At 70.6% G+C, this 57,671-nt stretch carries 40 protein-coding genes (1 of these 40 running past the window's edge); 21 read left to right on the top strand and 19 right to left on the bottom strand.

The features are described 5' to 3' along the window. Nucleotides 1-70: 70 nt before the first annotated feature. The 4 genes from WMF22_RS50085 to WMF22_RS50070 all read right to left on the bottom strand — a co-directional run bounded on the left by WMF22_RS50085 (nucleotide 71) and on the right by WMF22_RS50070 (nucleotide 3,818). Nucleotides 71-850, bottom strand: coding sequence for a hypothetical protein (locus tag WMF22_RS50085; protein WP_438034339.1), 780 nt, complete (start codon nucleotides 848-850; stop codon nucleotides 71-73). A 9-nt stretch (nucleotides 851-859) separates the two neighbouring features. After that, nucleotides 860-1,303: a hypothetical protein gene (locus WMF22_RS50080; RefSeq protein WP_437296907.1), complete on the bottom strand. Its 444-nt coding sequence runs from the start codon at nucleotides 1,301-1,303 to the stop codon at nucleotides 860-862. Nucleotides 1,304-1,401: 98 nt separating this feature from the next. Next, entirely contained in the window at nucleotides 1,402-2,400 is a 999-nt protein-coding gene (locus WMF22_RS50075; protein WP_438034338.1) for a hypothetical protein, read from the bottom strand. Further along, on the bottom strand, nucleotides 2,397-3,818 hold the full coding sequence (locus tag WMF22_RS50070) for an aminotransferase class III-fold pyridoxal phosphate-dependent enzyme (RefSeq protein WP_438034337.1): 1,422 nt from the start codon (nucleotides 3,816-3,818) through the stop codon (nucleotides 2,397-2,399). Before WMF22_RS50070 ends, WMF22_RS50075 begins: the two co-directional genes overlap by 4 nt. Before the next feature lie 81 nt (nucleotides 3,819-3,899). On the opposite strand from WMF22_RS50070, the gene WMF22_RS50065 reads away from it, so the two are divergent. After that, a complete protein-coding gene (locus WMF22_RS50065; protein ID WP_438034336.1) occupies nucleotides 3,900-5,342 on the top strand; it encodes an aldehyde dehydrogenase family protein in 1,443 nt (480 codons plus the stop codon). A gap of 77 nt (nucleotides 5,343-5,419) precedes the next feature. Here WMF22_RS50065 and WMF22_RS50060 read toward each other — a convergent pair whose 3' ends face one another. The 4 genes from WMF22_RS50060 to WMF22_RS50045 form a co-directional block, all read right to left on the bottom strand. Then, entirely contained in the window at nucleotides 5,420-6,217 is a 798-nt protein-coding gene (locus tag WMF22_RS50060) for a DUF4142 domain-containing protein (RefSeq protein ID WP_438034335.1), read from the bottom strand. 162 nt (nucleotides 6,218-6,379) lie between these two features. Then, the gene (locus WMF22_RS50055) at nucleotides 6,380-7,870 is read right to left on the bottom strand and encodes a ferritin-like domain-containing protein (protein ID WP_438034334.1); all 1,491 of its coding nucleotides are present in this window, start codon (nucleotides 7,868-7,870) and stop codon (nucleotides 6,380-6,382) included. Nucleotides 7,871-8,280: 410 nt separating this feature from the next. After that, on the bottom strand, nucleotides 8,281-8,871 hold the full coding sequence (locus tag WMF22_RS50050) for a hypothetical protein (RefSeq protein WP_438034333.1): 591 nt from the start codon (nucleotides 8,869-8,871) through the stop codon (nucleotides 8,281-8,283). Between the two features lie 62 nt (nucleotides 8,872-8,933). Further along, complete coding sequence (locus WMF22_RS50045) at nucleotides 8,934-10,418, bottom strand: serine/threonine-protein kinase (RefSeq protein ID WP_438034332.1); 1,485 nt, start codon at nucleotides 10,416-10,418, stop codon at nucleotides 8,934-8,936. Nucleotides 10,419-10,708: 290 nt separating this feature from the next. On the opposite strand from WMF22_RS50045, the gene hemL reads away from it, so the two are divergent. Beyond that, nucleotides 10,709-12,022 (top strand): glutamate-1-semialdehyde 2,1-aminomutase, encoded by a 1,314-nt coding sequence (gene hemL, locus WMF22_RS50040; RefSeq protein ID WP_438034331.1) that lies wholly within the window; start codon nucleotides 10,709-10,711, stop codon nucleotides 12,020-12,022. Between the two features lie 145 nt (nucleotides 12,023-12,167). Here the strand turns inward: hemL and WMF22_RS50035 are convergent, their stop codons facing one another. Then, on the bottom strand, nucleotides 12,168-13,910 hold the full coding sequence (locus WMF22_RS50035; RefSeq protein WP_438034330.1) for an FG-GAP repeat domain-containing protein: 1,743 nt from the start codon (nucleotides 13,908-13,910) through the stop codon (nucleotides 12,168-12,170). 293 nt (nucleotides 13,911-14,203) lie between these two features. On the opposite strand from WMF22_RS50035, the gene WMF22_RS50030 reads away from it, so the two are divergent. The 3 genes from WMF22_RS50030 (at nucleotide 14,204) to WMF22_RS50020 (ending at nucleotide 16,766) form a co-directional block, all read left to right on the top strand. Next, on the top strand, nucleotides 14,204-14,806 hold the full coding sequence (locus tag WMF22_RS50030) for a hypothetical protein (RefSeq protein WP_437296897.1): 603 nt from the start codon (nucleotides 14,204-14,206) through the stop codon (nucleotides 14,804-14,806). Between the two features lie 14 nt (nucleotides 14,807-14,820). After that, nucleotides 14,821-16,314, top strand: a complete 1,494-nt coding sequence (gene gcvPB, locus WMF22_RS50025) for an aminomethyl-transferring glycine dehydrogenase subunit GcvPB (protein ID WP_012241772.1) — start codon at nucleotides 14,821-14,823, stop codon at nucleotides 16,312-16,314. A gap of 143 nt (nucleotides 16,315-16,457) precedes the next feature. Beyond that, nucleotides 16,458-16,766 carry a hypothetical protein gene (locus WMF22_RS50020; protein ID WP_437296896.1) on the top strand — a complete coding sequence of 103 codons (309 nt, stop codon included), beginning with the start codon at nucleotides 16,458-16,460 and terminating at the stop codon, nucleotides 16,764-16,766. 11 nt (nucleotides 16,767-16,777) lie between these two features. Here the strand turns inward: WMF22_RS50020 and WMF22_RS50015 are convergent, their stop codons facing one another. Beyond that, complete coding sequence (locus tag WMF22_RS50015; protein ID WP_437296895.1) at nucleotides 16,778-20,620, bottom strand: serine/threonine-protein kinase; 3,843 nt, start codon at nucleotides 20,618-20,620, stop codon at nucleotides 16,778-16,780. Nucleotides 20,621-21,017: 397 nt separating this feature from the next. Here WMF22_RS50015 and WMF22_RS50010 point away from each other — a divergent pair, with 397 nt between their 5' ends. The 4 genes from WMF22_RS50010 (at nucleotide 21,018) to WMF22_RS49995 (ending at nucleotide 27,383) form a co-directional block, all read left to right on the top strand. Next, nucleotides 21,018-22,133 (top strand): ABC transporter ATP-binding protein, encoded by a 1,116-nt coding sequence (locus WMF22_RS50010; RefSeq protein ID WP_437296894.1) that lies wholly within the window; start codon nucleotides 21,018-21,020, stop codon nucleotides 22,131-22,133. After that, on the top strand, nucleotides 22,126-23,019 hold the full coding sequence (locus WMF22_RS50005) for an ABC transporter permease (RefSeq protein WP_012241768.1): 894 nt from the start codon (nucleotides 22,126-22,128) through the stop codon (nucleotides 23,017-23,019). The genes WMF22_RS50010 and WMF22_RS50005 overlap by 8 nt, the downstream gene beginning before the upstream one ends. Further along, entirely contained in the window at nucleotides 23,016-23,846 is an 831-nt protein-coding gene (locus WMF22_RS50000; RefSeq protein ID WP_437296893.1) for an ABC transporter permease, read from the top strand. Before WMF22_RS50005 ends, WMF22_RS50000 begins: the two co-directional genes overlap by 4 nt. Nucleotides 23,847-24,500: 654 nt before the next feature. Further along, nucleotides 24,501-27,383, top strand: coding sequence for a TonB-dependent receptor domain-containing protein (locus WMF22_RS49995; RefSeq protein WP_438034329.1), 2,883 nt, complete (start codon nucleotides 24,501-24,503; stop codon nucleotides 27,381-27,383). Between the two features lie 354 nt (nucleotides 27,384-27,737). Here the strand turns inward: WMF22_RS49995 and WMF22_RS49990 are convergent, their stop codons facing one another. Next, nucleotides 27,738-27,965 (bottom strand): hypothetical protein, encoded by a 228-nt coding sequence (locus tag WMF22_RS49990; protein WP_437296891.1) that lies wholly within the window; start codon nucleotides 27,963-27,965, stop codon nucleotides 27,738-27,740. A 262-nt stretch (nucleotides 27,966-28,227) separates the two neighbouring features. On the opposite strand from WMF22_RS49990, the gene WMF22_RS49985 reads away from it, so the two are divergent. Continuing rightward, complete coding sequence (locus WMF22_RS49985; protein WP_438034328.1) at nucleotides 28,228-29,739, top strand: flavin monoamine oxidase family protein; 1,512 nt, start codon at nucleotides 28,228-28,230, stop codon at nucleotides 29,737-29,739. 84 nt (nucleotides 29,740-29,823) lie between these two features. Next, nucleotides 29,824-30,684 carry a carbon-nitrogen hydrolase family protein gene (locus WMF22_RS49980; RefSeq protein ID WP_438034327.1) on the top strand — a complete coding sequence of 287 codons (861 nt, stop codon included), beginning with the start codon at nucleotides 29,824-29,826 and terminating at the stop codon, nucleotides 30,682-30,684. 168 nt (nucleotides 30,685-30,852) lie between these two features. Here the strand turns inward: WMF22_RS49980 and speB are convergent, their stop codons facing one another. From speB to WMF22_RS49955, 5 genes are all read right to left on the bottom strand, one after another. Then, entirely contained in the window at nucleotides 30,853-31,839 is a 987-nt protein-coding gene (speB, locus tag WMF22_RS49975) for an agmatinase (RefSeq protein WP_437296888.1), read from the bottom strand. 359 nt (nucleotides 31,840-32,198) lie between these two features. Next, nucleotides 32,199-33,272, bottom strand: a complete 1,074-nt coding sequence (locus WMF22_RS49970; RefSeq protein WP_437296887.1) for a polyamine ABC transporter substrate-binding protein — start codon at nucleotides 33,270-33,272, stop codon at nucleotides 32,199-32,201. Nucleotides 33,273-33,976: 704 nt separating this feature from the next. Further along, a complete protein-coding gene (locus WMF22_RS49965) occupies nucleotides 33,977-36,193 on the bottom strand; it encodes a SulP family inorganic anion transporter (RefSeq protein ID WP_437296886.1) in 2,217 nt (738 codons plus the stop codon). 216 nt (nucleotides 36,194-36,409) lie between these two features. Further along, nucleotides 36,410-39,496 carry an AAA family ATPase gene (locus WMF22_RS49960; RefSeq protein ID WP_012241760.1) on the bottom strand — a complete coding sequence of 1,029 codons (3,087 nt, stop codon included), beginning with the start codon at nucleotides 39,494-39,496 and terminating at the stop codon, nucleotides 36,410-36,412. Between the two features lie 439 nt (nucleotides 39,497-39,935). Then, nucleotides 39,936-41,612, bottom strand: coding sequence for a protein kinase domain-containing protein (locus tag WMF22_RS49955; protein WP_437296885.1), 1,677 nt, complete (start codon nucleotides 41,610-41,612; stop codon nucleotides 39,936-39,938). A 545-nt stretch (nucleotides 41,613-42,157) separates the two neighbouring features. Between WMF22_RS49955 and WMF22_RS49950 the strand changes: the two genes are divergently transcribed. Both WMF22_RS49950 and WMF22_RS49945 read left to right on the top strand, forming a co-directional pair. Further along, complete coding sequence (locus WMF22_RS49950; RefSeq protein WP_438034326.1) at nucleotides 42,158-43,318, top strand: serine/threonine-protein kinase; 1,161 nt, start codon at nucleotides 42,158-42,160, stop codon at nucleotides 43,316-43,318. Nucleotides 43,319-43,352: 34 nt separating this feature from the next. Next, complete coding sequence (locus tag WMF22_RS49945; RefSeq protein ID WP_437301696.1) at nucleotides 43,353-44,339, top strand: NAD(P)H-quinone oxidoreductase; 987 nt, start codon at nucleotides 43,353-43,355, stop codon at nucleotides 44,337-44,339. Between the two features lie 13 nt (nucleotides 44,340-44,352). Here WMF22_RS49945 and WMF22_RS49940 read toward each other — a convergent pair whose 3' ends face one another. Together WMF22_RS49940 and WMF22_RS49935 are read right to left on the bottom strand one after the other, a co-directional pair. Beyond that, nucleotides 44,353-44,904 carry a DUF2452 domain-containing protein gene (locus WMF22_RS49940; protein WP_437296883.1) on the bottom strand — a complete coding sequence of 184 codons (552 nt, stop codon included), beginning with the start codon at nucleotides 44,902-44,904 and terminating at the stop codon, nucleotides 44,353-44,355. Then, the gene (locus WMF22_RS49935) at nucleotides 44,879-46,063 is read right to left on the bottom strand and encodes a hypothetical protein (protein ID WP_437296882.1); all 1,185 of its coding nucleotides are present in this window, start codon (nucleotides 46,061-46,063) and stop codon (nucleotides 44,879-44,881) included. Before WMF22_RS49935 ends, WMF22_RS49940 begins: the two co-directional genes overlap by 26 nt. A gap of 189 nt (nucleotides 46,064-46,252) precedes the next feature. Here WMF22_RS49935 and murA point away from each other — a divergent pair, with 189 nt between their 5' ends. The 5 genes from murA (at nucleotide 46,253) to sucD (ending at nucleotide 51,628) form a co-directional block, all read left to right on the top strand. Further along, nucleotides 46,253-47,521: a UDP-N-acetylglucosamine 1-carboxyvinyltransferase gene (gene murA / locus WMF22_RS49930; RefSeq protein ID WP_437296881.1), complete on the top strand. Its 1,269-nt coding sequence runs from the start codon at nucleotides 46,253-46,255 to the stop codon at nucleotides 47,519-47,521. Beyond that, the gene (hisG, locus tag WMF22_RS49925) at nucleotides 47,518-48,153 is read left to right on the top strand and encodes an ATP phosphoribosyltransferase (protein ID WP_012241753.1); all 636 of its coding nucleotides are present in this window, start codon (nucleotides 47,518-47,520) and stop codon (nucleotides 48,151-48,153) included. Before murA ends, hisG begins: the two co-directional genes overlap by 4 nt. A gap of 125 nt (nucleotides 48,154-48,278) precedes the next feature. Next, complete coding sequence (locus tag WMF22_RS49920) at nucleotides 48,279-49,229, top strand: hypothetical protein (RefSeq protein ID WP_438034325.1); 951 nt, start codon at nucleotides 48,279-48,281, stop codon at nucleotides 49,227-49,229. A 225-nt stretch (nucleotides 49,230-49,454) separates the two neighbouring features. Then, nucleotides 49,455-50,651 carry an ADP-forming succinate--CoA ligase subunit beta gene (gene sucC, locus WMF22_RS49915; RefSeq protein ID WP_437296879.1) on the top strand — a complete coding sequence of 399 codons (1,197 nt, stop codon included), beginning with the start codon at nucleotides 49,455-49,457 and terminating at the stop codon, nucleotides 50,649-50,651. Between the two features lie 95 nt (nucleotides 50,652-50,746). Beyond that, the gene (gene sucD / locus WMF22_RS49910) at nucleotides 50,747-51,628 is read left to right on the top strand and encodes a succinate--CoA ligase subunit alpha (RefSeq protein WP_437296878.1); all 882 of its coding nucleotides are present in this window, start codon (nucleotides 50,747-50,749) and stop codon (nucleotides 51,626-51,628) included. A gap of 439 nt (nucleotides 51,629-52,067) precedes the next feature. On the opposite strand, the gene WMF22_RS49905 is transcribed toward sucD, so the two are convergent. Then, the gene (locus WMF22_RS49905) at nucleotides 52,068-53,108 is read right to left on the bottom strand and encodes an oxidoreductase (RefSeq protein WP_438034324.1); all 1,041 of its coding nucleotides are present in this window, start codon (nucleotides 53,106-53,108) and stop codon (nucleotides 52,068-52,070) included. A gap of 420 nt (nucleotides 53,109-53,528) precedes the next feature. Between WMF22_RS49905 and WMF22_RS49900 the strand changes: the two genes are divergently transcribed. The 3 genes from WMF22_RS49900 to WMF22_RS49890 form a co-directional block, all read left to right on the top strand. Next, nucleotides 53,529-54,551: a hypothetical protein gene (locus WMF22_RS49900; RefSeq protein ID WP_437296876.1), complete on the top strand. Its 1,023-nt coding sequence runs from the start codon at nucleotides 53,529-53,531 to the stop codon at nucleotides 54,549-54,551. Further along, on the top strand, nucleotides 54,439-55,908 hold the full coding sequence (locus tag WMF22_RS49895) for an HTTM domain-containing protein (protein ID WP_438034323.1): 1,470 nt from the start codon (nucleotides 54,439-54,441) through the stop codon (nucleotides 55,906-55,908). Before WMF22_RS49900 ends, WMF22_RS49895 begins: the two co-directional genes overlap by 113 nt. Before the next feature lie 278 nt (nucleotides 55,909-56,186). Then, nucleotides 56,187-57,671, top strand: the start of a protein-coding gene (locus tag WMF22_RS49890; protein ID WP_438034322.1) for an AAA family ATPase. 3,645 nt of this gene lie beyond the right edge of the window; only the first 1,485 of its 5,130 coding nucleotides appear in the window; the start codon lies at nucleotides 56,187-56,189; its stop codon lies beyond the right edge, outside the window.

Raw genomic sequence — 57,671 nt, 5'->3', positions numbered from 1 at the left:
GGTGGCATCCCCCGCGCGGACGACGGGGCTCATCGTCGACGCCCTCCTCGAGGTGATGCCGGGGTCGGCGTCAGGACGGCGGCGATCCCAGCTTGCGAAGCTCGACGAGCATGGTGTCGAGCTGGCTGTCATTCAGTCCAGAAAGGAGCTTTTGAGCTTCCTTTCGGCGCGGGTCGGGGCTCGTCGGCTGCGGGGTCGGCCAGCCTCGCCCGTTGTCACGCTGCCAGAGAGCCTTCGCGCCAGCGAGGTTGAATTTGGGCAGATAGACGAGCCGCCGCTTGGAGTACACGTCACGCGGCAGCTTGCTGGTCGTGCCCCCGACATCGAACTCTTTCGAGTTTGCGGAGAGCACAGCTGCCTCTGGTGCACGTTCGAGATCGCGATCGGCCAGGATGGCGCTGATGATGTGGAGATCGACGACGTCGGTTCCCCGCATACCCACGCTGGGGAGGAGCGCATCGAGCGCAGCTTGCTCCTCTTGCGGATGGTGGATCATGAAGGGCTTACACCTGACGGTCAGAGCATCCAGCTCCCGCTGCGGATCGGGAAGGTGATACGATGATTCCGCCTTCAAGACGTCTCTCGCGACGGCGAGGAGCGCAGGTTCCTTCAGGTTCCGTGCGGCGGCGGATAGACCTTCAGACACGGCTTTCACCGCCCTGGCATGGTCCTCCGTCTCCCTGTGGACCACGTGTCGCGCCTCGAGAAACGCGGCGACCGGGATGCGCAGCTGGCACTCGCCTCGGTCTGCCGCATCAAGGAGCGACCGCGCTTCGCTCCGCCACGGATGGTGCGGCAAGATGTACGAGACCAGCCAGTTTGTCTCCAGGTAGACGAAGAACGCGCTCATGACGCTTCCTCACGCTGCGTCAGGCAAGCCTTCGTACTCCTCGAGGTCGGCCTCGGCGAGCCCGATCATGGCAGGGAGCATCATCGGAAGCGCCTCGTCCGGCACGGAGCTCCACCATGAGCGCCCCACCGCCTCGAGCCATCGCCTGACCTGAACGTAGAGCCCTTCGCCATGCTCGACGTCTTGGGCAATGCGACTGAACAGCTTGCCAGTCGGTAGCACCTTGACATCATAGGACTCGCTGGAAAAATCGACGGATGTGAACCGATCGGTGATGAAATGAGCGGTCCTGGGCGTGACGAGCACGCCCGCGTGAATGTGACGATCATAGAGCCGGTGTTTGAACCGCTCGATGTCTGGAGGACCCGCCCCGTCGAGCAGGTCGGGTCGCGCCTCGATCAACGCCTCATGCTTGCCCGATCGCGGGTCGGATGCGATGAAGGTGCGCGCCATTCCACGCAGCTAGCATGATGGCGCTGTCCTATCAAGAACGCGGCGGATGGGGCAGAGAGCGCGCTCGTCGAGCGCTCGCTGCAGCAGCACCGCCCAAGCTAGCGCTCTCCTCCGCCGCCCCACGCCGCGCAGAGCCTCTCGAGCTCCCGCTCGGGTACGTCGAGCGGCGCCTCGCCGCGCCACGCCTCCGGGAACAGCGGCATCACCGCGCTCCGGAGCACCGGCGCGAACCCCGCGACCTCCGCCGGCCCTCGCGGGATCCGGATCAGGGGCACGCGCTCGCCCGGGAACGCCGCGAGGCGCGCGAGCGCGTTCTCGCGGATCGGCGCGAGCTCGTCCTGGCTCACCTCGCGCGCGTGGACGGCCTGGTAATGGCGCAGAAACGACTCGGCCCGGGCGCGCGGGATGTCGTCGCGCTCCTCCTCGCCGACCTGGCGCACCACCGCGAGCAGCGGCAGCGGCACCGGCGTGACGCCGAGCGCCGCGGTGTCGCGGAAGTCGGGCTGCGCGTACGGGAGCACGTCCGGCGGGACGATCGCGAACCCCGCGCGCCCGTACGCGATGAGCCGCACCACCGTGTCGCGGTCGTCCGGGTCGACGGCCTCCATCTCGGCGGCGAGCATCACCTCCGCGCCATCGCCCCCTGCCCCCTGGCCCCCAGCGAGCCCCGCGTCGACGATCGCCCGGCGCGCCAGCGCGACCGGCGCCGCGCGCAGCAGGGCGGCGAGGCCGGTGCGGCGGAAGGCCGGCAGGACGAGCGCGTGCGACAGGAGCGCCACGCAGCGCCGCGCCGCCCGGTCCAGCGTGACGTAGCAGTCGCGCACGCCGGCGAGGTGCCCCTCCGCGTCCCGCGCGAGCAGCAGGTGGTACGACGCCGTGATCGGCGCCCCCACGTCCGTGTGCGCCCCGGTGAGCCACGCCCAGAGCACCTCCCGGCGCTCGAGCTCGCCCTTCGGCCCGAAGACCGCGTCGAGCGCCCGGTAGCCCTCGTCGAACGCCGCGCCGTCCCGCGCCTCGTCCACGGAGAACCGCGCGAGCGCCTGCGCGACCTTCTCCGGCCCCTCCCCCGGGCAGACGTCGCGCGGATCGACGATCATCCGGCCATCTCGCGCAGCACCGCGTCGAAGACAGAGGTCGCCTCGTCGACGTCCGACATCGTCGTGATGAGGTGCGGCCGCAGCCGCACCGAGCGCGTCCCCGTGTAGCTCGCGAACACCCCGCGACGGAGCGCGCGCGCGAGGAAATCGTCGCGCGCCGCGGTCGTCGGCAGGTCGAACGCGAGCAGGAAGCCGCGGCCGCGCGGCTCGCTCGCGAGCGCGGGGTAGCGCTCGCAGAGCTCCTCGAGCCGCGAGAGGAAGTGGCGGCCCGCCGCGCGCACGTTGCCGAGCAGGTCCTCGGACTCGATCGCCCGGAGCGTCGCCAGCGCGATCGCGGACCGCGCGCGGTCGCCGTTGCGCGTCTGGTACATGCGCCCGAACTGCGCGACGTCGTACGCGCTCGTCGCGAAGAACCCGCCCATCTGCATCTTCTTCCCGAAGCACATGAGATCGGGCGGGCGCGGCAGATCGAACTGCTCGTGCGCCCAGAGCGTGCCGGTGATCCCCATGCCGGTCTGCACCTCGTCCAGGATGAGCGCCGCGCCCGCCTTCCCGGCGAGCTCCTGCACGCGGCGGAAGAAGGCCGCGCTCGCGTGCCGATCGCCCCCCTCGGACTGCACGGGCTCGACGATCACGGCGGCCACCCGGCCGTCGTGATCGCCGAGGATCCGCTCGAGCGCGGCGAGCGCCTCCGCCTCGGCGCGGTCGTTCTCGTCGGCGAAGCGCGCCAGCGGGAAGCGGCTCGCCGGGAAGGGCGCCGTGGGCCAGGGGAACGCGGGCAGGTCGGCCTTGTGGATCACCTTCGAGTGCGTGGCGGACATCGGCCCGAGGCCCCGGCCGTGGAACGCGCCGGCGAACGACACGACCACCGCGTCGGTGCCCGCGTTGCCAAGGATGAGCTTCTGCTGCTCCTCCGGCAGCTCCAGCGGGTTCCTCGGCAGCCCGGCGGCCTCCCGCCGGCGCTCGCCGTGCCGGATGAACGCCGCCTTGATCGCGGACTCGACGCCCTCGCCCCCGGCGTCCACGCAGAAGACGCGCGCCATGCCGCGCGGCGCGAACCGCTGCTCGAGCGCCTCCACGAACTCGAACCAGGCCGGCGTCGTCACGAACGGCGTCGACGTCGGGTTCGCGACGGCGCGGATGAAGCCCTCGCGGTGCGCCGCCTCGACCAGCGCGGGGTGGTTGTAGCCGAGCGCCCCGAGCGCGAAGTTCGCGAACAGGTCCAGGAACACGTTGCCGTCCACGTCGACCAGCGAGCACCCGCGGCTCGCGATGTCATCCATCACGACCGCGCGGTACCTCGACTGCATGTCGAAGCCGCCGCGCGCCATCCAGGCGCGCGCCTTCGGCCCGGGCAGCTCGGTGACGACTCTTCGCGGAGGGACGGACGGGAGCGTGGGACGATCGGAGAAATCCATAGGCAGCGCGAGTATCCCGCACGCCGGGGCGCCTGTCATCGCCGCTTGCCGCGCCCGGGTGCGCGGGTTTACGACGGGGGCATGGGTGACACGCGCGAGACGGTGAAGGGTCTTTGGATCGACAACGCCGAGCGGGAGGCGCTCTCGGGCGAGACGTTCGAGACCGCGAACCCCGCGACGGGCGGGGCGCTCGCGCGGCTCGCCCGTGGCCGCCGCGAGGACGTGGACGCCGCCGTGGCGTCCGCGCGCGCGGCGTTTCCGCGCTGGGCGGCGATGGATCCGAACGAGCGCGCGCGCATCCTGTGGAAGGCGGGGGAGCTGATCCTCGCGCGGTGCGAGGAGCTCGGGCGGCTCGAGGCGCTCGACACCGGCAAGCCGATCTCGGCCGCGCGGACGATCGACGTGCCGCGCACGGCGGACACGTTCTTCTACTTCTCCGGGTGGGCGACGAAGCTCGGCGGCGAGACGATCCCGGTGCGGGGTCCGTTCCTGAACTACACCGTGCGCGAGCCGCTCGGCGTCATCGGCGCGATCATCCCCTGGAACTTCCCGCTCTTGCTCGCGGCGCGGAAGGTGGCGCCCGCGCTCGCGGTGGGCAACGTGGTGGTCGTCAAGCCGCCGGAGGAGGCGAGCCTCACGACGCTGGAGCTGGCGCGCATCCTCGCGGAGGCGGGGGTGCCGCCGGGCGTCGTCAACGTCGTCACGGGGCACGGCGAGGAGGCGGGGGCGGCGCTCGTCGAGCACCCGGGCGTCGCGAAGATCTCGTTCACGGGCGGCACGGAGACGGGCAGGACGATCATGCGCGCGGCGGCGGGCACGCTGAAGAAGGTGTCGCTGGAGCTGGGCGGCAAGAGCCCCAACATCGTCTTCGCGGACGCGGACGTGGAGAGCGCCGCGAAGGCGGCGGTGACGGCCATCTTCTACAACCAGGGCGAGCTCTGCACGGCGGGGAGCCGGCTCCTCGTGGAGCGGTCGGTGCACGACCGCGTGCTGGAGGTGGTCACGAGCGGCGCGCGCCGGCTGGTCCCCGGCGATCCGCTCGATCCGTCGACGCAGCTGGGCCCCCTCGTCTCGGAGGCGCACTTCACGAAGGTGCTCGGCTACATCGACCGTGGCGCGGCCGAGGGGGCGCGCCGCGAGACCGGCGGGCGCCGCGAGGGCCCGGGGTTCTTCGTCGAGCCGACGGTGTTCTCGGCGGTCTCCCCGTCGATGGCCCTCGCCCGCGAGGAGATCTTCGGCCCCGTGCTGGCGGTCCTCCCCTTCGACGACGTGGAGGAGGCCGCGCGCGTCGCGAACGCGACCGAGTTCGGCCTCGCGGCAGGCATCTGGACGCGCGACGTCGGCAAGGCGCACGCGCTGGCCGCGCGCCTCTCGGCGGGCACGGTCTGGATCAACACGTACAACCGCTTCGACGCGGCGAGCCCGTACGGCGGGTACAAGCAGTCCGGCTTCGGGCGCGAGAACGGCCGCGCGGTGCTGGACGAGCTGACGCAGCTCAAATCGGTCTGGGTCTCGCTAACCTGAGCGGGACGCATCGGCGCTCACGGCGCTGACGACGCGCCCCGCTCTCGTCTCCTTCTCCCCTCCCCGCCTGCAGCCGACTACTTCGGCGGGGGCGCGGCCTCCTGCGTGCCGGGCTTCGTGCCAGGGGCCGGCGGCTGCGCGCCGCCCTGGGTCCCTGTCGCGCCCGCGCCCGCCGGGCCGAGCTTCTGCGAGAGCGCCTCCGCGTCCTTCAGGTGCTTCTCGATCGTCGGCCGGAGGTCCTTCTCGACCATCGCCTTCAGATCGGCGTTCTTCGCGTTCGGCAGCGCCTTCCTGTCGAGGAAGTCGAGCGTGTTCTGGTGATCCTTGATCATCGTGGCCACGAACTGCTGATCGAAATCGGCCCCTTGCAGCGCCTTCAGCTGCTCGATCGCGCTCTGCGTCTCTTCGGTGAGCTGCTTGCTCTTGTCCGAGTCCGCCGCCGTGATACCGAGCTTCTTGACCAGCTTGGCCTGCTTCGCCTTGGCCTCGGTGTGGTGCTGGGCGATGGCCTTGGCATAGGCCTTCACGTCCTTGCTCTTGGCCTTCGTCTGCGCGAGCTGGGCCTCGTCGATCTCCTTCTTGTTCGAGGCGTCGAGCACGGCGAGGATCTGCTCGTCGGTCAGCGGGGCCTCGGCGGGCGCGCTCGGCGTCGTGGCCGTCCCCGGCTGCGTCGCCCCCGCCTGCGGCTCGGTGCCGGGCGGCGGAGCCGGCGGCGTCGCGGGAGGCGCCGCCTCCGGCAGCGGCGGGGCGGCGGTCGGGGCCGGCTGCGGCGGTGCTTCGTTCGTGCTGGGGCTGCTCGCCGGGGGCGTGTTGGAGCAGCCGACGCCGACAGCGAGACCGATCGTCAGGACGAGCGCGTTGCGCGATGCGACCATGGGTAAAGACCTCCTCACGTGGATTCGAGTGCCGGCCCCCGTGCAAGATCCGGTGCACGGCACGGGTGCCCCCTTTTCTCCCGAGTCCACGCGACTGCCTCCCTCCCCGTTGTGGCAAGTTGCCTCGGGAGTGAGCGAATCTGCCTCATCAATCCGCTGCGGTCAGGAGGATCCCTGTGGCGGACTCGACGGTTGCGCTGCCATGCTGTCGCACGACAGCCCCGGTAAGGCCGCGCGGCACGGCGCGATGACCTCGGCGAGCACCTCGCGGCGCAGCGCCCCGAGCGCGCGCGCCGGGAGCAGGCCGAGCGCCTCGTGCACGGCGGGCCCGGGGGCCGGGTCGACTGCGTAGCGGGCGGCGGCGCGGGAGAACGCCCGCTCCGCCGCGGAGCGCGCCGGCTCGCCGAACGTCGCGAGCATCCACGAGAGCGCCCTCCACGAGAGCGCCGCGTGCCGTTCCTCGTCGGCGGCGATGCGCGCGAGCGTGGCCGCGAGCGCCGGATCCCCCGCGCGCTGCGCGATCTCACGGCCCTCCGCCGCGCCCAGCGCCTCGCCAACGCAGCCCTCCTCGACGAGCGCCTCCACCACCTCGGCGACGCCGGCGCCGAGCGGCGCCGTTGCCGCCTCGAGCAGCGGCCCGGGGCCGATGGCCCGGCCGGCGAGGCGGGAGGCGACGCCGTAGGCGAGGCGCGCGTGCTCCACCTCGTCGAGCGCGGCGCGGTGCGCCTCGCCGACGAGGGCGGCCGGCGCGCCGAGCGCGAGCAGCTGGAGGGAGAAGCGGGCGAAGCTCGCGATGGACGCGTGCTCGAGCGCCGCCACGGCGGCGTAGTGCGCCGCGGCGAGCTCGCGCAGCTCGGGCGAGAGGGACGCGACATCGAGCTCGGCGGGAGCGCGCCAGTCGTCGCGCGCGGCGCCCTGCGCGGCGCGCGCCTGGCCGTCGACGACGAGCGGGCGGCCGATGGCGCAGGAGATCCCGGCGCACTCCCAGCGCACGCTCTCGGCATCCGGGTCGGTGACGACGCAGGCGGCGCCGCGGCTCTCGTCCGATCGGCAGTCCGCGTCGCTCTGACAGGTATCTTCCTTGGTGCGGCAGGCGAGCGTCACCTGCTCCCAGCAGCCGTTGAAGTACGCCGACAGGCCGCAGGCGCTGCCGGGGCAATCGGCGTCGACCGAGCAGAGGGCCTTTGCGCAGACCGAGTGCTGCTCCCGGAGGGCGCCTGTCCCCTTGCACACGCAGGCCTCGGACGCGCCGCACTCCGCGTCGCTCTCGCAGGCGTACTCGCAGCCGCAATACGCGCCTATCTGCCCGAACGAGCTCACGCACTTTCCGCGAGGTCCCTCGTTGCAATCGGCGTCCGTCCTGCACTGAAACGTTCGTTCGGTGCCGCTGCACGCGCGCTGATCGATGGTCGCGTCGCACCGGACCCGCGTGGCGCGGTGCACGGTGCCATCCCGCTCCGTCACCCAGCCGACGCCGCGCGGCGGCCGGGGCGCAGGCGCGGCTTGTTCGTCCGGGACGCCGGCGTCGCGAGGCGTGGCCGTCTGCGGCTCGCCGAGCGTGACGACCGCGATCTCGGGGCTCTTCGCGTTGGAGCAGCCGGCGGCGCCGGCGGCGAGGAGGAGGGTCATGCGGAGCGAGCGGTGGCGTTCCATTCGCGGCAGGGTAGCAGAGGGGCGCGCGACGCCGGACCGGCCGGCTGCGCGCGGCGCCGCCGCGGTGCGAGCGCGCTTCACCCGAGTCGAACGGTTCGGGCATGGACACCGATGCTCGCCGGACCTGCCGAGAAGCGCGCGCCCTCGGCGGTGCACGGTCCTCTCCGGGATTCCACGCCAGAGCGAGCCGTCTCGGCGACCGTGCCAGGTTTTCTGAGGGGTCCAGTCTTCCAGTCCTCAGAGCACCTGCTCGGAGCCGAGCGACTCTCCATGATCCATCTTCGGCGGAGCTGCCTCAGCGCGCTCGTCCCTCACACCGTCCGGAGCCGAGCAGCGAGATGAGCTGCGGTGTGGAGACATGGTCGCGAAGCACGGCGCGAGGCCGCGCGCCGCTGCGCACGGCGCGGCAGCTACCTCCTCGCCCTGCGCCCGATCCCGCGTGCGTCGCGCCCGATCGGCTCGCCCAGCTCGAACGCCGGCTCGCCGGTCCTCGCCGGCGGCGCTTGCGGCTCGCCCGCCTCGAGCGGGCCGTGCGCATGCTCGGCGTCGTCGATGGATGGATAGCGCTCCACGTCGCCGTCGACCCGGAAGCCCCCCTCGCGCGCCGGGCGCACAAAGCGGCCGAGGACGAGCCCCTCGTCCCAGATGCCGCGGTGCTCGACCGCGATCGCGGCGCCCACCACCACCTCGGAGAGCCGCGCGAGGTCGCCCTCCGGCCGCTTCGGCGTGGGCCGCCACCGCAGGATCACGTCCTCGTGAAGCACCACCACGGCGCGATCGCCGGGCAGCTCGGAGACCCCGAGGGCAAGACGGACGCGGCACCCAGGAACGCTGGCGCCCGCCCCACGCTCGTCAGCGGCAACGCCCTCCAGGTCGCCAGCAGCGCCCTCCAGGTCGCGCACAGCGCCCTCCAGGTCGCCGCGCGCGGCGCCCTCCCCCTCATCGCCCACCTCATGGATCGCAATGCTCTGCCCCGGACGCAGATCCTCGAGCGCCGTCATGCGAGGTCCTCCCCCCGGAGATGTCGACCACGGACATGGCGCCGTCAAGCCGGCCGCGCGGGCTACCTCGGCGCCGGAGCGACCCTGCTGCCCGGCGGCGCCGCGGTCCCGGCCTCGCCCTTGCGCGCCAGGTTCAGCTGGATCCGCGCGGGGGACTCCGACGTGATCTCGACCGTCTGCGAGAGGCCGTCGCTCGTTCGCACGTCCACCGAGAGCGACACCCCAGGCATAGGCCGCGCGATGACCTGGCTGCCCACGCCGAGCACCACGCCGTTCAGCCGCACCACCGCGGCGCTCGGCTCGATCTGCACCGCGATCGGATCCACGAGCGACCGCTGATCCCTCGGCCGGCTCAGCGCGACGAACATGAGCGACGCCACCGCGACGCCCGTGGACACCGAGGCCACGAGCCACGGCAGCGCCACCGGGCGCAGCGCGTCGCCGCCGGCGCGCATCAGCCCGCCGAGCCCCCGCCGCGGCTCCGAGCGCACGCTCCGCCGGCCCTCGGAGGGCGGCCCCGCGGACAGCGTCGCGCCCGGCTTCGGCCGCCACCCCGCGCGCTGCTGCGGGGCGACGGCGGCCGCGATGCGCTGCCGCTCCTCCTCCATGCTCTCCCCGCAGCGCGAAAGGAGGAGCTCCGCCACGTGCGCGGGCGTCACCACGCCCGACCTGCGCATGAGGAAATCCTCCAGCACGCTCGCCATCTCGCCCGCCGTCTGGAAGCGCTTCCGCGGATCGCGCGCGAGCGCCTTCACGATGATCTCCTCGAGATCACGCGGGCAATGCGGCGCGATCAGCGTGGGCCGCGGCGGCTCCGGCACCCCGGTCTGCGGCAGCACGAGGTCGTGCAGCACCTGGAACGGGAGCGCGCCCGTCACCGCCTCGAAGAGCACCACGCCGAGCGAGAAGATGTCCGAGCGGCGATCGACCGGCTGGCCCTGCGCCTGCTCCGGCGACATGTACTCGCCCTTGCCCTTGATCTCGCCCGTCTGCGTCGTGTCGCCCAGGCGCTCGAACGCCTTCACGATCCCGAAATCGGCCACCTTCACGGTGCCGTCGCGATCGATGAGGATGTTCTGCGGGCAGACGTCGCGGTGCACGATGCCGAGCGGCTCCCCGCGATCGTCGTGGAGGTCGTGCGCCGCGTGCAGCCCGTGCGCCGCGTCGGCCACGATGCGCGAGGCGATCGCCGGGGAGAGCGGCATCGGACGGAGGCCCGGCCGGAGCAGCTGCTGCATCGTCTGCCCGTCGATCCACTCCATCACGAGGAAGAGCACGCCGTCCGTGTCGCCGAGGTCGAGGATCTCGACCACGTTGCGGTGGTGGATCTTCGAGGCGAGGTTCGCCTCGTCGAGGAACATGCGCTGGAACTGCGGATCGCGCGCGAGCGCCGGGATGAGCGTCTTCAGCGCGACGACCTTGTGAAAGCCGCGGGAGCCCTCCATGCGCGCGGCCCATACCTGGGCCATCCCACCCTCGCCGATGAGGCGCAGAAGCTCATATCGCCCGAGACGCTGCCCCGGACCGGGGTCCTCGGAGATCCGCATGGCTCACCAGATGCTGGTGCTCGGGGAGCCGCGCCCGCGGTCCCCAGGAGCAGCCCGGCCGCGGGTCGCGGCCCCTCTCTCCAGACGATCACCATAGCCAAGCGCGACCGCGCCGGAAAGGCTCGTGTGGCGCGCCAGCGCCCGCGACGCCTCGATCCCGGCGTCCGTGATGCCCGCGACGCCCCGCGCCCGGCATCCGCGATGCGACGCCCCGCGTCCTCCACGCCCCTCTCCCCGCGCCCGCGATCCGCGTCGCTCCCTCGCCTCGCCCCTGCTATGGCCGGAGCACGATGACGAACGCGACAAGCGCTCCGCCCGCCCGCGCGGACCGGGCCCCCGCCTCCAAAGCCCTGTTCGACCGCGCCGCCGCCGTCCTGCCGGGCGGCGTGAACAGCCCCGTGCGCGCCTTCCGCGCCGTCGGCGGCGACCCCCTGTTCATCGCGCGCGCCCGGGGCGCGCGGCTGTTCGACGCCGACGGGGCCGAGTACATCGACTACGTCGGCTCCTGGGGGCCGGCCATCCTCGGCCACGCGCACCCCGCCGTCATCGAGGCCGTCCGCGAGGCCGCCCTCGGCGGACTCTCGTTCGGCGCGCCGACCGAGCTCGAGGTCCGCTTCGCCGAGAAGATCCGCGAGCTCTACCCGAGCATCGACATGCTGCGCTGCGTCTCGAGCGGCACCGAGGCCACGATGAGCGCCATCCGCGTCGCGCGCGGCTTCACGCGCCGCGACGCCATCATCAAGTTCGAGGGCTGCTACCACGGCCACGCCGATCACCTGCTCGTCAAGGCGGGCAGCGGGCTCGCCACCTTCGGCGCCCCCGACTCCGCCGGCGTCCCCGAGAGCATCGCCCGCACCACGCTGTCCTTGCCCTACAACGACCCGGCCGCCCTCGAGGCCGCCTTCGCCACGCGCGGCGGCGACATCGCCGCGGTCATCCTCGAGCCCGTGGTCGGCAACATGGGCTGCGTCCCGCCCGAGCCCGGGTTCCTCGCCCTCGTCATCGACCTCTGCCGCAAGCACGGCGCGCTCTCGATCTTCGACGAGGTGATGACCGGCTGCCGCCTCGCCCGCGGCGGCGCGCAGGAGCGCTTCGGCCTCCGGCCGGATCTGACGACGCTCGGCAAGATCGTCGGCGGCGGCATGCCCCTCGCGGCCTACGGCGGCCGCGCCGACGTGATGCGCGTCGTCTCGCCGCTCGGCCCCGTGTACCAGGCGGGCACGCTCAGCGGCAACCCGCTCGCGGTCACGGCGGGGCTCGCGACGCTCGATCGCCTGACGCCCGCGCTCTACGAGCGGCTCGAGAAGCTCGGCGCGTCCCTCGAGGCGGGCCTCCGGGCCGCCGCCGAGGGCGCCGGCGCGGCCGCGTGCGTCCAGCGGGTCGGCTCGATGATCACGCTGTTCTTCACGAAGGGCCCGGTCCGCTCCTGGGCCGACGCCGCCACGTCCGACACGAAGCGCTTCAGCGCCTTCCACGCGGCGATGCTCGCGCGAGGCGTCTACTGGCCTCCGTCGCAGTACGAGGCGGCGTTCCTGAGCGGCGCGCACTCGGAAGAGGACATCGAGCGGACGATCGCCGCCTGCCGCGAGGCGCTCGCGGCCTGAGCGCCTCGCCGGCCTCTCCCAGGAGGACCCCCGCGACGGCGAGGCCAGGACGGCGAAGGGCCGACCGCCGCGGCGATCGGCCCTCTCAGCGCCGGCGCTCCTTCTTCAGCTTCAGCGCCGGCGCGCGAACGGTCCTCGGAGCGTGTCAGTCGGCCGCGCGGACCCAGCCGTTTCTGTAGTAGTTGCCGCGGGCGGTCGGCCAGAGCAGGCAGTTCGTCGCCGATCCCGGCACCGTGTACACGTACGTGTTCGGCTCCGGGTCCGCCCCGTTCCACCCGATCTCGCGGAGCGACACGACGATCTCGATCGTCCCGTCGCCGTTCACGTCGGCCAGCGTCGGCACCGGCATCGCGCCGAGCCGCGGCAGCGGGATCTTGTGGAGGATCGTGCCGCCGGCGTCGAGGACGAAGAGGTGGCTCCTGTTCTCATCGGTCGAGTAGGTGTTGAACACGATCTCGGGGATGCCGTCGCCCGACAGATCCCCGACCACGACGCCGCCCGTGAGCACCTGCGTGTCGTCCGTGTAGGTGACGTCCCAGAACTCGGTCTTGTCGGCGTAGACCGCGTGGATCCGCCCGTCCAGGCCCGCGAAGATCATCTCGGGCCCGGCGCGCGTCGCGTCGAGATCGGCCACGGTCACCTGCTGCGTCATGGCCACGATGTTGCCGTCGAAATCCTCGCCGCCGGACAGGTAGTCCGAGGCGTAGAACGGGCTCTCCCACCCCTCGATGCGGCTCGCGTCGTTGCGGACCGCCCACAGGCCGACGCCCTGGGACTGGTCGTTCATGGCGACGTCCTCGGCCGCCGCGAGCATGACGATCTCCGGCGTGCCGTCGCCGTCGAGATCCGCGATCGCAGGGGCCGAGTTCTTGAAATAGGCCTGCAGGTCGCTGCTGTCGCCGAAGCCCTGCTTCGCGAGCTCGAGATCGTGCATGTACCGCACGCCCGGCGTCTTCGGACGGCCCTCGAACATGGGATTCGCGTCGAAGGCCTCCCCCGTGCCGTGATAGAACCCGGCATAGGAGTTATCCATCGGCGAGACGATGTCCTGCGATCCATCGCCGTCGAGATCGCCGATGGCCAGGTTCTGGTCGTAGCCGCCCACGATCCAGCACTCGGCGTCGTCGCTGCGGCGCGCGTCGCAGCCGATCGTCTGGCTCTCGATCGGCGGGAAGCCCGCGACCGCCGACCCGCTCGCGTGGAAGGCCATCAGGATGTCGGAGTAGTCGGACCTGCCGGTGCTCGCGGCGACGACGTCGAGCTGACCGTCGCCGTCGATGTCGCCCGCGGCGAGGGAGCGGATCTCGTCGTTCCAGGTGACGGGCCAGCCGCTCACCAGCCGGCCGCTCGCGTCGAGCATGTAGATCGTGGTGCGCGCCGCGAAGACCACCTCGAGCTGCCCGTCGCCGCGGAAGTCCGCGACGATCGGGCTCGCCCAGATGCGGCCGTTCTGGCGCGACTCGGTGTACCGCCACTTCTGCTCGCCGTCGGGGCCCCAGACGACGACGTTGCCGTTGTGCGTCACCAGGATCTCCTGCTCGCCGTCGCCGTCGAGATCGGCGACCACCGGCGACCCAAGCCACGCGCTCTCGTCGTCGTCGGACAGCTGGAGGAAGAGCTGGGGCTCCGCGACGTCGGAGGAGCCGCTCGACGCAGGAGCGCACGACGCGGCGGCCGGCAGCGGCTTGGAGCCCCCACCGACGGGGGGGCGGTAGCCACCGGAGCCAGAGGAGCCACTGCCGCTGCCGCTGCCGCTGCCGGTGGTGGGAGAGGTGCCGTCCAGGTTGCCGAGCTGCCCTTCGCAGGCCGCGAGGGCGAGGACGCTGGTGAAGAGAGCGATTCTACCGGGAATTACAAAACCTCGGTTGGAGACAAGGGAGTTCATCATGCCAGGGAGCTTACCAGCGCTCTGGGCCCTACAAGGAGGTGGAAGCGGAAAATTGACGCAGTCGCGCACACGCCGAACGGTACGTTACGCTCCTCCTTCTGGCGCGCAGGTGGCACACGTCATTGCAGGAGGGAGGCAAGTACACGTTCGTGACGTAGCGCGCACGCGCTCCATCCCCGTTCCCGTTCCCGTTCCCGTTCCCGTTCCCCACCTCCGCTCGCGCCCCCGCGCGACGTCGGAGGCGCATGGCGGGGGTATGGGTGCGGGTAGGTGCTGTGCTAGGCTCCGCCGCCATGAACGTATCGCGACGGCTTTGGATTGCTGGCGCCGCATGTGCCCTCCTGATGGGGACGACGGCGCTTGGCTGCAGCTCGAATCCCCCGCCCAAGACGGCCAAGGTGCAGGCCGGTGACATGCCCGAAGGCGGCGACTGGACGGGGGTCTATTACAGCGAGCTCTACGGCTACCTGCACCTCGTGCAGGACAACGACGCCATCGAGGGGCGCTGGATCCGCCCCGTCAAAGATCGCTGGGGCGTGCTGCACGGGACGGTGACAGGCGACCTCATCAAGTTCACGTGGACCGAGCACACCATCGGCGCGATCGGGCAGAGCGCGACCAAGGAAGGCCGGGGGTACTTCAAGTACCAGCGGCCTGAGGGCGAGAACGTCGACGACCGGCTGGCAGGCGAGATCGGCCGCAACAAGGACGAGGTCGGCGAGCCCTGGGAAGCGGTCAAGCAGCGCAACATGCTCCCGGATCTGAAGTCGATCGGGGGCTCCGGCGCCTCCGACATGGGCGGCGGCGACTGGGACAGCGCGAACCAGGAGGAAGGCGCGCCCGAGCCGCCCGCATCTCCCTCCGACGAAGCACCTGCCGAGCCCCCCGGCCTCTGACATAACAGCCCCCGATGACCCAACCGCAGCCTCGAGGCATTCAGTTCCGCGAACCCCCCATCTTCGAGCGTGGCACGCCGGGCAGGACCGGCGCGTCGCTCCCCCCGCTCGACGTGCCCGAGGTCGAGCCCGCCGCCCACTACGGCGCGCTCGCCCGCAAGGAGCCGGCCGGCCTGCCGGAGGTGAGCGAGCCGGAGGCCTTCCGGCACTTCATCCGGCTCTCGCAGTGGAACTTCTGCATCGACGGGCAGATGTACCCGCTCGGGTCGTGCACGATGAAGTACAACCCGAAGATCAACGAGTGGGCCGCGCGCATCCCCGGGTTCGCGAAGCTGCACCCGATGACGCCCGACGAGCTCAGCCAGGGCTCGCTCGAGGTGATGTGGCGCCTGCAGGAGGCGCTCTGCGAGGTCAGCGGGATGGACGGCTGCTCGCTGCAGCCCTCCGCGGGCGCGCAGGGCGAGCTCGCCGGGCTGATGATGATGCGGGCGTTCCACGAGTCGAAGGGGCGCTCGCCGAGGAAGGTGTTCATCCCGGAGAGCGCCCACGGCACGAACCCGGCGAGCTGCGCGCTCAACGGGCTCGTGGCCGTCCGGATCGAGAAGACCGCCGACGGCATCACCCACCCCGAGCAGGTCCTCGCCGCGATCGAGCGCGAGGGGTCGGACGGCGACGTCTGCGGGCTGATGATCACGAACCCGAACACCCTCGGGGCCTACGAGACGCACCTGCCGGCGATCATCAAGCTCATCCACGACAAGGGCGGGCTCGTGTACGGCGACGGCGCGAACACGAACGCCATCATGGGGCACGCGCGCCCGGGCGACGTCGGCATGGACGTCATCCACATCAACCTGCACAAGACGTTCACGACCCCGCACGGCGGCGGCGGCCCCGGCTCCGGGCCGGTCTGCTTCAAGAAACACCTGGAGCCGTTCCAGCCGTCGCCCGTCCTCGTGCGGCGCGGCGACGCCTTCGCGTGGGACCGCGACCGGCCCCAGAGCGTCGGGCGGCTCCGGGCCTTCACGGGCAACTTCGGCATGTTCATCCGGGCGTACACGTACATCCGCGAGATGGGCGGCGACGGCCTCACGGCGGCGAGCAGCCTCGCCGTGCTCAACGCGCGCTACCTGTGGGCCAAGCTGAAGGACCACTACCTCGCGCCGGTACCGCAGCCGTGCATGCACGAGGTGGTGCTCTCCGACAGCCAGCTGGAGAAGGAGACCGGGGTCAAGACGCTCGACGTCGCCAAGCGGCTGCTCGACTACGGCTTTCACGCGCCCACGGTCTACTTCCCGCTGGTCGTGCCCGGCGCCCTGATGATCGAGCCGACGGAGACGGAGACCCGCGAGACCCTCGACGAGTTCGTGGCCGCGATGCTCAGCATCCTCAAGGAGGCGCAGGAGACGCCGGAGGTCGTGAAGCAGGCGCCCCACGGCACGGTGGTCGGCCGCCTCGACGAGGCCCGCGCCGCGCGCCAGCCGCGCCTGCGATGGTCGAAGGCCTGAGCTCCCCGGCGGAGGCGGCCCGCGGTCGGCCTCCTCCGGCGGCGCCAGCCGGCCGCGCGCTCCAAATTCGCGAATCTCCGCCGGACGCGACTACAATGAGCGCCGAGGGACCGCAGTGAGGCACCTCACGGGACGAGCGACGCGTGGCCGATACCGTTGAGAACGAAGGCGACATCGAGACGATCAGCCAGACCACCCCGGTCTCGGTCGGAGACACCGTGCGCCTCGTGTTCCGCGCCTACGACGAGGCGACCCCGCCGTTCAACATCAAGATCCGCTCCCCTTCGGGGAAGATCATCATCGAGCGTGTGCTGCGCGATCTGCCCACCGGCAAGCCGCAGAGCGCCTCGCCCGTCGAGTTCAGCGCGTCGTCCCCCGGCGAGTACAAGATCGAGATCAAGCAGCTCTACGGCAAGGCGAAGGGCACGGCCGTCCTGCGCGTGAAAGCCTGAGGCGCTCCGCGCTAGCTCGCAAAACCGGGGAGGAGCATCGCGGTCATGCGGTCCGGGTTCACGATGCCCTGCTCGTGCATCCAGCCGTTCGCCGCCTCGACGGCGGCGCGGCCCTCGTCGCCCTTCAGCAGCTCGCCGTGGCGGCGCCGCGCCGCCGCGGCGTAGAGGGCCATGCCGGCGGCCTCGAAGCCGCGCAGCGCGTCGGCCAGCTGCTGGACGGCCGCCTCCCCCTCGCCGCGGGCCGCGGCGATCGCCGCGCGCACCGCGGCCGCGAGCGGGTCGGCCCAGGGCATGTGCTCCGCGTCGATCTTGCGGGCGGCGCGCGTCGCCTCCTCGTACAGCGGCTCCGCGTCGGCCGGCGTGGACGCGGCGGCGGCGGCCAGCGCGGCGCAGGCCCGGAGGTGGGTGATGATGATGCGCACGGCCTGGATGCGCAGGACGAGCGAGCTCTCGAGGCCCGCCCGCTGCTCCGCGAAGAGGCGGTACGTCGCCTCGCCCTCGCCCCGGTACAGGCCGATGTGCGCGCGGGCGACGAGATCGAAGTAGCTCTGCAGCTGGAAGCCCGCCTTCGACCAGCTCCGGATGGCGTCCTGCGCCTGGCGCAGCGCGGAGTCGGGGTCGTCTCCGACGAGCCAGTAGGCGTTGCTCTGCGAGGAGCGGAGGCTCGTGGCGAGGTAGCGGTCGCCGCGCTCGTCGGCCGCCTGCAGGTACATCGGGACCCGGCGCATGAACTCGCGCGTCTCGCCGCCGTACCAGAGCGCCCAGACCGAGAAGGTGTGCGCCCAGCTCCGCTCCCACGTGACGCCGGTGCAGCGCTCGCGAAAGATGGTGTCCGCCCGGTCGAGATCGGCCACGCCCTGCTGCCAGCGGCCGAACAGCGTCGCGGTGACGCCGCCGACGAAGCCGACGAGGCCGAGCGCGTGAGGCCTGCCGATGCGCGCCGCGATCGCGCTCGCCGTCGAGAGCAGATCGGCGACGCGGGACGCGGACGGGCCGCCGTCGATCGCGAGGTAGGCCGCCTCGAAGGCGAGCGCGCGCGTCACGCGGTACGGCTCGCCCGCCTTGAGCGACAGCAGGAGGTTGCGCGCCTGGAAGTCGGCGCCGCGCGTGGGGTCGACGATGGCGAGCCCCATCGCCGCCGACCAGCAGACGTCGATGCGCATGAGGTCCTCGGGCGAGACCTCGTCGGCGGGGCGCTCGACGAAGTTGAGCCCGCGCAGGCGCACCTGCGCGCGCCGCAGCATCAGCGACGCGACAGCGAGCTCCGGCGTCTTCGGCACCTGCATGCCGACCGCGCCGAGCACCGAGCGCAGGCCCGCCATCCCGGCGTCGACGTAGCCGGCGCGGAGCAGGTTCTCCGCGGCCCGGCGGCCGAGATCGATCGCCTCGGACTCCGGGGCGCCGTCGCTCGCGGCCATGTAGGCCTCCGCGGCCTTGGCGCCGCGGCCCGCGCTGCTCAGGGCGTCGCCGAGCTTGGCGAGCACGACCCGCCGCTCCGCCGCGCCGGGCAGGTGGAGGTCGATCGCCATGCGGTAGAGGCGCGCCGCGTGGTCGAACGCGAAGGCGGCCTCGGCGTGCTCACCGGCGCGCACGGCGTAGCCGGCGGCGCGCTCGGGATCCCCGGCGGCGCGCCAGTGCTCGGCCAGCGCCTCGAGCTCCGCGCGCCCCGACGCCTCCAGCGCCAGCGCGAGCCGGCCGTGCCAGCTGCGCGCCGCCTGCTCGTCGAGCCGGCTCGCCACCGTCTCCCGGATGCGGTTGTGGAACGGCTCGAGGAACTCGTCCTGACCCGAGCCGCCGGTCCGCACGAGGTTCGCCGCGCGCAGGGCCGAGAGCACCCGGGTGAGCTCGCCGAAGTCGGCCGCCATGGCGTGCGCGGCCACTGACGTCAGCACCGGCGCGCCGGCGCACACGACGAGCTCGAGCAGCTGGCGCGCCCGCGGGTCGAGCCGGCTGATCCGCGCCCAGAGGACGTCGTCGAGGCGCACCGGACCGCCGTCGGCGTCCGGGGACATCATCCGGTGGCGCAGGAGCGCGTCGATGAAGAGCGGGTGGCCGCCGGCCTCCTGCGCGATCGCCTCGATGCTGAGCGGGCGGCCGACCTGGGCTTGGGCGCCGCGGAGGAGGAGCGCGCAGAGCTCCTGCGCCTCCGCGAGCGACAGGCGGTGGAGGATGATGTGCCCGAGCGAGTCGATCGGCACCCCGAGCTGCCGCGAGACGGGCGGCGCGGTCTCCGAGGCGGTCCGCACCGTCGCCACGAGCATCATCGCGCGCGGGCGCGAGGGGTCGACCAGCGCGCCCGAGGACACGGGCCCATCGAGGCCGGCGAACGAGCCGGGCCTCGTCGCGGCGTGGAGATCGGCCTCGGTCCACGGGCGCATCACCTCCGAGAGCAGCGCGACGCTGTCGGCGTCCGCCCACTGGAGATCGTCGATCGCGAGCACGAGCGGCCGCTCGGCCGCGAGCCGGCCCAAGAGCTCCCGGAGCGCGGCGAAGACGAGGGCGCGGATCTCGGGCGGGTCGATCGCCTTGCGCCGGGCGCGCGCCTCCGTGATCGCCGGGACCGTCCGGAGCACCGGGAACACGGTGCCGAGCAGGCCCGCGTTGGGCGGCAGCAGCGCCTTGACCTGCTCGGGGGGGCGGCGCACGAGGTGCCGGCTCAGCCCGTCGATGAGCTCGTCCACCGCCTTGTAGGGGACGGCCTCGCGCTCGTAGCAGCGCCCCGCGAGGACGAGCGCCTCCTTGTCGATGCGCTCCAGGAACCGGCGCAGGAGCGCGCTCTTGCCGACGCCCGACTCGCCCTCGATGAACCGCGTGACCGCGCGCCCGAGCTTCGCCTCCGCGAACGCGCCATCGAGCGCGGCGAGCTCGCTGCGCCTGCCGACGAAGCCGATGCGCTGCGAGAGGACGGGCGGCTCCTCGATGAGCTCCTGCACCTGCAGCCGGCGCAGCACGTCGCGCGCGGTCGGCCGGGCGGCCGGGTCGATGCGCAGCATGTCCACGCAGAGCTCGTCGATGTCGGGGGGCATGTCCTCGACGAGCCGGCTCGGCGGCGGAGGCTCCGCTCGCCGCATCATGTCGAGCGCCGCCTTGGGCGCCGTCTGGAACGGGTAGACGCCGGTCAGCGCGAGGTAAAGCATGACCCCGACACTGTAGATGTCCGCCTCGGGCCCGGCCGCCTTGGCCTCGGCCTGCTCGGGCGCCATGTAATGGAGCGTTCCGACGACGGCCTGCTCGCGCCCTGTGCCGCTCGCGTCGGCGACGAAGCCGAAGTCGAGGAGGACCACCCGCTCTTCCGCGGTCACGAGGACGTTGGAAGGCTTGATATCGCGGTGAACCTTGTAAGCCGCATGCACCGCCGCGAGCCCCTGGGCGAGCTGCGCCAGGGCCGAGCGGAGGCGGGCCTCGTGGAAGGGGCGCTTGATCCGGGGCTGTGGCTCCGAGGCGGGGCCCTGCACGGCAGACCACATGGGGCTCGACGGCAGGGTCGAGCGGCGCCCGACGCCCGCGGGCTCGCCCCTCGGCCCGGCGTCGCCCTCCTCGTGGAGCCGCACGTGGACCACGAAGTCGACGCCGCGGATGAGCTCCATCGTGAAGAAGAGCTGCCCTTCTTCCTCGTGGAGCTCGCCGAGGCTGACCAGGTTCGGGTGCTGGATGTCCTGGAGCGCGCGGAACTCGTTCTTGAACCGGAGGCGCGCGTCGGCGCTCAGATTCCGGAGGATCTTGAGCGCGACCCGCCCCTTCCGCTCGCGATCGAAGGCCTCGTAGACAACCCCCATCCCGCCGCGGCCCACGACGCGAACGACCTGGAAGCGACGCGTGCCTCCAAACTCGGGTCTCGCGTTCCTCAGGCCCATGCGTGGGACCAAGAAATCACCGGCGCCGAGCGGTGGCAAGCAGTGCGTGGGGAGCGCGTGGGGAGCGCGTGGGGAGTGCGTGGGGAGCGCGTGGGGCGCGCGTGGGGAGCGCGTGGGGAGCGCGCGGCGAACGCGTGGGGAGCGCTCCAGCGCCGCGCAAGCCCTGCGCGGCGCTGGAGCGCGCCGCGAGCAGGATCGGCAGAAAGGTGGCACGCCCAGGGGAAGGGCGGTAGCGTACGCCGCCTGCGAGCGAAAAGAGCCCGGCCGGGCGCGCGCCGCTCAGCCGGTCAGCCCGGCGCGCACCCAGTTGACAACGGGAGGGCATCATGGTCTGCGTAGTACGCTCCGAGGCTTCGGAAGCGGTTCGGAAAGCGCCACGCGCGAAGGGTTTGCTGGGGTGATCCAGAGGTTGAGAGACTTCTTCTCGTCGCCGGGGCAGCGCAGCATGACGCCCCTGACCGAGAGCGCGGCCGAGCGCAACCCGGGATGCAGCCTCGTTGTAGAGAACGTCAGCAAGAGCTTCGGTAAGACACAGATACTGAACGACGTGTCGTTCACGGCGGAGGCCGGCGAGTTCATCACGCTCCTCGGGCCTTCGGGCTGCGGCAAGACGACGCTGCTCCGCATCATCGCGGGGCTCGATCGCGCCGATCGGGGGCAGATCCTGCTCGCGGGCAGGGCGGTTGACCACCTGCCGGCGAACCGCAGGCCGGTGAACACCGTGTTCCAGAACTATGCGCTGTTCCCGCATCTGAGCGTGTTCGAGAACGTGGCCTTCGGCCTGAGGTCGCGCAGCTTCCCTGACGCCGAGGTGCGCGAGCGCGTGCGTTCGAGCCTCTCGATGCTGAAGCTCGATGACCTCGCGGAGCGGTATCCGCACCAGATCTCGGGCGGTCAGAAGCAGCGAGTCGCGCTCGCGCGCGCGGTCGTCAACGAGCCTGAGGTGCTGCTGCTCGACGAGCCGATGTCGGCGCTCGACGCGAAGCTGCGCGCCGAGGTGCAGCTCGACCTGCGCCGGCTCCAGCGCGCGCTCGGCAAGACGTTCGTGCTCGTCACGCACGATCAGGACGAGGCGATGACCGTCTCGGACCGCATCGTGCTGATGAACAAGGGCCGCATCGAGCAGCAGGGGGCGACGGCCGAGGTCTACGAGCGGCCGCAGAGCCGCTTCGCCGCCGAGTTCTTCGGCGCGGCCAACCTCATCTCCGCGCAGCGCGTCGGCGCCACGCTCGTCTTCACGACGGTGGGCGCGCTGAGGGTGCAGACCAAGCCTCAGTGGGAGTACGGCACGCTCGCGATCCACCCCGAGTGGATCGAGCTCTGCGACAACGAGCCGCCGGAGAACGGCGTGCGCGGCGTGGTGAAGGAGAGCTTCTACCGCGGCGATCACGTGGAGCTCATCATCGAGCCCGGGCCGCTGCGCGTGCAGCTCAGCCCCCGCTCGCGGCTCAAGCCCGGCTCCTCGGTCTGGCTCGCCCTGCCCGCCGAGCGGCTCGAGGTGCTCAGTGACTGAGCCCACGGTCTGGTATGGCCAGCTCACGACGCGGCGCAGGCTCCTCGCGCGGGGGTCCCTGCTCATCGCGGGCGGCGTCTCCTGGCTGTCCGTGTTCCTCCTCTTGCCGAGCCTGGCGCTCCTCGTCGTGTCGTTCCTCAAGCGCGACGCGGACGGCGCCCTGCTCTGGGAGCTGTCGTTCGAGTCGTTCGAGCGCATCTTCGGCTCCGCGTCCGGCGAGAACGCGCGCATCCTCATCAGGAGCATCGTCCTCGCGCTCGTCGTGACGACCGCCTCCGTGATGCTCGCCTATCCGATGGCCTTCTTCATCGCGCGCGGCTCTCGGCGCCGGCGCTTCTTCTGGCTCGCGCTCATCATCGTCCCGCTCTGCACGAACCTCGTGATCCGCACGTTCAGCTGGAAGCTCCTCCTGTCGGCGCAGCTCCTGCCTGCCAAGCTCGCCGCCTGGCTCGGGTGGATCGACCCGGGCCGCGACGTCTATCCCAGCTGGACGGCGGTCACGATCGGCCTCGTCGCGGCCTCCCTCCCGTTCGCCGTGGTCCCCCTCTACACGAGCATCGATCGTCTCGACTGGTCGCTCGTCGAGGCCGCGCAGGACCTCTATGCGTCGCGGCTGCGCATCTTCCTCGCGGCGATCCTGCCGCAGACCCTCCCCGGCCTCAGCGTCGCAGTCCTCCTCACGTACGTCCCCGCGATGAGCGTCTTCGTGGTGAGCGACATGCTCGGCGGCGCGAAGCACTGGCTGATAGGGAACCTCATCCAGCACCAGTTCGGCCCGGGGAGGAACATCCCTTACGGCGCGGCGCTCAGCCTGGTGCTCATCGTCCTGACGCTGGGCGGCGTGTCCCTCTACCGCCGGAATGGGCGCTCCGTGGAGATCCTGTGAAGCTCGGCCGGCGCCTCTGGCGCGCGCTGACGACGATCGCCGCCTTCTTCGGCTTCGCGCTCCTCTACCTGCCGCTCTTCGCGGTCGCCGTCTACTCGTTCAACGCCGCGGAGCGGGGCCTGCTCTGGACCGGCTTCTCGGTCCGCTGGTACCTCGATCTCTTCGCCGATCCCGAGACCAGCCGGCGCGCCATGGAGATCCGCGAGGTCGCCGTGAACACCCTGATGCTCGGCGGCGCCTCCACGCTCATCGCGACCGTCCTCGGGACGCTGCTCGCCCTGGGGATGCACTTTCCGTGGCCGAGCTCCGTGAGTCGCGTGCTCGAGTCGATCGTGGACATCCCGGCGGTCGCCCCCGATATCACGTTCGCGGCGGTGCTGGTCATGGCGTTCAACGTGCTCCGCCGCCTGGTGGACCATTGGTTCGAGCCCAGCATGACGACGATGATCATCGGTCATGTGACGTTCGAGATCGCGTTCGTGACGCTCATCGTCCGCAGTCGGCTCGTCGCCATCGGGCCGACGCTGAGCGAGGCCGCGATGGACCTCTATGCGTCGCCGTGGCTCCACTTCCGGAGGGTCACGCTCCCCCTCCTGTGGCCGGCGATCGTGGGGGGCGCCATGCTGGCGTTCACGCTGTCGCTCAACGACTTCGTGATCAGCTTCTTCACGTCCGGCCCGCGCTCGGTCACGCTCCCGCTCTACGTCTACCAATCTCAGATGCGAGGCGTGCGGACCGACCTGTTCGCGATTTCAACGCTCCTCCTGATCGGCGTGGCGGTGTCCATCGTGATCCTGGAGCGGCTCACCCGCTGGAGGCACGATTGAGCCGCCGGCCCGGGCTCGCGGCGGAGGCGGCGGAACTCAGCGCGCCGGGCGCCGGGCGGCCACGCCGCGCGGAGCCCGGCGGACGCCTGCGCGTCAGCGCAGCGATGCACCGCCCTTGTTCACCTTGGCGCTGGGCCTGACCAGCGCTCCACCTCGCTCTGGCTCGCGCGGCCCGGCCCCGGGGCGCCGAGCTCGAGCGCTTGCCTGACGGCGCCTCCCGCGGAGCGCCGGGCCCGGACCGCGCACCGCCCGGGTTCCGCTCACTCTGTCATGCGCTCCGCGCACGGCGCCTACACAGCGGCGTCCACGCCGGCGTGAGGTCCACGGCCGCCTGTGCGAACAGGTTGGATCAGCTGACGGCTTACGGTAAGCTGACCCGGCAATGCGGCTGTTTCGTCCCAAGCTCGCCGGGTTTTTGCGTGACGGCTGGACCCGGCGGACGGCGCTTTGCGCTCCACTTCGACCGTTGGGAATCGAGATCGAAAGATGAGCTTTCGTCGCTCCGCACTCCTACTCATACTCGTAGCACTCCTCACATTCTCCGGTCGGCCTGCCTGGGCGGATGATCTGGCCGATGAGGCCGATCTGCACTTCAGGATCGCCACGGAGCGCTATTCGGCGCGTGACTACCGGGGCGCCCTGGAGCACTTCCTGGTGTCGAACCGGCTTGTCCCGAACCGAAACGTCATCTTCAACATCGCCCGAACATACGAGGCTCTCCAGGAGTATCCAGACGCATTTCGCTACTACGTTCAGGCGCTCGATCTCGAGCCCAACGCCGCGCGCAGGCCGGCCATCGAGGAGGCGCTCGCGCGCATCCGGCCCAACGTCGCCGTCATCAACGTGACCACGGACCCGCCCGGAGCGACGGTGTACATCAACCGCCGCGATCTCGGCGGCCGCGGCAGCACGCCCCGCCTCCTCGGCTTCCAGCCCGGCAAGCACAAGATCATCGTCGATCTCGAGGGGTACGAGCCGGCGGAGGTCGAGAACGTCGAGGCGAAGATCGGCGAGCAGACGAACGTCGCGGTCAAGCTGAAGCGCATCGTCGGGACGGTGCGCGTGGTCGGCGAGATGGCGGGCACGACGGTGCGGGTCAACGACGCGAGCGGCCCCCCGGCGTGCACCGCGCCGTGCGATCTCACGCTGCCTCCTGGCCGGCACCGCCTCTACCTTTCGCAGGAGGGGTATCAGCCGTCGGAGCAGGACGTGAACGTGGCGGCCGCGAGCACGGTGACCGCGCGTTACCGGCTCAACCCGCTCACCGGCAGCCTCGTCGTCAACGCGGACGAGCGCGACGCGCTCGTCGAGGTCGACGGGAAGCCGATGGGCTTCACGCCCGCGGTCCTCAACGTGCAGAGCGGCCAGCGCCGCGTGCGCGTCTCGCTGCGCGGCTTCCGCCCGGTCGAGCAGTCGGCCACCGTGGTGGCCGGACAGCAGACCCGGATCGACATCTCCCTCCGGCAGCTCGAGGAGGTCGAGGCCGCGTCGCGTACGGCGGAGGCCGTCGAGGACGCGCCCGGCTCGGTCACCATCATCTCGGGCCAGGAGCTCCGCGCGATGGGGTATCCGACCGTCGCGGAGGCCTTGAGGGGCATGCGCGGCGTCTACACGACGTACGACGGCACCTACTCCTGGGTTGGCATCCGCGGGATCAGCATCCCTGGTGACTACAGCAATCGCGTGCTCGTGCTGCTCAACGGGCACTCGATCAACGACACGTGGGACGGCCTCGCCTTCGCCGATCAATCGGCGCGCACCGACCTGGAGGACGTCGAGCGGATCGAGGTCGTCCGTGGCCCGGGCTCGCTCCTCTACGGTACGGGCGCGTTCGTCGGCGTCATCAACATCGTGACCAAGGGCCGCCCGACGTCGTTCGGCGCGGGCGTCGGCGTGGGCGCGGCGCAGCACGGCTTCATCCGGGGCCGCGGCCAGGTGCAGGTGCCCTTCGGGCGCGACTCCGGCATGTGGTTGTCGGTCGCCGGAGGCCACGGTCAAGGGCGAGACTACTTCCTGCCGATCCCGCCCGACCCCGATGGCCCGCCCGACCCCAACAACCCGGATGAGCCGAACGTCCCCGATCCGGTGACCAAATGGAAGGACGGGGACCCCAACTCCCGCGGCGCGGACCACTTCAACGTGGGGACGATCCAGGGGCGGCTCTGGTACAAGTCCCTCTCGGCGCAGGTGTTCTACAACGAGCGCAGGAAGTCGATCCCGACCGGCGCCAACTTCACCATGGTCGGCGACGACAGGACATTTTACCGCGACAGGCGCGGGTTCGCCGAGCTCACGTTCTCGCCGCGGTTCTCCGATAGCTTCTCCATGACGACCCGCGTGGGCGTCGACATGCAGCTCTACGATGACACGCTTTGGCTGTCCGACATCGGGACCGAAACGATCCATGACGTCGAGCAGTACCAGGACACGTGGCTGCTCGCGGATCAGCGATTCGAGATCAGCCCGCTCCGCGAGCTGAAGATCACCGTCGGCGCCGAGGGCCAGGTACACCTGCTCGGCAGGCAGCGAATCGAGGAGCACGCGTGCGGTGTTCTCCCATGCATCGACACGCTCGTGCTGCCCGTGTCCGAGGTCGAGGGCGAGGTCCTCGACCCCAACGATGAGGATCTGTTCGACTCGCATCCTTACCAGATCCTCGCCGGCTACGGCGTCGTCGACTTCGTCCCGTCCGACCGCATCCGTGTCTCCGCGGGTGCTCGTATCGACTATTACAACTATGGGAGCGACGGTCTCAGCTTCAACTCCGGGATCAGCCCCCGTATCGCGCTCGTCGTCAAGCCTTACGAAGGGGGCAACCTGAAGGTCACCGGCGGCCGCGCGTTCCGCGCTCCGCCCATCTACGAGCTCTTCCTGCAGGTGCCCTCGAGCAACTTTGCCCCGGGGTACGACCCGGATAGTGGCGCGTCGGTCGATCCCGAGAGCGTGCTCTCGGGAGAGGTCGAGTTCACGCACCGGCTCTCGTCCACGCTCTCCCTGCTCGGCGCGGGATACGTGAACTACATGACCGACATGATCGCGCAGACCGGCGACTTCACGACGGCAGTGCCGGGACGGTACGACAACACAAAGGAGCCGATCCTCGTTCTGGGCGCGGAGGCCGAGCTGCGCCGCGAGTGGCGCCAGGGCTGGATGGCCTCTCTCTCCTACTCCTATTCACGGGCGAGGTACCTCGATAAAGGAGACGTCGACGAGGTGCTCAAGAAGGTGCCCAACTCGCCGGAGCACATGGCCGCCGTCAAGGGGACCGTGCCGCTGTTCGGGAAGGCGCTGATGCTGTCGACGCGCCTCACCGTCGAGTCGCCGCGCATCGACAAGACCCTGACGGAGACCGACGCCGCAGTGATCTGGGACGTGGTCCTCTCCGGTCAGACGGACGTGGCCGGCCTCCGCTACAACATGGGCGTCTACAACGTCGCCGACTGGGAGTACGAGGCCCCCATCTCGCCCCAGTTCACGGCGACCAGGATGCCGCAGGCAGGCCGCACCTTCCTCCTCTCTGCCAACCTGAACTTCTGATCATCGCGCGGCCGTCCTGGCCGCGCGCTCTCCACCTCACGCCCATCACCCCTCGGCGCTCCGCCCCCGCGCCGCCCTGCTCGACCGCGCAGCAGGGCGGCCCGCGCAGCGCGTCGCCTCGCGCCCCGCGTCCATCGACCGGCGTCGCCCTGGCGGCCACATCCATTCCAGGCGTGGCGCAAGGCACAGCTGCGCCACCGTTCCACTCTGGCAGGAGCTCCACCGCCGCACGCGGTTCGCGCCACGCTCGAATTCAGCGTCTCACATGAACTCAGCGCCTGGCTCGGCCTCGCGTGTCATGCAGCGCTCTCGTGTGTTTCCTTGCTCGACGCAAATCGTGCGCCGGGGCGCAAATCAGGCACGTTCCTCCGCAATCCACGATCGAGGCGCGATGGTGTGGGGCGGTGCGTTCGCTTCATGGCCGCCGCCGGAAACGCCGCGATCTGACGGCGCGCGGCCGCGCGCCGCGCGCGCCACGTAACCAAGTGACCAAGTGACCACATCCTCGGACGCCCGCGCACTCTTGTGACAATCCGCGCGGTCATGATTTTGCTTGAAAGCAAAACATCGCTTGTCCATCATGGTCACTCGTGAATATCCGCTCCTCGACCTCGGATCACGCGACACACGGCGCGCGCGGTCCGGAGCGACGGCGGAACGACGGGCGCGCCGCTCGGCGGATCGCGCCGCGGATGGGAGCGATCAGGAGAGCGATGGGCGCCGATTTTCGCGCCGAACCGTAGGCCACGAGAGGAGCGCGCGTCGGGTCTGCCACCCGCGGCGCGCCGTCTCGGCGGCGTTTTTGCCAACCTGACGATCGTCAGCCAGCCCGAGCAAGAGGTCCATGTTGTCCGACCGCCCGATCGATGTCCCCGAGCAGTCGTTCGCTTCCGTCTACGACCGGCGTCGCCTCGCGGCGGCAGGGGAGATGTTGCCACAGCTGTGGGACACCCTGCCTGAGTGGCCGAGCGTCGGCGGCGGGCGCCGCGTCATCGTGCTCGGCGGCGGGATTTCAGGGCTGTGCACCGCATGGTCGCTGCGGAAGGCCGGGTTCGACCCGATCATCCTCGAGCGGAATGACCGTGTCGGCGGCCGCTTCTACACGCTCCGGAATCACTTCGGCGACCAGTACGCCGAGCTCGGCGTCACCCGGATCGCCGACACCCACGTGCTCACGCTCGCCTATGCGCGCCACTTCGGGCTGGAGATCCTCGAGTATCCGCTCGACGCGACGCAGCTGTACTACGTCATGGGCCATCGCTTCCTGAGCACCTCGCGGGGCAAAGCGCACTATCCTGCCGACTTTCCGCTCTCTCCGGAAGAGCGGGACATCGACGCAGAGTCCCTCAACCTGCAGCTCGCGGCGAAGGCGTTCTCGGTGATCGGCGACCCGCGGGACACGCAGTGGCCACCGGCCACCGTCCGCAAGGATTTCTCGGGCGAGACGTTCTACCGCAGCCTGGATCGGACCGGGGCCTCGCACGCCGCGAGGGAGATCTGCCGCGCGTACGAGGGGACGGAGATCGAGATGTTCAGCGGCCTCGCCTGGTCGGCGAACCAGCGGCTCGACGCCAAGTGGTTCCACACCTACGCGATCGCCGGCGGGAACGACCGGCTGACCACCGCGTTCGCCGACGATCTCGGCGATCGCATCCTCAAGGGGGCCCATGTGCAGCGGGTGATCTCCCGCGAGGACGGCGTGACCGTCGAGTTCCTCAGGAACGGGGACCCCGAGACGATCGAGGGCGACTTCGTTGTGTGCGCGCTCCCCCACCGCATCCTGCTCGAGGTCGCGTTCGACCCGCCGCTCTCCGGCCCCAAGCACCGCGCCGCGTCGGAGATCCCGATGTTCACCGTCACGCGCCTCAACTTCCAGTTCTCGCACCGGTTCTGGGCGGATGAGGGCATCGTCGGGCTGCTCGCGGCCTGCACGACCACGCCCATCGAGCGTCTGTGGGACCTGACCTCGCTCCAGTCGGGCACCTCGGGCATCCTCACGGCGTACGTGCAGGACCGCAACGCCGCGGCGCTCGACGAGCTGCCCACCGCGGCCGATCGCATCGAGTTCGGGCTCAAGACGATGGAGTCGTTCTTCCCGAACGCTCGGCAGTACTTCCAGAAGGGGCTGTCGTTCTCGTGGCACCATCAGCCGTACACGCGAGGCGGCTGGCCCGCGTACCGGCCCGATCAGACCGACCTGATCGCGGATCTCCAGCGCGGTGAGGGGCGCGTCGTCTTCGCCGGCGACCACACGTGTCTCTACACGGGCTGGGCGCAGGGTGCCCTCGAGTCGGCGCACTTCGCCACGGCCGAGGTGATCGCGGCGGCTCGCGGGTCGATCGAGCCGACCATCTGAGCGAGCTCGCCAGGCGCCCCGCGGCGCGACGTTCACGACGCCCCTCGAACACACGCCGCAGAGGGGGTGTATAACGTCGCTGGTATGGCTCGCCTCCTCCACGTCATCGGAGTCCAGTCCCGGCCCGTGCCTGGCGACCCTGCTGCGACGCTCGAGAAGCTCGAGCGCGAGGTGCAGACGCTGGGCGTCTCGTTCCCCGAGGCGCAGCTCTACCTGTTTCCCGAGCTGTGGCTCACGGGGGATCACCCGTTCCGCCACACCACCCCGTCGCACGAGCTCGCCCAGCCGATCCCGGGGCCGCTCACGAAGCGGCTCGGCGCGATCGCGCGCAGGGCTCGGAGGTGGCTCTGCGCCGGGTCAATCTACGAGCGCGCGGGGGACAAGCTGCACAATACCGCGCTCGTCTTCTCGCCGAGCGGCAAGCTCGTCGCCCGGTACCGCAAGCTCTATCCCTGGATGCCCTTCGAGACCTGCGCGCCGGGCGATGAGCCCGCGCCCGTGTTCGACATCCCGCGCGTCGGCCGGCTGGGGCTCATGATCTGTTACGACGGCTGGTATCCCGAGGTCGCGCGCGGCCTGGCGCTGCGCGGCGCCGAGGTGATCCTGCACCCGACGCTGACCACGACGCCGGATCGCGAGGAGGAGCTCGTGCTCGCCCGCGCCCGCGCGATCGAGAACCAGTGTTATGTGGTGAACGTGAACGCCGCGGTGGAGATCGGCGGCGGGCGCTCCATCGCGGTCGATCCCGAGGGCCGCGTCCTCTTCCTGGGCGGCTCCGGCGAGGAGTACCTCGGGGAGGTGCTCGATCTCGACCGTGTCCAGACGGTCCGCGCCCACGGCACGCGCGGGCTGAACCGGGTGCTCCGCCAGTTCACCGAAGACTCCCCAGAAGCCGTCTTCGCGCCGTACCGAGCGCGGTCTCCGCGCCGCCGGACACGCCGGTGACTGCTAGAGCACCGACGATGAGGCAACCCCGAGAATTTTCACAGGGAGGCGGGGAGGCGGGGAGGAAGAAGAAAATGAATTTCTCCCTCTTGCCGTCTCTCGCTCCCCGCCTCCGCGCCTCCCTGTGAAATTCCTGCTCTTTCTTGTGGTTTCAGGCCGTTTGTCGCTCTAGGTACCCGGACGCCGCTCTCCGTCGGCTGGCTCCCTTGCTTTGGCGCCAGGCCGGCACGCGATGAGCCCGAGCCCCTCCTGCGCGATCGTCGCGCCAGCCAGCGCCGTGATCTCACCCACGTCGTATGCGGGCGCGACCTCCACGACGTCCATGCCGACGAGCGCGATGCCCTGGAGCCCCCGCAGGATCTCCAGCGCGACCGCGGTGGACATCCCCCCGCAGACCGGCGTGCCGGTGCCGGGCGCGAAGCTCGGGTCGAGGAAATCGATGTCGAACGTCAGGTAAACCTCGTGGTCCCCGACGATATTGCGAACGTGCTCGATCACCGCCCTCGCGCCATGGCGATGAACCCAGGGCGCGTCGAGCACCTGGAAGCCGAGCGTATCGGCGTTGTAGGTGCGGAGCCCGATCTGCGCCGAGCGGCTGGGCTCCACGAGGCCCTCCCGCGCCGCGTGGAAGAACATGGTGCCGTGATCGACCCGACCCGATCCGACCTCGTCGCTCCACGTGTCGGAGTGAGCGTCGAAATGGATCAGCGAGAGCTTCCCGCGGCGCTTGGACACGGCGCGAAGGATCGGGTAGCTCACGAAATGATCCCCCCCAATCGAGAGGGGCGTCACCCCGGCGTCGAGGATGCGGCCGATGTGCTCCTCGATGGCGACAGGGCTCTCCTCCGGACGCCCGTAATCCCAGACGCAGTCGCCATAGTCCACCACGGCGAGCCGGTCGAGCGGGTCGAACTCGTAGCCGTACGGGCGGTTCCACGCGAGGTGCGCCGAGGCCTCCCGCACCGCGCGCGGGCCGAAGCGCGTCCCTGGGCGGTTGCTGGTCGCCGTGTCGAGCGGGATGCCGGTGACCGCCACATCGACGCCAGTCAGGTCGCGCGTGTACTTGCGGCGCAGGAAGGAGAGCGCGCCGCTGTAGGTCGGCTCGCGCCGGACGCCATGGAGGCTATCGGCCGTGAACGCGTTGTCTACGATCATGCCTCTCGCACGAGGAGCGGTCTTGGAGCGATGATCTTCCATGGGGGTCCTTACGTTCGGATCGACGCGCTCCACCTCGTCGCGCCGGGCGCCTTGAGCGCGGTGCGCTCCGGTGGTGTGGTAGCGAGCTACGCCGTGCGCTCCAGCCGGGCTCGCCGCTCACGCCTCGGGGAGGCGCCGGCGAGACGAGCGCCGCACCAGAGTGACACGTCGATTGCAACGAAGCATTCCGTTTTGCCAGGGCTCCACGCGGCGGCCCGGATTCCAGCTCGGGCGTGCGCTCGACACCGGCGCGTCGCGCAGGAGTGGCATCGGTGTGATCGGAGACTGAGCACCTCGCTGGCGCCATCGCCTCGAGGTCAGTTCGATTTCACGGCCGCCCAGACCTCGTCGTAGAGCTTGGCCGACTCGCCGAGATCACGATGGGCCTCCAGGCGGGTCGCCAGATCGCCCGTCGGGTAGATGAGCTGGTTCGTGCGGTCCTCGACCGGCAGCTTGGCCTGCGCGGCGCTGTTCGGGGTCGCGTACTTCGTCATCATCGAGAGCTGCGCGCCGCCGTCGGGGGTCAGCATGTAATTGATGAACTTGTGAGCCAGCTCGGGGTGGGGCGACTTGGTCGGCACGGTCATCACGTCGACCCAGATCACGGACCCCTCCTTCGGAATGACGAGGGCGAGGCGATCCTTGTCCTCCCAGACCACCTTCTGCGCGTCCCCGTTCCAGACGACCGCCATGTCGACGGAGCCGCCCTTCACGTCCTGCGTCGCGCCGATGCCGCCCTTGAAGCCGAGGCACTTCGGGTTGCTCTTGGCCTCCTTGAGGATGCGCCCGGCCTCCCGGATCTCTTCAGGCTTCGACGTGTTGCTGGAAAATCCCTTGTACTTCAGCGCCGCGCCGACCATGTCCCGCATCTCGTCGATCAGCACGAACGTGCCCGGCGTCTTCTGGGCGTCGAAGAGCACGCCCCACGTCGGATCCATGTTGGGGATCTTCTTCTTGTTGTAGATGATCGCGACGGTGCCCCACTGGTAAGGGATAGAGTACTTGTTGCCCTCGTCGAAGCTCGGGCCCGAGAACCGCGACTCGAGGTTCTTCAGGTTGGGGAGCTGGGCGTGATCCAGGGGGCGGATGAGCCCGCGCCGCGCGAGCCGCCCGCTGGCGTGCGCCGCCATCACGACGACGTCGTACTGCGCGTCGGCGCCCGCATAGGCGAGCTTGCTCTCCATCTCCTCGGTGGAGTCGTAGATCGTGAGCCGCAGGCGGGCGTTGTTCTGCGTCTCGAAGTCCTTGATGCTCTTGTCGTCCAGGTAGTTCGGGAAGATGAGGACGCTGAGCTCGGAGGGCTGAGCCGCAGCTTCCTTGGTGCCCGACTCTGGACGTGCTTCAGAAGGAGCCTTATCTTTGCCGCAGGCGGCGACCGATAGGACACCCAACAGAATGGCTAATACCATCAGGGGTCGACGTTGAGTTTTCATAAGTTGTCCTTTCTCCAGCTGCTCAAGGCGGACAGGCCTTCGGGTGTTCGCTGGCGCGATGCTGGCCTCTGGGATCTCCGGAAGCGAGAGCCGGCGGAGCGCGCCTGCGGACCGAGGCCCCCATCGACCGGTAGGACGCGCGCGGGATGCCGGGCAGCCCCGGCCGCAACCCTATGGTCCGTGGATTGCAAGCGCGCGTCCCCTTGTCAAGGAAAATGTGTTGCGCGGTAAGCAACACGACTGGCCTTCTCATTCGGAGCGAAACCACGACTGTTCGCAAGCTTAGGCGAATCGTACATTCCGTGGCTCTGAATCCGAAAGAGATCGTCGAAATTGCATTCAAATGTGTGTCCACCGCGCATCCACGCGCATCTGGGGTAGCGTCTGCACGAGATTGTTCTCCCCAAGGTGAAACGGCGCGCGGCACGGCAATGCGTGTTTCGACGCGACCGGAACACAGGACGGCAATGCTCGCGGGCTGTGTTCGATGCTCGTGCGCGATCGGATCTGCGGGAGCCAGGTGCTCACGCGTGCAGCATTGAAGAGCGGGCGCGCCGGCTCCCCGGCGCGCGGCGCGCACCGGCGGGAGGCGTACTGCCGTCGCACCATGCTGCAAGCGAGTCTCCACGGGAACGCAACGCTCCAGGCTGAACCGATCGAGTCTAGTTGAACAGCGCTTTCACGGGCGACGTCGCGTGCACGATCCTCTTGGCCAGCAGCGTGACCACGAAGTGGTGAAAGGCCGCAGCCAGCTCGGGCGCCTCCGCCGTCATTCGCTGCAGCGCCTCCTCCGAGAGCCGGTAGAGCGTGGACTTCTGGCTGGCGGTGACCGTCGCCGACCGCTTCTCTCCCATGTAGAGCCCGGACTCGCCCACGACCGACCCAGGCCCCATCGTGCGGAGCCGCTTCTCCTTCTTTCCGTCGATCTCGGCCCAGGCCGTGAGCTCCCCGCTCTCGATGAGGTAGAGGTCCTTCGAGATATCTCCGGCCCGGAACAGATCGAACCCGGCCGGAAGCTCCACGCGCTCGAGGTAGTCCTTGAAACGTAGCATTTCCGGGCGACCGCCGAACACATCCTGGAGATCGTAGAACAGCATCGGAGGCGGCAGCATGCTGGGCGGCGCGTCTGCGATGATCTCCTTCTCACACGCCTCGAGACCTCGATCGATATCCGGGTAGAGCAGGGAGACCTCGTCGCCTTCGGCCAGGAAGACCTCACCCCGCTCGAGGTGATTGCGGATGTCCTCACGCACCGCCGTGAAGATGAGCTTGACGCCGTTCGACTTGGCGAGCCTGCGGAGCCGGAGGAAGCTCGCGATGGCGGACGAGTCGATGCCGTTGACGTGGAGGAAGTCGAGCAGCAGGTAACGCGGCCTCTCGTCCTCGTCGCTCTGGATGCGCTGCTGGGCGGTCGAGAGCAGGTTGTACGCCGTCCCGAAGAAGATGTACCCTTGGAGCTGGAGCACGTAGAGCTGCTTGCCGCGCGCCGTCAGGGTCTCCAGCTCGCCCTCGCTGCGAGCGACGTTGCTGCGCAGGTGGACCCCGGTGATGGCGTTGCGCACCACCTCGATGCGGCTGTAGCTGAGCGCGAAGAGGATGAACGAGACGCCGAGCCCAACGCCGATGCCGACGAGGAAGCCCCGGACGGCGACGACAAGGAGGATCACCACGATGACGAAGTACTCGATGCGCCGCAGCCGGAACCAGCCCTCGTAGAGCGTGTTGATGAGGAAGTGGAACCCGAGATACGCGATCAGGCCCCCGAGGACGGGGCGCGGGAAGTACAGGATGGCTTCGGCGCCGACGAAGAGCACGATGCAGCTGATGGCCGCCGCGACCAGCCCCGAGATGCGGCTGTTCGAGCCGGCCTTGTAGCTCATCGACGACTCGGCCAGCGACAGGTAGCCGACCATGCCGCCAAGGAGGCCCGTGACGATGTTCGCGACGCCCGTGGCCCGCAGCTCGCGGTCGAGATCGATCTCCTGCTCCGTCGCGAGCTCGACGCCTGACGCGCTGAGCAGCACCGTGATGGCGGCCATGATCATCACGGCGGCCATGTTGCCTGCGCTGCCGAACAGGACCGACCAGTCCACCTTCGCGAGGTCCGAAGCGCCGATCGGGGGCCAGAGCGACGCGGTCGGGAACGGACCGAGGAGCCAGCCGCTGTCGAGCACCTGCTGCACGCTGACGCCGGCGAGGCCCAGCGAGACGTAGAACACGACGATCGAGCCCCCGAGCAGCACGGGGAGGAGCAGGAGCGACGAGAACCGCCGCAGCACCAGGAGGAGCAGGACGCCGAACACGAGGCCCGGGAGGACCCGCTTCAGGAGCTCCGGATCCATCACCACGCTCGGGAAAATGTCGAGCGTCGATGGCTGGCCGGACATCACCGAGATCGAGCCCTGGAGGAGGAGCCAGCCGGCGCCTGCGATGAAGCCGCCGGCGACGGGGTACGGGATGAAGCGGACCAGGATGCCGAGCCGTAAGAGGCCGAGCAGCAGGAAGAAGCCGCCTGCGACGACCGAGGTGATCGCGATGGCGGCCACGACCGTCGGGAACGGGCTCGCCGTCGGGTCCTTGTCCGCGATGGCCGTCGTGATCGCCGCCGCCATCGAGGCGAGAATGACGGCGGCGTCCTCCTGCGGCGCGGCGATCACCGGCTTGTAGGAGCTGAGGAGAGACACGATCACGCCGACGATGACGGAGCTGATCAGGATGATGCCGATCCCTCTCGAGAGGTAACCGGCGAGCCCGTGGTTGAAGATCAGCGCGCCAAGGGAGATATCGAACGAGACGACCAGCGTCCCCGAGACCATTCCGGCGATCACGGCGGGCATGAGCTTGGAAGGCTTCGCCTTCTCAAGGAGCTCCTCGTTCAACAGCGCAGGTGACTCCTTTGTTGCCTGTCGTGTCATGCTCTTGGGAGACCTCGTGATCGATTGTCAGCGGAATTCGCAGGGCGGCGAGGGCCGGGGCGCGCCGGCGCCGCGCGGGCCGGCGGGGCCTCTGCACCGCGATCTAGGGAACGCGCGACGACGTCGGACGGCGGGGCCGCCTTCGCGTGGGCGGAGGGCACCGCAGCGTCCCCCACCGGCTCAAGAGGCCCCCAGCTCACGCTCGATGGCAGCGGCCTGCTCCTGCAGGGCCTCCGCCTCGCCGAGGTGGCCGCTCAGCCGGTGCAGCTTCGCGAACTCGCCGAGGAGCCTCGCCTCCTCGCGCCGGTTGCCGATCTGCCGCTCGACCGTGATCGCGCGCGAGTAGAGCGTGCGGGCGGCGTCGTACCGGCCCTGGACGGCGTAGGCCATCCCGAGGCTCGCGAGCGTGAGCCCCTCGGCCGGCAGGTTGCCCGCCTCGCGCGCGGCGCGCAGCCCCTCTTCCCAGTAGGTGCGCGCGTCGTCCGGCTGCTGCATCGCCCAGTGCGTGCGGCCCAGGCCGAGGAAGCCGAGCGACTCGGACCCGCGATCGCCGAGCTTCTGCGCGTCGGTGAGCACGCGGATGTGCTCCTGCCGCGCCTCCTGGTACCGCCCCCTCGCCTCGAGGACGTCGCGGGCGAACTCGTAGCGCACGACGACGCTCTCGGGCGTCGGCTCCGGCGAGAGCTTGAAGTAGACGCGGTAGAGGCGGGTCGCCTCCTCGTGGGCGTAGCGCGCCGCCGCCTTGCGGGCGCCCGCGAGGAAGTAGCGGCGCGCGTGGTCCACCTTGCCCGCGCGGCGCCAGTGGCGGCCGAGCGCGACGAGCTGGTCCTCGAGGTCATCGCCGTAGAGGCTCTCGATCGCCTCGGCCGCGAGCCGGTGGAGCTCCTGGAGCCGCGCGCGGGACTGCATCTCGTACGCCGCGTTGCGGAGGAGCGCGTTGCTGAACTGGAAGCGCCGCTCCGTCATCTGCGACCAGATGCACTGCGCCTCGCCGATGCGCACGTGCTCCTCGAGCACGGAGGCGTCGGGGAGCATCAGCGCGAGCACGCGCAGGTCGAACTCGCGCCCGAGGACGGCCGCGGCGACGATCGTCTGCTTCACCTTCGCGTCGAGCCGGTCGAGGCGCGAGATGAGCAGGCTGTTCACGTTCTTCGGCGGCATGAACGTGTTCGAGATCGAGATGGAGCTCGAGCTCGAACCGTAGCGCCCGTCCTCGAGCCAGTAGGCGAGGATCTCCTGCGCGAAGAACGGGTTGCCGCCGGCCGTCTCGCAGAGGAGCGTCGCGAGCATGTCCGGCATCGGGCCGCCGAAGAACGGGACCGCGAGCGCGAGGAGCTGCTCGCGCGGCAGCGGCTTCAGCTCGATCACGTTCTCGGAGATGCCCGGGTCGAGCGGGATGCGGACGGGGGTGCCGTCGTCCTTGCGCCGCGTCGTGCAGATGATCGCGATGGGCAGCCCCCGGCACGCGCGCGCGATCACGCGCACCGCCTCGAGCGAGTCCTCGTCGGCCCAGTGCGCGTCCTCGAGGTGCAGGATCACCGGCTGGAGCGACGCCTCGGCGAGGAAGACGAAGCTCAGCGCCGAGAGCGTGCTCGTGTACCGGAGCTTCGGGTGCAGGCGCTCGTACGGCGAGTCCTCCCAGCGGATGCCGATGAGCGCGGCGAACACCGAGCGCGCGCGATCGAGCTCGCGCTTCAGCGCGGCCTGGCTCTCGGGCAGGCGCTCGAGGAGGTACTCGAACGCGTCGTCGAAGTTCGTGAGCTTCTCTTCCTTGCCGAGCGCGGAGGACTCCCAGAAGTACTCCTTCAGCGCGAACTCGAACGCGTTGAGCGAGCTCTGGAGCGTCTGGTCGCAGCGCGCGTCGATCCACAGGAAGGGCCGGTCGCTCTGGTGCTCCTCGCACCGGTGGCGGAAGCGCTGCACGAGGTAGCTCTTCCCGAGCCCCGGCTCGCCGTCGATGTACGTGATCCCGGCCGGCTTGCCCTCGAAGATCGGCCCGACGTAGCGCACGAGCTGCTCGATCTCCGCCTCGCGGCCGATGAGGCCGAGGTCGTAGAACTCCTTCTGGACCGAGATGCGGCGGCGCTCCAGCGAGTAGACGAGGATGGGCAGATCGAAGCCCTTGAACCGGAAGATGTTCTCCGTCGTCCACTGGTAGCTCGTCTCGCCGGCGCGGAAGACCTGCTCGTCGGCCCAGATCGCCGACCAGGGGGCCTTCGCGACGAGGCGCGCGGCGAGGTTCGTCGCGCGGCCGATGCACGCGAACTCGTGGCGCTCGGTGCCGCCGTTGAAGCCGGCGTACCGGACGTCGCGCGTGATCCCCGCGCGGAGGCGCATCTGCCGGAGGCCGCGCTTCTTCAGCTCCAGCGCGAAGTCGAGCGCGCGATCGTTGTCGTTCTCGTGGGTGATCGGGGCGCCGAAGTGGATCAGCGCGGCGATGCCGAGATCGCCCGCGTCGATGCCCGTGAAGGTGCCGCCGTAGAGCTCGGAGAGCTCGTGCAGGAGGCGCGTGAGCTCCGCGAAGCTCGGGATCTGCTCGAACGACAGGAAGACGCTCGTGACGTTGCGGAACTCGCCCTCCGGGGGCATGTCCGCGACGCCCCTCGCCACGAACGCGGTGCCCTCGCCGCGCGGCGGGTTCCTCGGGACCTGCGGCATCCTGGGCGCCGGCACGTCGCCGAGCTTGTAGACGCCCTCGCCGTGGTACTTCGCGCTCGCGGGCGGGATGCGATCGCAGAGCGCGCGGTCGAGGAGGATGTCGCCCTTCAGCGCTTGCCGCTCGATCGCGACGCACGCGGCGAGCGCCTGCCCGTGGAAGTGGTAGTACGCGCGCTCCGGGGAGATGCGGACGATGCCCCACTCGACCGAGCCCCACGCGAGCCCCATCCGGAACGAGAACGGGAAGCTGCCGAAGGGCGTGTCGCGCTCGGGGTGCTCCGCGAACAGGTCGCGCATCGCGAGCGCCGCGCCGAGCACGTACTCCGCGACCTTGCGGTCCGGCGTGTCCTGGAACAGCGCCGTGAACGCGTCGCCCGCGAAGTTCGTGATGAAGCCCCCGGCGTGGTGGACCGCGGCGATGAGCGGGTCGAAGTAGTACCGGAGCGTGCCGGCGAGCGTCTCCGCGCCCGCGCGGCCGTGCTGCATCAGCTTCTCCGTGAGCTCGGTGAAGCCGGGGATGTCGATCATCAGCACCGCCCCCGTGAAGCTGCCCTCGGTGTTGCCGAGAGCGTCTTGCTGGATGATGAAGTCGGGGACGAGCGGGTTCATTTCCTTGCTCCTCAGCAACGGATCCCGCTTGGAATCGGCCTGGGAAGCGCGTCTGCGGGACGCAGAGCCTGGAGTCTACTGCCGGCGGGAACGGATGAATACCGGGATCTTCGATCGATCGTTCGGGTGATCTGCGCGGGCTGGGTTCGCCGCGGGATTTGACGTTCCCCGCGATGCACGGACCGGCGAGCGTGCGCGTGTTCGCGCGCGCGCTCCTGCGCACGTCCGTGGACGCGTTCGTGCGCGTACATTTGCGCAAGTTCCGGAGAATGCGGCACATCGCCTCCTTCACCGTCACCGTGCGCACCGCGCGCGGGGTGCCCGCCGACGGAAAGCCTGGAACAAGGTGCCTCCACGTCGGCGAGGACATTCGCCCAGAGCGGCCGCGCGGTGAAGACAGACGGGGAGACGACGATGTGGTGTGTGGGGCGCTGGAGGGTCATCGTTCGATCTGGATATCCAGCGGCCGAGGAGAAGGAGGCGGAGGCGGGGGCGCCGCGTCGGGGGCGGGCGCGGGCCTGGCGGCCGGGCGGCCGGAGTACGGGCGAGGCGCCGGGGCGGCCGGGGGCGGCGTGGGCGCGGCAGGCGTGCTCGTCGGCGCCGCGACCTGCTTCGTGAGCGTGGCGACCAGGCGCACGGACTGATCGGAGGGGCCCTGGACGATCGAGTACGGCTCGTACCCCTCGTGGCGCACGGTCAACCGGCGCGGGTTGGCGCGCACGGAGCTGTTCGACAGCGACAGCTGGAGCGGCGTGTTCCCGAGCGGCTTGCCGTCTTCCAGCACCTCGGCGCCGGACGGCATGGACTCGACCATCAGCACGAACGACCCGACGTCGGCGGGCGGCGGCGCGACCTGCGGCTTCTCCGGTTGCGCGGCGGCGGCCGGCGCGGGCGGCGGCTCGCTGGAGCGCATCTGCGACATCGCGACCCCGATGCCCGCGACGGCGAGGACGCCGACCGCGACGAGCACGATGCCCTTCCGGCCCTGCGGCGCCGCGTCGGCGGGGCGCGAGGCGGCGCCGAGCGAGGCGTCGTCCACCTGCGAGGTCGTGGCGCCGGACGTCGACGTGGGCGACGACGAGCTGGCGGGGATCGCCGTCATCACGCGCACGGGCGGCATCGGCGTCGGCATCCTGCCGGTGCCGGTGGAGTCCATGGTCACGAGGCCCGTCGAGCCGAACGCCGGGGACAGGCCCATCGCCTGCGCGCACTCGCCAAGCCCGCGGATGAGGGCCTCCATGTTGGCCGGTCGGCCGTCCGGATCCTTCGACAGGCAGCGCAGCACGAACGCCTCGAGCGGCTCGGGCACGTCGGCCTCGGGGTTGCGCTCCTTCATCCGCGGGACGGGCTGCTGCAGGTGGGCGATCAGGATCTGGACCGAGTTCTGCGCCTCGAACGGGACCTTCCCGCAGAGCATCTGATAGAGGATCACGCCCAGCGAGTACACGTCCGTCCGCAGATCGACCTTGCCGTGCGAGATCTGCTCCGGCGACATGAAGCGCGGGGAGCCGAGGAACGAGCCCTGCTGCGTGAGCTCCTCCGAGTCGTCCGCGAGCACCTTCACGAGGCCGAAATCGAGGATCTTGACGAGCTCTCCTGTGTCCTCGCCGGGGACGAGCATGACGTTCGACGGCTTCAGATCGCGGTGCACCACGCCGTGCTTGTGCGCCTCGCGCAGCCCGCGGGCGATCTGCCGGGCGACGCCCATCGAGTCGGGCGCCGAGAGGCGGCCGGCCTTGCGCAGCCGCCGGAAGAGCGTCTCGCCCTCGAGGAACTCCATGGCCATGAAGTACCGCTCGGGCTCCATGTTCTCGACTCGGCCGTAGTCGAAGACCGTGACGATGTTCGGGTGCTGGAGCCTGGCGAGGATGCTCGCCTCGAGGAAGAAGCGCTTATGAAAGTTGGGGTCGATCTGGTTCGATGAGTTCGTGGGCGTCAGGACCTTGATCGCGACCTGCCGCTCGAGGGCGATCTGCTCGCCGCGATAGATGACGCCCATGCCGCCCGTCGCGAGGAGGGAGTGGATCTTGAACTTCTGATTCAAGACCTTTCCCAGCAGCGGATCGGACTCACCGCTGGCCGAGGCACCGTCCGAAAGCTTCTCCGCCGTGCTCATGGCCTCTGTCTCTTTCCCCTTCCCATCCCGCTGGCCCCCACTGCTGGCAGTCGGGGAAAGCGTACCCCGCGCCCGTCACGCGCTGCCCAACGCTCGATTTACGTTCGATTTACGTTCGATCTACGTTCGACTTACGCTCGATTTACGTACTGGTTTACGTACTCGCTTACGTGCTGGTCAACGTTCAGGTCGACGTGCCGCCTTACGCTTCGTCTTACGTTCCGGATTACGTTTCGCCTTACGTTTCGTCTTACGTTCGGATGCAAATTCTGGTACCCGCCCGGCTGCGGTACCTCTCGCGCTCGTCGGGTTGGCTTTCGGACCGGCTGCGGCACGTTTGAGCTCAGCCTACCGTAAGCCGCGAGCCGATCCAACCCAGCTGCTGAAGATGACATGGGTTGGCTACCCAACCACACGCTGTGGGCGTGCCCCCCCAGCCGGGACGCTCGCTCCCTGAACGAGCTTGCTGCATGGGCGGATGTACCCGTACTCTGACCGGGTCCCCGATGCCGCCGCAGCACTTCATCCGATGCCAGGCGTGCGGGTTGCCGCACCCGTCGGACACCGAGAGGTGCCCGGTGCACGGCACGGCGCTCACGCCGAGCGTCGCCCCGCCCTCCTCGACGCGGGTGCCGCCGACGAGCAGGGGCGAGTCGGGGTGGCCGGTGGACGGGCCGCTGCCGCCCGATATCGATCCCGATCAGCCGCGGCCGACGAAGGAAGCGCCGCTCGTCGGCCGCCTGCTGCACGACCGCTACCGCATCCTCGGCGTCATCGCCAAGGGCGGGATGGGGATGGTCTACGACGCGATCCACATCGGCCTGCGGCGCCGGGTCGCGATCAAGACGCTCCGCGGCCAGTACGCTCAGAGCAAGACGGCCATCGCGCGCTTCCACAACGAGGCCGCCGTCGCCGGCCGCTTCGGCCATCCGAACATCGTCGAGGTCTACGATCTGGGCGTGCTCGACGACGGCACGCCCTACCTCGTGATGGAGCGGCTCGAGGGCGAGACCATCACCGAGCGGCTCGCGCGCGAGCGCCCCATGCCCATTCCCGTCGTGCTGGACGTGGCCGTCCAGGTGCTCAGCGCGCTCGTCGTCACGCACACCGAGGGCATCCTCCACCGCGATCTCAAGCCGGACAACATCTGCCTCGTCGGCGGCGACCGCGGCCCGCTCACCGTGAAGGTGCTCGATTTCGGCGTCGCCGAGGCGTTCAACACGGGGGTGGCGCCGTCGATCCTCGTGTCGATGGCCGCCGCGGGGAGCCACGCCATCGCCGGCACGCCCGCGTTCATGGCCCCGGAGCAGGCGCAGGGCGTCCGCGATCTCGACGCGCGCGCGGACCTCTACTCGGTGGGCATGCTGCTCTACGTGATGCTCACCGGGCAGCTGCCGTTCAAGGCGCCGACGGCCGCCGCCCTGCTCGCCGAGATCCAGCGCGTGAAGCCGATCCGCCCGCGCATGCTGCGGCCCGAGGTGCCCCACTCGCTCGACGTCGCGACGATGCGCGCGCTCGCGCTCGATCGCGAGGAGCGCTTCCCGAGCGCGGCCTCGATGATGGACGCCCTCGAGCAGGTGCAGATCGAGGCGGCGATCGGCGGCAACGCGCCGGCCGAGCCCGAGAAGGAGCCGGCCGATCCGGACTCCGAGAAGGTGGAATACTTCTACCGGAAGAGCGTGCTCCCGCCGCCCATGGAAGAATGAACGGGGCGTGAGCGCCCCATGCGGCACATTGAAGATGCGCGCCGTCGTCATCCGCGAGCCGGGCGGGCCGGAGGTCCTCGAGGTGCGCGAGGTCGATGCGCCCGAGGTGCCCGACGGGCACGTGCGCGTCGCCGTCCGCTTCGCCGGGGTGAACCGCGCCGATCTGCTCCAGCGGCTGGGCTTTTACCCGGCGCCGCCCGGCGCGCCGCAGGACGTGCCGGGGCTCGAGTACGCCGGCGTGGTCGAGGCCACGGGGAAGGGCGCGCGCCGCTTCGCGCCGGGTGATCGCGTCTTCGGCCTCCTCGCGGGCGGCGCCTACGCCGAGCGGATCGTCGCGCACGAGCGCGAGGTCGCGCCGGTGCCGGACGGGCTCACGGACGAGGAGGCGGCGGCGGTCCCCGAGGCGTTCGTCACCGCCTACGACGCGCTCGTGACGCGCGCCCGGCTCGCGCCCGGCGAGCGCGCGCTGGTGCACGCAGTCGGCAGCGGCGTGGGCACGGCCGGCCTCCAGATCGCCCGCGCGCTCGGGTGCTTCGTCGTCGGGACGTCGCGCACGCAGGACAAGCTGGATCGCTGCCGCGAGCTCGGGCTGCACGCCGGGATCGCGACGTCGGGCGCGACGTTCGCGGGCGAGGTGCTGAAGGCGACCGGAGGCGCGGGGGTCGACGTGGTCCTCGAGCTCGTCGGCGGCGCGTACGTCGGCGAGGACCTCAAGGCGTGCGCGCTGAAGGCCCGGATCGCGCTCGTCGGGCTGACGGCCGGCGCGTCCGCGGAGCTCGACCTGCGCGAGCTCCTGCGGAAGCGCGTCGAGCTCATCGGCACCGTGCTCCGCTCGCGCCCGCTCGAGGAGAAGATCGCGGCGGCGCAGGTGCTCGAGCGCAACATCTCCCCCTGGCTCGCGAGCCGCGCTGTGCGGCCGGTCGTGGACCGGGTCTTCCCGATCGGCGATGCCGCCGCGGCGCATATTTACGTCGCCAGCAACGCGTCGTTCGGGAAGGTGCTGCTCCAGCTCGGCGGGTGAGCGAGCGCCGCGGTCAGGCGCCGCGGCCGGTGAGCCGCGCGAGCGCGCCGGCCTCCGCGTCGTGCGCCTCGGCCTCGTCAGCCGGCGTCCACGACATGTCGACCTCGAGGCGGTACGAGCCCTCGAACGCGTGCGGCGGCGAGCCGCCCCACTCCTCCGGCGAGAGCATCGAGAGGTAGGGGACGCCGTCGCCGCGCCGGTACAGGTGGTAGACGTGGCCGGGCCGCTTCTTGAAGCTGCACGCCGCGCGGTGGAGCTCGCCGTCGCGCTGCGCCGCCTCGAGGACCCGCCGCGCCTCCTCCTGGAGCGACCGGATCTGCCGCGCGATCTGCGCGAGCTTGCCGCCGGTGACCGCGCCGAGCAGCGCGTCCGCCTGCTGGATCTCCCGCGCCACGTCGACGAGCTCGTGCGGCGCGGAGAGCCGGCTCAGGGGATACGGCGAGGTGCGGGAGGGCCCCTCGTGGCGGCCGCCGCCGTGCTTCGTGTAGCCGTCGTCGCTCATGCGGTCCACGTCGTCATGGATCGTCCACGGCCCGGCGTCACGGGTCAGGGCACCCGTCTTCATCCGCGACGCCGTCCTCGTCTTCCTTCTGCGTGGGGCAGCGGTCCTCGTCGTCGAAGACGCCGTCTTCGTCGTTGTCCCCTTCGGGGCACCCGTCGTCGTCCTGGAAGCCGTCGCGGTCCTCCGCGAGCTCGCCGCACTGATCGACGTCGTCCGGAACGCCGTCCTCGTCGGCGTCGTGGACGCGCGGGGTCCAGGCCACCGAGAGGACGGCGCGCAGCGGCGTGGTGCCGACGCCGCCGGCCAGCGCCGTCTCGACGCCGGCCAGGAACGAGACGTCGCCCAGCGCGTAGCGCGCGGCGAGGCCGAGCTCGAGCGCGGCCGCCTCCTGGCTCGCGAACGGCGCGATCGGCGAGAGCGGGAGGTGCCCGTGCGCCTCCAGGAAGAACGTCGTGCGCCCTTCCGGGTCGATGCCCAGGATCTGCGGCCGGAACGAGAGGCCGAGGCCGAAGGGGAGCTCGTGGCCGAACACCGTGGGGCACGGATCGTCGCCCGCGGGGGAGGCCGGGGTCGCCTGGCACCCGAAGCGGGCCTCGCCAGCGCGGAGCTTGACCCCCGCCGCGAGGTGCGCGCCGAGCGCGATCAGGCGGTACTCGGCGAGGAGCCTCAGCTCGCTCGTGACGCCCCCCTCGCCCACGAACGACGCCTCGTCCCCCGTGGGCAGCGTGAAGCGCTCGTGCAGCGCGAGCGCGAGCCCGCCGAGATCGCCGCCGGTGGGCTGCACGAGCGTGAGCTTGCCGACGAGGCCGAGATCGCCGAGCGCCTGCGCCGGGAGCCACGTGTCGCCGAGCACCCGCGTGGCGTCGGACCTGGGCGCGTCGCCGGTCTGGTGGAGGACCACGGGCAGCGTGAGCCCGACGAGCAAGCGCCGCGCGACGCCCACGCCGGCCGCGAAATCCGCGCTGACCTGGTGGCGGATGACGTCGAAGCGGACGTCGCCCGAGGCGGGATCGCGGAGCACGATGGGGCGGTAGGCGTACGAGGCCCAGAGGCTCGCGCTCCACTCGCCCGTGTCCGGGGTCGCGGCGGGCTCGAGGTAGACGCCGGCCCCGGGGTCGATCGAGGCGCGGAACCCGCGGAGATCGGCCGACGGCTGCGCGGCGGCGAGCGGGGCCACAGACGCGGCGAGCAGCGAGGACAGGGCGATGGCGCTCGGTCGCATGGCCGGTGGAGACTAGACGAGCGCGCGGGAAGCGCACGGGAAAGTGGGCCCCGTCGCCGGCCGGCCCCGCGCCGTGCGCCGGCGGCGATCGCGACGGCCGGCGCGCCGCGCGGGGCGAAACACGGCGCGCGCCGCGCGCGCGGGCCCCGAAACATCGCGTTCCGCCGCGGGTTGTGCGATAGCGGGGGCATGGACTCCATCCGGATCCGGGGCGGGAAGCCGCTCTCCGGCAAGATCCGCATCAGCGGCGCGAAGAACGCCGCGCTGCCGATCCTCTGCGCGACGCTGCTCTCCGACGGGGAGAGCCTGCTCCGCAACGTGCCCGCGCTGCGCGACATCGAGACGACCTCGGCGCTGCTCCGGTTCCTCGGGCGCAACGTCGAGACCGCGCCGCCGCTCGTGAAGGTCGGCGCCGGCGACAACGTGCGGCCCGAGGCGCCTTACGAGCTCGTCAAGCAGATGCGCGCGAGCGTCATGGTCCTCGGCCCGCTGCTCGCGCGCTTCGGCCGCGCCAAGGTGTCGCTCCCCGGCGGCTGCCAGATCGGGACGCGCCCGGTGGATCAGCACCTCAAGGGCCTCGAGGCGCTCGGCGCGACGATCCGGCTGTCGCGCGGCTACATCGTCGCGGAGTGCAAGCGGCTGCGCGGCGCCGAGGTCGTGTTCGATCTGCCGACGGTGACCGGCACCGAGAACCTGATGATGGCCGCGGCGCTCGCGAAGGGGCGGACCACGCTGGTCAACTGCGCGCGCGAGCCCGAGGTCGAGGAGCTCGGCCGGGTGCTCAACAAGATGGGCGCGCGCGTGAGCGGCGCCGGCACCGACGTCATCCACATCGAGGGCGCGGACGAGCTGGAGCCGTTCGACCACGCGATCATCTCCGACCGGATCGAGGCCGGCACGTACATGGTCGCGGCGGCCGCGGCCGGCGGCGACGTGCTGATCGAGAACGCGCCGCTCGAGGACCTCGAGGCGGTCGCGGCCAAGCTCCGCCAGGCGGGCGTCGAGGTGGGCCGCGAGGGCGACTGCGTGCGCGTCCGCCGCGAGGGGCGGCCGCTGCGCGCCGTCGACGTCACGACGGCGCCGCACCCGGGCTTCCCGACCGACATGCAGGCGCAGTTCATGGTCCTGATGTGCCTCGCGCAGGGCACGTCGCGCATCGTCGAGACCATCTTCGAGAACCGCTTCATGCACGTCCCCGAGCTCGCGCGGATGGGGGCGCACATCGACGTGGACGGCCACACGGCGCACGTGCACGGCGGCGCGCCGCTGTCGGGCGCGACCGTGATGGCCACCGATCTGCGCGCGAGCGCGTCGCTCGTCATCGCCGGGCTCGTGGCGACCGAGGGCGAGACCGAGGTGCTGCGCGTCTACCACCTGGATCGCGGCTACGAGTTCATGGAGCGCAAGCTCGCGCAGCTCGGCGCCGACACGGCGCGCGTCGCGGGGCGGGACGGATGACGAAGCCCCTCACCATCGCCGTCCCCAAGGGGCGGATCCTGAAGGACCTCATCCCGCTCGTGCGGCGCGCGGGCCTCGACAGCACGCCCCTCGAGGAGAACGATCGCCGCCTGGTCCGGCCGACGGCGGACGGCGCGTTCCGGTACGTGTTCCTGAAGCCGGACGACGTCCCGACCTACGTCGAGTACGGCGCCGCCGATCTCGGGGTCTCCGGCCGTGACACGCTCCTCGAGCGCCGCCACGATCTCTACACGCCGCTCGATCTCGGCATCGGCCGCTGCCGCCTCGTCGTGGCCGGGCCGGAGGACACGGAGGTGCCCGATCTGCCGCGCGTCGCCACGAAGTACCCGCGGATCGCCGGGGATCACTTCGCGAGCAAGGGCGTGGTGGCCGAGATCATCCCCGTCCACGGCTCGGTGGAGCTCGCGCCGCTCGTCGGGCTCTCCCACCTCATCGTCGATATCGTCGAGACGGGCTCGACGCTGCGCGAGAACCGCCTCGAGGTGCTCGAGACGGTCACCGAGGTGAGCACCCAGCTCATCGCGAACCGCGCGTCCTACAAGCTGCGGAGCGACGTCATCCGCCCGCTGGTCGAGCGCCTGCGGGCCGCGACGGCCGGCGCGGGGCGGTGATCGCCGCGGGGGCGCTCGTCGCCGCGCGCTGATCGAGGACAGCCGCCGTCCGGAGACCCAGAGAGAGAGAGGAGGCCCAGCTGCTACCGCACCTCGCCGCGCTCCCGGCCGACATCGACACCTGGGTGGGAGGGGGGACCAGCGTCGTCGCGGGCGTGCACCGCGAGCAGCCCGCGGCCCTCCGCTTCGACGCGCTCGCGCAGGCCGAGGTCGGGCTCCGGCTCGCGAGCGGCTCGCTGTACTTCCGGCTCGATCTCGACGTGCAGGCGACCACGGCGCCGCTCGGGCTGCCGGCGTTCGGGCTGCCGGCGTTCGTCTACCCCACGTGGTCCTTGCCGACGCCGGGGATCAAGATCGGCCCACCCGAGTGGGCGATGCTCCAGATTGGCCGCGAGGATCACCACCTCCGGCTGGGCATCGTCACGCACCCGATTGGCATGGAGGACTGGGACAACTGGACCAACTATTTCCCCACGACCTCGACCATGATCAGCACCGTCCCGGGCCGGATGCTCGGCGTCGAGCCCGGGCTCGTCCTCGGCGAGGGATACGAGATCAACCTCTTCGGCGGCTTCGATCTCGACTTCGACGCGCCGACGTTCGGCGCCGGTCTCACCACGATGCAGCCGCTCTGGTCGACCTGGTCGGGCGTCGCGCTGTATCCGTCGATCGATTTCTACTCGGCGGTCGTCGCGCTGGAGCTCTACCCGGCCGAGGCGCTGTCCGTGTCGATCGACGGCAGCGCCGGGCTGGTCGGCGCGGCGGACGAGGCGGGGGCGATCGCGCTGAATCCCTGGGTGGGAGGCGAGATCATCGCCAATGTCCTCCCGAAGGTGGCAATCCATCCGGTCTTTCGAGTCCAGGCTCTCCACGAGCCGGGAGGCGCCCTCTCTGCCTTTCTGTTCGCGCCTCAGCCGAGCGTCTCCGCGAGCGCCGGGCTCACCTGCGCGCCGTTCGATGAGCTCAAGATCAGCCTCGAAGGCAAGGTCTCCAGGGTCGAGGACGACATCCTGCCCGGCCTGTTCGCCCTCGTGGCGCTCCGCCGGCCTGAGCCGCCGCCCTACGCCGCCAAGTGAGGCGACGGAATCGGCGCCGCGCCGCCGCACTTTTCCATGGAGGGATGAGCCGGCGCGAAACACTCGAAACGTAAGGTGCCGGAACGTAACAAAACGTAACACGTGACTCGCGCGGGCAGGCAAGGCAGGCAAGGCAGCCACGCCACCGGGCACACTGACGTCCGTCGACCCTGTTTTTCGAGTCTCGCGCGGGCGCGGCCTTGTGATAGGGTGGCGGCCCCTCTCATGAAAATCCACGAGTATCAAGGCAAGCAGCTCTTCGCTCGCTACGGAGTGCCGGTACCGAAAGGGGAGCCCGCTTTCCAGGCGAGTGAGGTGGCGCCGATCGCCGATCGGCTGATCGCCCAGACAGGCAACCCGGTCGTCGTCGTGAAGGCGCAGATCCACGCGGGCGGCCGCGGCAAGGGCGGCGGCGTCAAGGTCGCGAAGGGCGGCAGCGCGGAGGCGACCGCCCTCGCCGAGAAGATCCTCGGCATGCAGCTCGTCACCAAGCAGACGGGCCCCGAGGGGCAGAAGGTCCGGCGGCTCTACATCGAGCAGGGCCTCGACATCGCGCGCGAGCTCTACTTCGCGATGCTCGTCGATCGCGAGCGCCGCCGCGTCGCGGTGATCGCCTCGACCGAGGGCGGCATGGACATCGAGGAGGTGGCCCACAGCACGCCGGAGAAGATCTACAAGCTCTTCATCGATCCGGTGCTCGGCCTCGCCCCGTACCAGGGGCGGCAGCTCGCGATCGCGCTCGGGCTCACCGCGAAGGAGACGCAGCGCCAGTTCCTGAAGCTCGTGGCCTCGCTCTATGCGTGCTTCACCGCGGAGGACTGCTCGCTGCTCGAGATCAACCCGCTCGTCGTGACCGGCGCCGGCGACGTCTTCGCGCTCGACGCGAAGGTGAGCTTCGACGACAACGCCGAGTTCCGGCACGCCGACTGGAACGGGATGCGCGACGTCGACGAGGAGGATCCGGTCGAGCTGCAGGCGAAGCGGGCCGGGCTGTCCTACGTGTCGCTCGACGGCGACATCGGCTGCCTCGTGAACGGCGCCGGGCTCGCGATGGCGACGATGGATATCATCCTCCATTACGGCGGAAAGCCGGCGAACTTCCTGGACGTCGGCGGCGGCGCCTCGCAGGAGCAGGTGAAGACCGCGTTCCAGATCATCCTCCGGAGCGAGCGGGTCCGCGGCATCTTCGTGAACATCTTCGGCGGCATCATGCGCTGCGACGTCGTCGCGGCCGGGGTCATCGCCGCGGCGAAGGAGCTCGGGCTCAAGGTGCCTCTCGTGGTGCGCCTCGAGGGTACGAACGTCGAGGCCGGCCGCAAGCTGCTCGACGAGAGCGGCCTGACCATCCAGTCGGCGAGCTCCATGGCCGACGGCGCGCAGAAGATCGTGGCCGCCACGCGCGGCGGCAAGGCCGGCGCCTAGGGCGCCCGCGAGCACCGAGCCTCGAACCCAGTTGAGCAGCGAGCCAGCGGCGGTGGCCGAGCTCCTGTCCACGTTGAAGGTAGAGTAATCAAGCGATGAGCATCCTCGTCAACAAGGACACGCGGGTCGTCTTCCAGGGCATCACGGGCGCCTACGGGTCGCAGCACGCCCGCGCCTGCATCGAGTACGGGACGAAGGTCGTCGCCGGCGTGACGCCGGGCCGGGGCGGCCAGCGATTCGAAGACAAGGTGCCGATCTTCGACACGGTCGAGCAGGCCGTGCGCAACGAGGGCGCCGAGGTCTCGTGCATCTTCGTGCCGCCGGTCGGCGCGGCCGACGCGATCACCGAGGCCGTCGATGCGGGTTGCAAGCTCGTCATCTGCATCACGGACGGCGTGCCGGTGCTCGACATGATCCGCGTCCGTCGCTTCCTCGAGGGGAAGCCGGCGCGGCTCATCGGGCCGAACTGTCCCGGCGTGATCACGCCGGGAGAGTGCAAGATCGGGATCATGCCGGGCCACATCCACAAGAAGGGCCACATCGGCGTCCTCTCCCGCTCGGGCACGCTGACCTACGAGGCGGTCGGCCAGCTGAGCGCCCTCGGCATCGGGCAGTCGAGCTGCGTGGGCATCGGCGGCGATCCGGTCGGCGGCATGGACTTCATCGACGTGCTCGAGCTCTTCAACCAGGATCCCGACACCCACGGCGTGGTGCTGATCGGCGAGATCGGTGGGACGGCCGAGCAGCGCGCGGCGGCGTGGATCAAGCAGAACATGAAGAAGCCGGTGGCGGCGTTCATCGCCGGCCGCGCGGCGCCTCCGGGCAAGCGCATGGGCCACGCCGGCGCGATCATCGCGGGCGGCGAGGGCACGGCGGCCGAGAAGATCGCGGCGCTCGAGGCGGCGGGGGCCAAGGTGGCCGCCACGCCGGCCGAGATGGGCGTCGCGATGCAGGCCGCGATGGCGGCGGCGCGCTGATCTGATTGCCCGGCCCGGGGCGAGGGAGCTCGTTGGGCGGGGTGGGGGCCCCGCCGAACTCGCCCGAGGCACCTCTCCTCCGGCTTCGCCGGAGGAGAGGTGCCTCGGGCTCAGACATCGGCCCATCCCCCACCCCGCCCAACGAGCTCCCTCGCCCCGGGCCTACCGCCGTCCCTTTTTAACCCACCTCAGACATCGGCCCATCCCCCACCCCGCCCAACGAGCTCCCTCGCCCCGGGCCTACCGCCGTCCCTTTTTAACCCACCTCGGACATCGGCCTATCCTCCGGGCCTACCGCTGTCGTTGGTGACGCACCTCGAATATCGGCGCATTCCCACCGAACGATAAGCACCCTCGGTACGAGGCGACGGAAGTCGCGTGAACATGCGCTCTTCAACCGCTTCTCAACGCAAGCAGCGGTCTTCCTGCGCAGCGTTGATCACGCCCCCAGCGATATCGTCCGCCGCTCGGCCGCGCTCTTCATCGCGGCCTCGATGACGCGGATCACGTCGCGCGCCTCCTCGGCGCGCACCGGCGGCGGGGCGCCGTCGAGGATCGCCGCCGCGATGCCCTCGTAATAGGCCTCGTAGGCGCCGGGCAGGCTCTCGATGACGCGGCGCTCGCCGCTCGCCGTGACGAGCGTGCCGAACCAGCGCGGATCCTCCCGTCCCCACTCCGGCACACCCGGGCGCGTGCCTGCCTTGAGCGCGTTCTCCTGGCCGTCGATCCCGTGCTTGAGGAAGCTCCCGCCGTCGCCGTGGACCGCGAAGCGCGGCCCCGGCTCGGGCACCAGCGTCGAGGAGCGCACGATCACCCGGCGCTTGCCGTAGTCGAGCGTGAGGTGGAAATAGTCCACCGTGCGCGCCCCGGATCGCTGCGCGAGGACGTCGGCGGTCACCGCGCGCGGCGGGCCGAAGAGCACGAGCACCTGGTCGATCAGGTGCGCGCCGAGGTCGTACAGGATCCCCGAGCCCGGCGCCGCCTGCTCTCGCCAGCCCTGCTTGATGGCGGGGCGGAACCGGTCGAAGTGCGCCTCGTACGAGGCCACCTCGCCGAGCAGGCCCTGCTCGATGCAGCTGCGCACGGTGCGGAAGTCCGCGTCCCAGCGGCGGTTCTGGAAGACCGAGAGGAGCCGGCCCCGGCGCGCGGCCAGCGCGATGAGCTCGTCAGCCTCGGCGCTCGTGATCGTGAACGGCTTGTCGACGACCACGTGCTTGCCCGCCTCGAGCGCGGCGCGCGCGAGCGGGAAGTGGGTCTCGTTGGGCGAGGCGATGACCACGAGGTCGATCCCCGGCTCGGCGATCAGCACCTCGGGCGTCGGATGCACGGCGACGCCCGAGTGGTCGGCCATGACCTGGCCCTCCCGGCGGGTCGCGATGGCGGCGAGGCGCAGCCGAGGGACGGACCGGATCAGCGGGGCGTGGAAAACGGCGCCGGCGAGGCCGTAGCCGACAAGGCCGACATAGACGCGCTGGGACATGGCAGGACGGGCTCGTCCGGGACGCTAGCCCGAAGAGGCGCTGGGGGGAAGCCCAGGCGCGAAGACGCCGACGAGCCTCCAGAGGCGCGTGACGGCGGCCGGCGAGCCGCCACAGGCATCCCCGCAACACCACGCACGCTCGCGCCTGGCAAGCTGCCACAGACATCCACCGCGCCCGCTACCGCGCTCGGCGATATGCCCAGAGCATCCACATCGCTCGTCAATCCCACCAGGCACTCCGCACAAGGCTTCTTCGAACCCTACGAGCTCACGCCGGAGACACGCACGAGCGACGATCACGGGCGAAGTGGTCACCGCACCTCCAATGTCGTCGCCCATGACCCCCTTCGCCGCAGCGCGAGGCGGTTCGTCAAGACGCGGCTCGGCGGTTGGGGTAGCCTCCTGCGCTTGGAGGCTTTGATGCAAGCCAAGAGCATCCTTTCCGTGGTGGCCCTGACCACCTTGATCGCCGGCAGCCCCTTCGCGGCAGGGTGCAAGACCACCGCCGAGGCCAGCGTGACCGAGGAGTCGGTCCAGGCGGTCCCCGTGGCGATCGAAGATCCGTTGATCGAGGAGCACGAAGGCGGCTCGGTCGGGTGGGATTTCGCGGCCGATGGCACAGTGAAGGCGATCGTGAAGGCGCCTGACGGCAAACCCGTCGACAAGGACGTGAGCGGCACGCTCACCTGGAAAGGGCCGAACGGCGACGCGCAGGCCCCGCTCGCGCTCGACGCGAAGACAGGGCTCCTCGTCGCGACCGGGCCCAAGCTCGAGGCCGATCTCACCGAGGTGAAGTACAACATCATCGTCTCCGGGAAGCCGTGGAATGGCACGCTCCACGTGCCCTCAGGGGGCACGAAGGTCATCGTCGAGGGCGCGAGAAAGGCCGAGAAGAGGCCCATTCCCCCCGGCAAGACGGGCCCGAACGGCGGGGTGATCCAGGTGGTCGGCGACGACACGATCGAGGTCGTCGCGGACAAGGCCTCCGGTCAGGTCAGGGTCTACGTCCTCGACGCGGACCTGAAGCCGGTCCCCGTCGGCGACCGCAAGATCAAGCTCGGCTTCGTGGGACAGGGCTCCGAGCTCGTCGTGCTCACCCCCGGCCCGGGCGGCCTCTACTGCGTCGGCAAGGTCGCGGCGAAGGTCAACCCGGTGAAGCTCACCGTCGTCGTGGCGCACCCGACGCACGCCGACGTGGTGCTCGTCGGCTACCGCCCCGGCGTGCACGTCGTCGTCGGCCCGAGCGCGCCGGCCGTGAACGTCGTGGTGGCGACGGCGTGGAACGTGGATGTGAAGGTCAACAGGGCTCCTGGCGTGGTGGTGGTCCACGATGACGACGACGACGATGACGACGGCCGACCGGTCCACATCCACGTGCACGGCAAGCACAAGGGCAAACACAAGCACCACAAGCACGGGCACGCGCACGGGCACTGGAAGTGACCTCGCGCGGCGCTGGGCGGCCTACCTCACCGCCGAGGTCGACGCCGCCTCGCTCGCCGTCTTCCGCGCCGGCTATGGCGCCCTGATCGCGTGGGAGGTCGTCCGGTACGCCCTCCACGATCGGATCTACCGCTATTACATCGAGCCCGGCTTCTTCTTCAGCTTCGTCCCCTTCGTCCGCCCGTGGGGCGGGACTGGGATGTACTGGCATTTCGGCGCCCTCTTCGTCCTCGCGCTGCTCTGCGCCGTCGGGCTCTTCTACCGGGTGAGCGCCGCGCTCCTCTGCGCCGCGCTCACGTATGTCTTCCTCCTCGACAAGGCACAATACCTCAACCACCTCTATCTCCTCTGCCTCCTCGGCCTCTTGCTCGCCGCCGCCCCGGCGCACCGCGCGCTCTCGCTGGATCGCCTCCGCGCGCGGCGCGCCTCGCCCGCCGGGGCGGCGCCCGGCGCGCCGGCGGAGACCGTGCCGCGCCTCTATCTCTTCGCCCTGAAGGCCCAGATCGCCATCGTCTACTTCTACGGCGGCATCGCGAAGCTGAACGGCGACTGGCTCCGGGGACAGCCGCTCACGATGTGGCTCGCCGAGCACGGCGACGCGCCCCTCGTCGGGCCGCTCCTTGCCTCGCCGACAGCGGGGCTCGCGCTCTCGTATGCCGGGCTCTTCATCGACCTCTCGATGGGCTTCCTGCTCTTCTCGCGGCGCGCCTTCCCGATCGGCGCGGCGCTCGCCGTGGCGTTCAACTTCTCCAACGCCCTCCTGTTCAATATCGGGATCTTCCCCTACGCGATGATCGCCTCGCTCGCGCTGTTCGGCGATCCCTCGTGGCCGAGGCGGCGCCTGCCCTTCCTGTTCAAGGGCGCGGACGCCCCCGGCGACGACGCCCGCGCCCCCTCGCCCGCCGCGCCGCAGCGGAGCGCGCTGCCGCTCGCGCTGCTCCACGGGTATCTCCTGTTCCACCTCGTGGTGCCGCTCCGTCACTGGGTCTATCCGGGCGACGTCGCCTGGAACGAGGCCGGACACCGCTTCTCGTGGCGCATGAAGCTGCGTGACAAGAATGTGAGCGAGCTCGGGATTCACGTGCTGGATCCGAGGACCGGCGTGCGCGAGCCGCTCGACGTCGAGGAGTGGCTCACGAGCCGCCAGCTCGGGGAGATGTGCGCGCGGCCCGACATGCTCGTCGACTTCGCGCACCACGTGGCCGATCGCTGGCGGGACGACTTCGGGGTGCGGCCCATCGTCACGGCCAAGGTCGTCGCGTCGCTGAACGGAGGTCCCCTCCGCGACCTCGTCGATCCGACGCTCGATCTGGCGTCGCAGCCGAGCGGGCTCCTCGCGGTCGTGCAGCCACCCTAGCGCCGCGTCGCCAGGCGGGTCCTGCCTCGCGCGCACACCGTAGGCGCGGAAATACCTCACCCGCACCCAGGAACGAACCTGGGCGATTGGCGTCGAGTACTCCGCACCACACACAACGACAGGCAACGCGACGTTGAATCGTGACACAGCACACGTCGCGCCCCCCGCCTTTGTTGAGTGAACCCGCAGAGGCCCATTCTATACTGTTCCTCCCCGGACGTACCCGGCCGCACGGGACGTGCGGGCGAGGCCATCACGAGGTGGAGCGCAAGCACGTAATGACCACCACAGCACCGTTCGATCTGCCAGGACACGTCGTCGAGCAGCTGATCCATGAGGGCGGCAAGACCCACGTTTACCGTGCCCGCCGCGCCGCGGATCAGCGGCCGGTCGTCATCAAGACGCTGAAGGGGGAGCACCCGAGCGTCCGCGATCTCGCCCTGTTGCGGCACGAGTTCAGCCTCCTGCGCGATCTGGATCTCGAGTCCGTGGTGAGGGTGTGCTCGCTCGAGAGGACGCGCGGCGGCCTCGCCCTCGTCACGGAGGCGGTCGAGGGCACGACCCTGAGGGCGATCCTCGACGATCGCCGGCTGGATCTCCGCGCGGCGCTTTCGCTCTCGACGGCCATCGCCGACGCCATCGGCGCCGTGCACCGCTGTCACGTCACGCACAAGGACATCAATCCCAGCAACATCATCGTCAGCTCGGACATGCGCCGCGCCACGCTCATCGACTTCGGCGCCTCGTCGCGGCTCAAGCAGGAGTTGCAACAGTCGACCTCGGTGTCCACCCTGCAAGGCACGCTCGCGTACATGTCGCCCGAGCAGACAGGGCGCATGAACAGGGGCATCGACTACCGCGCCGACCTCTACTCGTTCGGTGTCACGCTGTATGAAATGCTGACCGGAGCCCTGCCGTTCCCGGACGGCGATCCGGTGGACGTCCTCTACAGCCACATCGCGCGGCAGCCCGCCCCGCCGCACGAGCTCCGCGGGGATGTCCCCCGGCCGGTCTCCGAGATCGTCATGAAGCTCCTCGCCAAGGCGCCCGAGGACCGCTACCAGAGCGCGTACGGCGTCAAGGCAGACCTCGCGGAGTGCCTGCGCTCCCTCGAGCAGACAGGCCAGGTCCACCCCTTCCCCGTCGGCCAGCGCGATCGCAGCCACGAGCTGCGCGTCCCGCAGAAGATCTACGGCCGGGACGCGGAGCGGGACCGGCTCCTCACCGCCTTCGAGCGGGCCCGCGCGGGCGCCGCGGAGCTCGTGCTCGTCTCCGGCTACTCCGGCGTCGGCAAGAGCGCGCTGGTCCACGAGACCTACAAGGCCATCGCCAGGGTCGGCGGCCACTTCGCCCACGGCAAGTTCGATCAGCTGAACCGCGGCGTGCCCTGCGCCTCGGTCGTCCAGGCGTTCAGGGGGCTCGTGCAGCAGCTCCTCTCCGAGCGGACAGACGCGCTGGCCCACTGGAGAGCGGAGCTCGGCGCGGCGCTCGGCCCGAACGCCGGGCTCCTCGTCGACCTCATCCCCGAGCTCGCGCTCATCGTCGGCGAGGCGCCCGCTGTCGCGGCGCTCGGCCCCTCCGAGTCGCAGAACCGCTTCGACATGGTGTTCCGGAGCTTCCTTGGCGTGTTCGCCGCGCCGTCACACCCGCTCGTCCTGTTCCTCGATGACCTCCAGTGGGCGGACCCGGCGTCGCTCCGGCTGCTCAGGCTCCTGCTCACCGACGCCGACACACGCCATCTCCTGGTCGTCGGGGCCTACCGC

Origin of the sequence: Sorangium sp. So ce204, assembly GCF_051526795.1 — a bacterium.
Taxonomy (GTDB): Bacteria; Myxococcota_A; Polyangia; order Polyangiales; family Polyangiaceae; genus Sorangium; species Sorangium cellulosum_B.
This window is presented reverse-complemented; position numbering and strand designations above follow the sequence as displayed.

What these genes read in the sequence shown, in the direction of transcription:
- WMF22_RS50015 (WP_437296895.1), bottom strand. Translation starts at nt 20,620, where the DNA reads ATGGGCCTGAGGAACGCGAGACCCGAGTTTGGAGGCACGCGTCGCTTC.
- WMF22_RS50060 (WP_438034335.1), bottom strand. Translation starts at nt 6,217, where the DNA reads ATGGTCGCATCGCGCAACGCGCTCGTCCTGACGATCGGTCTCGCTGTC.
- WMF22_RS49935 (WP_437296882.1), bottom strand. Translation starts at nt 46,063, where the DNA reads ATGCGACCGAGCGCCATCGCCCTGTCCTCGCTGCTCGCCGCGTCTGTG.
- WMF22_RS49905 (WP_438034324.1), bottom strand. Translation starts at nt 53,108, where the DNA reads ATGTCCCAGCGCGTCTATGTCGGCCTTGTCGGCTACGGCCTCGCCGGC.
- sucD (WP_437296878.1), top strand. Translation starts at nt 50,747, where the DNA reads ATGAGCATCCTCGTCAACAAGGACACGCGGGTCGTCTTCCAGGGCATC.
- gcvPB (WP_012241772.1), top strand. Translation starts at nt 14,821, where the DNA reads ATGACCCAACCGCAGCCTCGAGGCATTCAGTTCCGCGAACCCCCCATC.
- WMF22_RS49895 (WP_438034323.1), top strand. Translation starts at nt 54,439, where the DNA reads ATGACGACGACGACGATGACGACGGCCGACCGGTCCACATCCACGTGC.
- WMF22_RS49945 (WP_437301696.1), top strand. Translation starts at nt 43,353, where the DNA reads ATGCGCGCCGTCGTCATCCGCGAGCCGGGCGGGCCGGAGGTCCTCGAG.
- WMF22_RS49900 (WP_437296876.1), top strand. Translation starts at nt 53,529, where the DNA reads ATGCAAGCCAAGAGCATCCTTTCCGTGGTGGCCCTGACCACCTTGATC.
- WMF22_RS50070 (WP_438034337.1), bottom strand. Translation starts at nt 3,818, where the DNA reads ATGGATTTCTCCGATCGTCCCACGCTCCCGTCCGTCCCTCCGCGAAGA.
- hisG (WP_012241753.1), top strand. Translation starts at nt 47,518, where the DNA reads ATGACGAAGCCCCTCACCATCGCCGTCCCCAAGGGGCGGATCCTGAAG.
- WMF22_RS49960 (WP_012241760.1), bottom strand. Translation starts at nt 39,496, where the DNA reads ATGAACCCGCTCGTCCCCGACTTCATCATCCAGCAAGACGCTCTCGGC.
- WMF22_RS50050 (WP_438034333.1), bottom strand. Translation starts at nt 8,871, where the DNA reads ATGACGGCGCTCGAGGATCTGCGTCCGGGGCAGAGCATTGCGATCCAT.
- WMF22_RS50035 (WP_438034330.1), bottom strand. Translation starts at nt 13,910, where the DNA reads ATGATGAACTCCCTTGTCTCCAACCGAGGTTTTGTAATTCCCGGTAGA.
- murA (WP_437296881.1), top strand. Translation starts at nt 46,253, where the DNA reads ATGGACTCCATCCGGATCCGGGGCGGGAAGCCGCTCTCCGGCAAGATC.
- WMF22_RS49980 (WP_438034327.1), top strand. Translation starts at nt 29,824, where the DNA reads ATGGCTCGCCTCCTCCACGTCATCGGAGTCCAGTCCCGGCCCGTGCCT.
- WMF22_RS50085 (WP_438034339.1), bottom strand. Translation starts at nt 850, where the DNA reads ATGAGCGCGTTCTTCGTCTACCTGGAGACAAACTGGCTGGTCTCGTAC.
- WMF22_RS49940 (WP_437296883.1), bottom strand. Translation starts at nt 44,904, where the DNA reads ATGAAGACGGGTGCCCTGACCCGTGACGCCGGGCCGTGGACGATCCAT.
- WMF22_RS50055 (WP_438034334.1), bottom strand. Translation starts at nt 7,870, where the DNA reads ATGGAACGCCACCGCTCGCTCCGCATGACCCTCCTCCTCGCCGCCGGC.
- WMF22_RS49955 (WP_437296885.1), bottom strand. Translation starts at nt 41,612, where the DNA reads ATGAGCACGGCGGAGAAGCTTTCGGACGGTGCCTCGGCCAGCGGTGAG.
- WMF22_RS50030 (WP_437296897.1), top strand. Translation starts at nt 14,204, where the DNA reads ATGAACGTATCGCGACGGCTTTGGATTGCTGGCGCCGCATGTGCCCTC.
- WMF22_RS50065 (WP_438034336.1), top strand. Translation starts at nt 3,900, where the DNA reads ATGGGTGACACGCGCGAGACGGTGAAGGGTCTTTGGATCGACAACGCC.
- WMF22_RS50080 (WP_437296907.1), bottom strand. Translation starts at nt 1,303, where the DNA reads ATGGCGCGCACCTTCATCGCATCCGACCCGCGATCGGGCAAGCATGAG.
- speB (WP_437296888.1), bottom strand. Translation starts at nt 31,839, where the DNA reads ATGATCGTAGACAACGCGTTCACGGCCGATAGCCTCCATGGCGTCCGG.
- WMF22_RS50045 (WP_438034332.1), bottom strand. Translation starts at nt 10,418, where the DNA reads ATGCGGATCTCCGAGGACCCCGGTCCGGGGCAGCGTCTCGGGCGATAT.
- hemL (WP_438034331.1), top strand. Translation starts at nt 10,709, where the DNA reads ATGACGAACGCGACAAGCGCTCCGCCCGCCCGCGCGGACCGGGCCCCC.
- WMF22_RS50075 (WP_438034338.1), bottom strand. Translation starts at nt 2,400, where the DNA reads ATGATCGTCGATCCGCGCGACGTCTGCCCGGGGGAGGGGCCGGAGAAG.
- sucC (WP_437296879.1), top strand. Translation starts at nt 49,455, where the DNA reads ATGAAAATCCACGAGTATCAAGGCAAGCAGCTCTTCGCTCGCTACGGA.
- WMF22_RS49985 (WP_438034328.1), top strand. Translation starts at nt 28,228, where the DNA reads ATGTTGTCCGACCGCCCGATCGATGTCCCCGAGCAGTCGTTCGCTTCC.
- WMF22_RS49990 (WP_437296891.1), bottom strand. Translation starts at nt 27,965, where the DNA reads ATGATGGACAAGCGATGTTTTGCTTTCAAGCAAAATCATGACCGCGCG.